Consider the following 57,671-nt stretch of genomic DNA (forward strand, 5'->3'; position numbering starts at 1 on the left):
AGTTGCTGCCCCAGGCAGTGGCGGCGGCTCGGGCGAATCCACGCGGGCCGGCCGTACTCTTGCTGCCCAAGGACGTGCAGCAGGCACGGATCCGGGTGCCCGGCCGCGGCGCGGCCCCGACCCCGCGCGTGCCTGCGCCGACGGCATCGGCGGCGCGGCTCGACGAAGCCACCCTCACCACCGTGTCGGAGACCCTTCGTGCGGCCGGCCACGTCCTCGTCATCGCCGGTGAGGACGTCGCCGCCGCCGACGCGCGCACCGAGCTGGCCGAACTGGCGGGTCGCCTCGGGGCCTGGGTGGCGGTCACCCCGGATGCCAAGGACGTCTTCGACAACTGCGATCCCCGCTTCGCAGGCGTGGCCGGGGTGATGGGCCACGACAACGTCGAAGACTGCCTGCGACGGGCCGACGTGTGCCTGCTGGTCGGTACCCGGCTGCCGCTGCTGGCACGCGGCAGCCTCGACCGGGCCCTGGCCGCGACCGATGTCCTCTGCATCGGTCCGGAACCGCCCTTCGTGGCAGGCACCGCGCTGGGCGGGCACCTGCGGGAGGCGCTGCTCGCGGTGACCGCCCGCCTGCCGGCCCTCCCCCGTCCCTGTCCCCGGCACGCCGGCCCTCGTCCCACCCCCGCGCCGAGCCCGCCTCCCCGTGCCCTCGGGCGGACCCTCCCCCACATTCAGGCGGTGCGCGCGGTGGAGGCGGCTCTCCCCCAGGACGCACACGTCTTCGTGGACGCCGGCAACGCGGGGGCCAGCGTCGTCCACCTGCTGCCGGCACCGCGCCGCGGCCGCTTCGTGGTGGCCGTCGGCATGGGCGGCATGGGCTACACCTTCGGTGCCGGCATCGGTGCCGCGCTCGCCACCGGCCGACGCACCTACGTCCTAGCCGGGGACGGGGCCTTCTTCATGCACGGGATGGAAGTGCACACCGCCGTGGAGTACGCGGCACCAGTGACCTTCGTGATCTTCAACAACAACGCCCACGCCATGTGCGCGCTGCGCGAGGAGTTCTTCCAGGGCGGTGTCCGCACCGACGACTCGTTCGCCCGGACCGACCTCGCCGCCGGAGTGGCCGCCGCCTTCCCCTCCCTCGACGCCACGGGGGCCGGCGACGTGGCGCAGCTGCGCGCGGCACTGCTGCGCGGCAATGCGGGCAGCGGCCCCGCGTTCGTCGCGGTGGACTGCGACCCACGGGAGATCCCGCCGTTCCTCCCCTTCCGGGCCCATACCGACAGCGCCGGCGTCACCACGCACCCCAACGACACAACGAAAAAGGAGACTTCGGATGAACGAGGAGTCGTCCAGGTTGGCTGACATCCCCGGCCTGCTCCGGATCGAGAACGCCGGCAAGGAGGAACTGACCGCCCACTGCATGGAGCTCACCCACGCCGTCTACCCCCACCATCAGGTCTACGGGCAGTACTGCACTCTCCACGAGTACGTCGACTGCCCCCCGGAGGCGGCCTACGACTACCTGCGCCAGGGGCACCACCTGGAGGAATGGACCTGCAGCCTGCGGGACTTCGCGCCCTCCGGCACACCGGGGCTGTGGGTCGGCCACGACCGGCTGGAGGACGACACCAGGATCTACTGCGAGGTGGTCGCCAACCCCGACGCCATGACCGTGGACTACCACTGCTCCTGGGACCAGGGCGAGAAGCTGTGGATGATCTACCTGATGCGCGTCGTCCCGGCGCAGCTGGTGCTGGACAGGCCGGGTTCGGTGATCACATGGACCAATTGCCGGCACCCCTACTACGACGCCAACCCCCATCCCGAGAGGGCGCCCCGTCCGGACCGGCCCTGGGTGGGCGACTACTGGGACCTCTTCTACGCGGGGCACACCGTGGAGATGCACAACCTCAAGGCGATCCTGGAACACCGCCACCGCAACGGCCTGCCGGTCAGCGCGGCGCCGTCGAGGGCGGTGGCGCGGTGACGACGGTCAGCCTCACCGACGTCGCGAGCTACCTCCCCGGCGAGCCGGTTCCCGCGGAGTTCTACACCGAGCATCCCGGGGCCGAGGACAAACTGCGCGACCACCCGATGTTCAGGGTCCCGCCATTACGTCACCACGTGGCTGCCGACGAGACGAACGCGGACATGGTCGAACGCGCCGTACAGCCTCTGATCGAACGACACGGCAGGGACGAGATCCGGGGCGTCGACGTGCTGTTGGTGCACAGCCAGTTGCCGGACCTGCCGTTCGTGGGCGCAGGCACCGAAGTGGCGCGCCGACTGGGCCTGAACCCGGAGTGGCTCGTCGACGTGGCCAACGCGGGCTGCGCCTCCTTCGTGTACATGCTGAAACTGGCCCGGCAGATCCTCGCCACCACCGACGCGAGAAGCGCCCTGATCTGCAATGCCCAAAGCGCCGCGGGTCAGTGGTTCACCCAGTCCCAGGTGCGCCTGCTCGCCCAGGCCGCGATCCCGGGCGACGGATGCGGTGTGGGGTACGTGACGACGTCCTCCGACGCACCGGTCCTCGACGTGGCGACCCGGCACATCGCCGAGTACGCCGGGGACATGACCGTAGCCCTCGACGACGGCCGCAAGTACTGGGAACCGGGAGAGTCCCAGCTGCGGATCGGGTTCACCGACGCCGGCGTCGCCGAGGTCCTGGCGCGCGGGAACCGCCTCGTCCCTGAGGTGGTCGAGGAGCTGTGCCGGCGGCTCGGCGTGGCAACCACCGACATCGACGCCCTCATCACCAACCAGCCCAACCGCACCTTTCTACGGAACTGGCGGGAAGCGCTGCAACTGCCGGCCGAACGCCACCTGCACACCTTCGACGAGTACGGGAACCTCTTCGGCGCGGCGATCCCGATCACCCTGGACCGCGCGATCAGCTTCCGACAGGTCGAGGACGGCGACCTGGTGGTTCTCGGAGGGTTCGCCCACGCGGGCGACTTCGCCGGTGCCGTCGCCGTCCGCTGGCACAGTGGACGGGCCTGAGCCGTGAACATCGCCGTACTGCACCGACTTGCCCTTATCGAGAGCCGGTCCCCTACTGCCCTCGGCACGCCGCGAGGCAACGGGCCATCGACAGCCCCACGGCTCCCCGCAGCGCCATGTCGACGACCCCACCGAGGTCTCGCTGGCGCCGGATGGCAACACTTGGCGCCGGTGAAGCAGTAATCGCCGAGAAGCTCCGGAGGAGTAACAGTCAAGATCTGTGGATCGGCGACGTTGTCGTCTGATGCTCCGGTGCCATCGGATCTCGCCGTCGTGCCATTCGTCGGTGGGTTCGTCGGTGGGGGTGAGCCCGGCGGTGGCGACGGCGGCGGAGGCCCGATGTTCTGGGCGGATGTGGGCGATGACGATGTGCACCGGCTGCCGCCTGAGCCAGCCGACGAGTCCTCGGGCTGCCTCGGTGGCGATGCCTCGTCCCTGCCACAAAGTCCCCACCCCCCAGGCGATCTCGGCGATGGGGCCGTGGCCGGAGAGGCTGACCGTCGCCTGGACGGAGCCCGTCAGGCAGGACTCCCGCTGACTGGATTCGTCGCGCCTGAGCGCCGATCCGCCGCCGTACCGGGAGAACGCCATCCTTCGCGCGGCCCGGAGCAACTCCCGACCTCCTTCGAGCGGCTGCGCCCCGGTCCGCGGACTGCCTGAGTTCCGTCAGTGGCCGGATGCGCGACCCCCATCCTCTTTCCCGCAAGGAAACAAGGTGGTATTTTCCCTATGGGCAAGTACCTCGGACGACCAGCACCACCAGGGGGACCCATGACCTCGTACGACGCGCGGACCGCGCTCGAGGCGATACACCAGCACCAGGAGCAGACCCGTGACGCGTATGTGCGCCACAGTTCCTCGCTCCCCTACATGCTCCTCACCGCGCTGGCCGTGTTCGGCTTCAGCGCGGCCGTCGATCTACCGAACCCCTGGCGCACCCTCACCCTCCTGGCGGCGGGCGGGCTGATGGCAGTCATGCTGTTCGTGCATCAGCGGCGGGCCCCGGTCCGCCGGAAGCCATCCGGTGCGCAGTGGGCGTTCTCCCTATGGGTGGGGGGCATTGTCACCGTGATCCTCGTGGCGGCGGTGATCGGCGCCCGGCTGCTCAAGCTCCCGGAGCCCGGCGTGATCGCCGGCGCCGTCGCGGCCGTTGCGACCCTCGTGGCGGGGTATGTCACCCGCCCGATCATCAAGGCCATCACGCGCCGGGACGGCCACGTCTGATGGACCCGGACTTCGACGAGTTCCTGCACGTACCGGCCCGGCTCTCGGTCGTCGCACTGCTCGCTCCGGCCGACTGGGTGGAGTTCGGCTTCGTACGGGACAAGGTGGAAACCAGCGACTCGGCCCTGTCCAAGCAGGTCGCCTCGCTGGCGGAGGCCGGCTACGTCGAGGTGCGCAAGACCCGGAACCGTACGGGGCGGCACACCCACCTCCGGCTCACCGCACACGGCCGGTGGGCGTTCCAGCGGCACGCCGCGGCCCTGGAGCGGATCGTGGCGGCGGCGCGCGAACCGCAGGAGCGAGGCACCTGAGGCGGATGGCCAAAGGGGCTAGCAGCCAGGCCAGTTGACGGCGCGTCCCACCGGAGCGATGGGGGTGCGGGCCAGTGGTGCGCCGTGACCGCGCCCCCCGCCCGGGGACTGACCAGCGGGCGATCGCGGGCACGATGCCGCGGGCGCGGACCTGGTCGCGGTAGATGTCGTGGTCGTAGCCGCGGTCGGCGAACAGTGAGTCCGGCTTGCGGCGGGGCCGCCCGACCCGGCCGCGGACCGGTGGGATCGCGTCGAGCAGCGGCAGCAGTTGAGGGACGTCGTTGCGGTTGCCGCCGGTCAGCAGCACCGCGAGCGGGGTTGCCGTGTCCGTCGGTGATCAAGTGGTGTTGTGAGCCGGCCCAGCCCCAGTCGACCGGCGAGGGGCCCGTGTGGCTCCCCCTTTTAGGGCCCTGACGTGGGAGGAGTCGACCACGCGGCGGGACCAGTCAGGCGTGAGGCTGCATTCTGTTCAGCCAGCAGGACCTCATGGAGCCGCTGCCACACGTCGGCCTCGTTCCAGTCCCGCAAGCGTCGCCAACTCATGCCCGAGCCGAAACCCAGCTCCTGGGGGCAGGTACTCCCACTGGATCTCGGTGTGCAGGACGTACAGGATCCCGCACAGCACCTTCCGGTCCGGTAACGCCTTGCGGGCCGGGTACGGAATCGCCGCTCGCGCCGCGGCAGCAGCGGCTCCAGACGGTCCCACAGCTCATCCGACACGATCCACAGCGATGCCCCCACACCAGACCGAACGCTCAACTCCCGCCCCGGGCACGGCCATCAAAGCCGATCCACTTCATTGTGTTAGCCGTGGTAACTCCCAACCTTCCGGGCTCCTTTGAGACCAGCCAGCTGCGAGCTGCCCAGGATGCGCCCAGTCGACCAAGGCCTCAAACTGAGTATTCTGCCCGCACCTGGGACCTCGTCGTCGACCGCCTGGTGGGCCGTGACGTGCTCACGGTCGACTTTCGCGGGTGGAGCCGGTCGAGCGCTCTGCCCGGTCCCTATACGCTCGGTCAGCTCGCCGACGACACGCTCGCGGTGCTCGCGGATGCGGGGGTCACCGACTACGTCCTGGTGGGGCATTCGATGGGGGGTAAGGTCGCACAGCTGGTCGCGGCCACCCGGCCTGCCGGCTTGCGCGGCATCGTTCTCGTCGGCTCCGGTCCGGCGAAGCCCGCCGCGCAGGTCACTCCCGAGTACCAGGAAGCCCTGTCGCACGCCTACGACTCCGCCGAGTCCGTGGCCGGGACACGGGATCACGTCCTCACCGCGACCGAGCTGCCCGCTCCGGTCAAGGCGCAGATCGTGACCGATTCGCGGACCGTCACCGACGCCGCCCGCACCGAGTGGCCGCTGCGCGGCATCGCGCAGGAATCACCGAGCACACGCGCATGGTCAGCGTGCCCGCTCTCGTCGTCGCCGGAGAACACGACCAGGTGGAGCCCGTCGGCGTGCTCCGCGACAACCTGGTGCCCTACCTCTCCCAAGCCGACTTCGTGGTGGTCCCCCACACCGGTCACCTGATCCCGCTGGAAGCCCCGGCCGACCTCGTCGACGCCATCACCGCATTCGCGCCGGCAGCCTGACCGTCCCCGCGGCCCGACGACGGGCTGTGCCCCTGATCACCCGCCCCGAAGAGGCGTCCGAACAACCCGATCGGCAGGTACGGGTCACTGCCCCCCCGCTCGGTAGATGCTGAGATCGGCGAGGTGGCCGGGATCGGTGCGCCGGTGAACAGGCTGAGTTCCGCGGCGGAGCCGAAGTGCCACACCGCCCCGTGCTCGGCAAGCATTCCGTCAACGCCTACCTGCTGCTGTCCGTCTCTGCCCGCACCGACCACGGCGATCTGGTCGCCGGAGACCTCGTGGCCACCCCGTTCCCCGGCTTCGGCAAGCGACGCCCCCCAACCCGCCCTTCCACGACGACTGGCTCGGCAACCTCGCCAGCCTGCGCGAGATGCTGGCCCTGAGCCCCACCGAGCTCCACGTCGGCCATGGCGCACCCCTCAACCCCGAGCAGGTAGGTCGCTGGCCTGCCACAGAGCACCGCGCAGCTTCATCGCGTGGTTGCCGGCGGCGCTTCGCCCTCTGGTTGCGGCCCGCTTCTCGGCTCCAGGTGCGGGTGGTTGGGGGTGCTCGAGGGCGGGACTGGTTCGGGGCTGTTGGTTGGTCGTCACTGACTCATTTGTCGTGCATATCATGATCATGCCATGATCAGGTTCGTGCGGACGGCTGTTCGTTGAACGGGGATGCCTCCGCGGGGCCTGGTCGTGCGCTTTCGAGCACCTTGGCCACTTGGTGGCCCGACCGAAGGAACTCTTTTTCATGGCAACTCGCAAGCACATTGCTGCCTTGGCCCTGGCGGCCAGCGCTCTGCTCGTCGGCTCCGTGGCAACTGCCGGCCCGGCGGCCGCCATCAACCGCGTCAACGGCTCGGCCTGTCAGAACCGCGACGACTTCTTCGCCGCGTGGAACGACGGCAAGGTCTGCTTCGCCAACAGCGGTTCCGTCGCCGTCAACATCTACGACGTGTGGCAGGTCACGACCGGCGCCAACGCAGGTCAGTACAGCTATGCCACGCAGGACGGCCGCTACGCCACCGCCTACCCGGCCCAGTGGGTCACCTGGAAGTACTCGCCGAAGATCATGCTGACCAACATCACCATCAGATAGTCCGGATGTGGGCGGGCGTAAACCGTTCAAGCGCCCGCCCACGCCCCCGCACCCCCCATTGTCGACAGGACCCTTCATGCCAGTTCTTCCTCGAAGCCGGGCCGCCGCAACCGGGGCGCTGCTGGTCCTGTGTGCAGGCTGCAGCACCACTTCCCACGGGAGCACCACCCCCGTGGCGCCCCCGGCGACAGGGCCTGTGCAAACCATCACGAAGGCCGGCCAGATCGCCCTGCCGACGGACGCTTACATCATCACGCCGGCCGAAGTGAAGCTCATCGTCAAGGCTCAGGACGTCGTCCGGGGCCAGTGCATGCGCAAGTTGGGTTTCACCCCCAAACCGAGCGTGCTCTTGGGCGTGGTTGAGGCAGCCACGGCCCGCAAGACCCGAAGCTTTCTCTACGGCTACTTCGACACGGCCAAGGCTGGAGCAGAGGGTTACGAACGTGTGCAGTCAGGCGACATCCCGCAGCGAGCGTCCATCTCCTCCGCAGAGCAGACGGCATTGACCGGGGTCGATCCAGTCACCCACAAGCCCGCGACCCGCCTGGGCGGCAAGCCCCTCCCGGCCGGGGGCTGCTCCGGGAAGGCCATTGACACGCTGAACAACGCCGGGCTGTGGTTCGACGACGCCTCCCTCCCCGCCGGCGGCCCCCGCATTCCCCGCAGTGATCCCCGGCTGGCGGCGGCGTATGCAAGCTGGTCGGCTTGCATGAAAGACAAGGGCTTCGACTACCCGGACCCCCTCGCAGCCATCGGCGACCCCAAGTGGGTCACCCACCGCAGCCCCGGCACGCCCCCGACGCGCGCGGAGATCGCGACGGCCCGCGCCGACATCGCCTGCAAACTCGCGAAGAACACCGTCGGAAAGCTCGTCACCGTGCAGATCGCCTACGACGAGCAGTACCTCAAAGCCGACGCAGCCCAACTCGCCTCCCACAAGCGGCGTATCCACGACCTCGTCCGCAAAGCGTCCCGGATCACACACAGCCGAAAATCCAGGCACGGGGGGTCATGACTTGGCCCGCGGGTCATGACTGATGGGACCGCACGCGCCCCCATCACCGCTGCCGGCGCCACCCGCTGACGTCAGCGAGGCCCGCGCCGCCTCGCACGTCGCCCGCGCCGCAACCACCGCCGCCGCGGGCGACCCGCGGCCGAGGCGACGCGCGACCCACACCCGCCCCCACGGCGTCCGGCACCTGTTCGCCGCCTACGACCTCGCCAGGGACAAGCTCTACGGCCACGTCAAGAACACCAAGAACCGCTCGAAGTTCCTGGAGTTCTGCCGCTACCTGCACAGCCTCTACCCGCAACCGTGCGCATCGCGATCGTGGTGGACAACTACTCTCCGCACCTGACCACCCGGCGATGCCAACGCGTCGCGCAGTGGGCCGGGACGAACAATGTCGAGATCGCCCACACCCCGACCAACTCCTCCTGGCTGAACCGGATCGAGGCTCAGTTCACCGCCCTGCGCTACTTCGCCCTCGACGGCACCGACCACGCCAGTCACAAGGAGCAGTGCAGCATGATCCGCCGCTACATCATCCGGCGGAAAAACATGCCGCCGACGAACGGCTACGCGAAGTCGTCACCAGGGCGAACGTTGCCTGATGCGGCACTAGGAGCAGGCGTTCCACGGGTCTCCCGGGACCCAGTTGCCGTGGAGACCGAGAGGGATCCGTACGGGAAGGTGGATGCGGGCGACCGGTTCGCCCGTGAAGTCCTGGGCCGAGAGGATCACCAGATCCGCCGCGCCGCGCTCGGCGTCATGCGCGTACGCCATCACGTATCCGTCGTCCTCGGCGAGGGGCGACTCCGTGGGGACGAACACGCCCTCGCCCACGGCCCCGAACCGGCCGAACTCATGCGCCTCGGTCGTGCCGCGTACCAGGTCGTGCTTGAGCAGTGCACTGCTGAACCCCTCGTTCGGCCGCGGGTCCCCGGGGCCGGTCGGCGGCGCGTAGAGCTCGACCGCGGCCGAGTACCCGTATCGGTGGGAGCGGGCGACACAACGGGAGTCGACCCGCGGAAACTCCTGGATACGGTCGTCCAGCCGGTCTTCCCGGACCTTTCCGGCGACCAGGTCGACCCGCCAGCGGTCCAGGGTGGGACGGCTGGTGCCGAAGTCCCTGATGTTAAAGCCCTCTGGGTGCCGGACGATATCGATGACCACGTCCGTGCCGTCGTCGTAGGCGTTGAGCGTGTGCCCCACCAGGCTGGGGGCGACCTCGAACCAGCGCACCTCGCCGCCCGTGCGTGGCATCACGCCCACCCGTGCCTGGTGGGATTCGTCCCAGACGAAGGGGACTCCGGTCGGCAGCTGAGCGGCGCTGAACACCACGGGAGCGTCGAAGAGGACCACATGGTGTTCGGTCAGCGCGAAGTCGTGCATGTAGGGATTCCCGGGCATATGGATCAGTGTGGTCCGCTCCACCGTGCCGGATTCGTTCATGACGATGTGCTGGACATACTGCGAGCCGTACAGGAAGGCGAGCGAGTGCAGCTCCCGGGTGTGCGGGTCGAAGACGGAATGGGCGTTGGAGCTGTAGCCCTCGGGAGTCGCCCCCAGATCGCAGGGGCCCACCGTGTCGAGGTCGTAGCTGAGTTCGTACGGGCGAATCCCGCCCTCCAACAGGGCGAACGTGCGGCCCGCGAGCCCCGCGACCTGTACGTTCGGCGCCATGTCCAGCCGCTCGTCGACGGGAGTCCCCCGGCGTGGTTCGCCCAGCCGGTCGGCGACGGAGGATGAGCGCACCCAGCGGTTGCGGTACCACTCGGCACGGCCGTCGCGGATACGGACGCCGTGCACCATGCCGGGGCCGAGCGTCCAGATGTGGGCGACGGGGTCCTCGATGCCAAGCGGATTGGGGCCGTTTCGCAGATAGCGGCCGTTGAGGTGGGCCGGGATCCGGCCGGTGACCGGCAGGTCGAACGCGGTGACCTCCTCGGTGACCGGTGCGAAACTTCCCGACAGATAGCGGTTGATCGTCATGACGTCCGTCCTTGTCCCTGCTCGGCGGCGAGGAATGCCCGTCCCACCGCTGTCATCAGTGTGTCGAAGCGGCGGGCTGCGGCCTCCGGCGGGAAGTGGCCCGCGATCTCCAGGCTCACCGCCCCGTGTGCCGCCGCCCACAGAATCTTTGAGATCTCATACGCGTCTCCCGGCCCGAACACACCGGAGTCGATGCATGCCTGAACGGCGGCCACGGAGGCATCGAAGGCGCTCTCGGCCGCGCTCAAGGCCTCGGCACTCGGCTGGAAGCCGGGCACCGCCTGCTCGAACATCACCCGGTAGTAGGCCGGTTCGGCCAGTGCGTGTGCACGGTAGGCGGCCGCGAGATCGTTGAGTCGAGTCAACGGGTCCGCTGTCCGCGAAGCTTGCTGCTGCACCCGCCGCAGGCGGGCGAACCCCTCCCGGTAGAGCGCATCGACCAGTCCTTCTTTGCCGCCGAACATGGTGTACAGGACCTTGGTCGAGGCGCCGATCCCGGTGGCGATCCGCCGCATCGTCAGCGCGGCCGGCCCCTCCGTGACCAGCAGGTCTATGGCGTGGTCAAGGATCGTGGTGCGCACGGCCGTTTGGCCAGTGCGTTGAGCTTCCTGGTAAGGCGTGTTCACGGAAACACTGTAGCCCATGGGTAACGTTGTTACCCCGCTTTTGGTGGAGCCTGCCGGTGGCGCCACTCGATGCCGCGGTGCGCACGGTTGCGGGGTGGAGGCTGCGCAGGTAGCGGCAGAACTCCAGGAATTCGGGCGGTACTTGGTGGTCTTGACCTGGCCGTAGAGCTTGTCCCTGGCGAGGTCGTAGGCGGCGAACAGGTGCCGGACGCCGTGGGGGCGGGTGTAGGTCGCGCATCGTCTCGGCCGCGGGTCCCGGGCAGGATCCTTGTGTCGGCCGCCGCGCTCCGCCCACCGGCGGCCGGGGTGGGGCTGGAGGTTGGGCCGAACTCGTCCATGCAGAAGACGACTTCGGGCGGTCCGTTGACCCAAGGCACAGGCTTTGGCCGTATACCTTTGCCGACGCTAAGGTGTGGCGCCGTACTCGGCGGATCGCTCCCTGAAGAAAAGTGGGAATGGGACTCATGGATGCGGACCACGCAGGGCTGGTTGTCGCGGCGCAGGCCGGTGACGATCGGGCGCGCGAGAAGCTGATCGCCGCGTACCTGCCGTTGCTCTACAACATCGTCGGGCGAGCGCTGAGCGGACATGCCGACGTCGACGACATCGTCCAGGAAACCCTGCTGCGCGTGGTGCGCGACCTGCCTTCCCTGCGTGCCCCGGAGAGCTTCCGGTCCTGGCTGGTGTCGATCACGCTCCGCCAGATCAATACCCACTGGCACCGGCAACGCACCTTCGCCGGCCGGACCACAGTCCTCGACGAGGCACGCCAGATACCGGACGCCGGCGCCGAACCCGTGGACGCGACGATCCTGCGCCTGCATATGTCGGACGAGCGCCGTCGGGTTGTCGAAGCCGGCCGGTGGCTTGACCCGGACCATCGGGTGCTGCTGTCGCTGTGGTGGCAGGAATGCGCCGGCTTGCTGAGCCGTGACGACATCGCCGCCGCGATGGGGCTCACGGTCGCCCACGTCGGAGTGCGCCTGCAACGCATGCGCGAGCAGCTTGAACTGAGCCGGACGATCGTCGCCGCGCTGGAGGCCGACCCGCGCTGTCCTCAGTTGGACGAGACCATCGTCGGCTGGGACGGTCTGCGTGCATCGGTGTGGCGCAAGCGGATCGCGCGGCACACCCGTGACTGCCCGGTCTGCTTGGCGACGACGACAGAACGGGTTCCGGCCGAACTACTGCTCCTCAGCCTCGCGCCGCTGGCCGTCCCGGCCGGACTCATCGCCGCGCTGGCCGCCAAGGGCCTGCTCTCGGGTACGGCCGCGAGCGCCGCCGGGCTGGCCACGGCGCATGTCGCCGTCGGCACGGCGACGGGGGGAGGCAGTGTGCACAGCGCGCTGATCGGCAAACTCCACGCGGTGACCGCTCATCCGTTGGTGAGCCTCGCCACCGGCGCGGTGCTCATCGCCGGGACCGCCACCTACGCGGCCTGGCCCGAACCGGCGCATCGGGAGCCCGGTGTCATCGCCGCTCCCACGGTCGGCACTCCCACGCCGATCCCGTCGCGCACCACCGCGTCGGCCGGACCGTCCCCGGTGAGTCCGTCCGCCGTCGCAGGCGCTGTTCCGCTGGGGGCACAGTCGCTGGAGTCCGTGGACCACACCGCCCTGTACCTCACGTATGCCGGCGACTTCGCGACGCTCGGCCGAGTCTCCGCGTCCAGCAGCACGCAGACACGGCAGCGGGTCACCTTCACGGTCGTCGGGGGGCTGGCCGACTCACGGTGCGTCACCTTCCGCGCGCCGACGGCCGCTATCTGCGCCATCGTTACCTGCGGCTTCGGCTGAGCACCAACGACGGCAGCGAACTGTTCCGTGAAGACGCCACCTTCTGTCCGCGCCCCGGGTCGGTCACCGGGTCGGTGACCCTGCACGCGCACAACTATCCCGGATCGGTCCTCCGCCACCGCGACGGTGGCATCTGGCTCGATGGCTCCGACGGCACTCGGGCCTTCGCCGGCCAGGCTTCCTTCATCGTGCGCAGGGCCTGGGCTTGAGAACCGCTCCGTGAGCATTCTGGGCCGAGTCGTGCAGTGACAGCCGGTGATCCTGCAGCACGATCCCGCACCACGATCCTGCACCACGCCGTTCTCAACCCGGCAGTGGGACGAGTGCTGCGCCGAATCCAGCTTCGATCCGCATTCATCGACGGCTGCCTCGCCGTGACCGGCCTGAAGGCTGATCGCCGCAACCGCCACCGATACCACTCCGAAAACCTTCACCGTTGATCAGTGCGGCGTGCCCTTTCCACAGGGACGACCAGACCGCGGGGCTTGGCATAACGCTTTTTGCCTGCGAGATGCATCACTGAGCAATCGTCCGGACGGCACGACTTTTCTGTTACGAGACCGCGTGTTCAAAAGCCTCCACTTCGGGGGGTGCCCTTCCCGCCGCTCACCATGACGTGCCGGCGTGGCAGGTTTCCCGATTTCCCCCGTTGACCTATCCCCTGAAGAAAGCCCGCCCAATGACGCGACACACCCACGAACCCCGGGCGACCGGCACACAGGGACGGCCCCACGTCCTGCATCGCCCCCACCCCACGGCAGGTCAGGCCGCACAGGCCGATGCACGCACGATCACGGCACCCAGGGTGACCCGCGCCCCCCGAGGAGAATCATGAAAGGCCTACACCGGCTCGGCCGGCGTCGCCGGACATTGACGATAGGACTGTCGGCCGCGGCGGTGGTGGCCGGTGTCATGACGCTCCTCCCCAGCTCCGCCGGAGCCGCGACCCTGGGTACGCAGGCGGCTCCCTCGGGCAGGTACTTCGGCACGGCTGTGGCCGCCGGCAGGCTCGGCGACTCCACCTACGCCGGCATTCTCGACCGGGAGTTCAACATGATCACCCCGGAGAACGAGATGAAGTGGGACGCCACCGAGCCGTCTCGCGGCAACTTCAACTTCGGCCCCGCCGACCAGATCATCAACCACGCCTCGGCGCATGGGCAGCGGATGCGCGGCCACACCCTGGTCTGGCACTCCCAGCTCCCCGGCTGGGTCGGCTCCATCAGCGACGCCAACACCCTGCGCAGCGTGATGAAGAACCACATCACCACGGAGATGAACCACTTCAAGGGCAAGATCTACGCCTGGGACGTGGTCAACGAGGCCTTCGCCGACGGCGGCAGCGGCCAGCACCGCAGCTCGGCGTTCCAGCACGTGCTCGGCAACGGCTTCATCGAGGAGGCGTTCCGCACCGCCCGAGCCACCGACCCGGCGGCCAAGCTCTGCTACAACGACTACAACATCGAGAACTGGTCCGACGCCAAGACCCAGGGCGTCTACAAGATGGTCAAGGACTTCACGTCCCGCGGTGTGCCCATCGACTGCGTCGACATCGCCGAGGTCGCGGCGGCCTGCCTGGTGGACGACCGGCACACCGGCGGGGTGTACGAGCTCACCGGGCCCGAGGTGATCACGCCGCGTCAGCAGGCACAGGCCATCGCCGCCGCACTCGATTCGCCGGTGCGGTTCCACGAACTCACCCGCGACGAGGCCAAAGCCGCGATGACCCAGTTGGTACCGGCGGAACTCGCCGACGACACCCTGGACATCATCGCCGCCCCGAACCCGGCCGAACTGCGGATCAGCCCGGGCGTGGAACGAGTCCTCGGCCGCGCCCCGCGCCCGTTCAACGGCTGGGTCGCCCGCAACATCGCCGCCTTCCGCTGAGGCACAAGTCAACCGAAGCGCCCGGGCAGCCTCGTGCGGCTACGGCTACGGCTACGGCTACGGCTACGGCTACGGCTACGGCTACGGCTACGGCTACGGCTACGGCTACGGCTACCGTCGCACGGGGCGCCCACCTCTCTGTGCCACCGTCGTCGGCGCGCAGGTGCCGGGCCGCGCAGGCCCTCAAGCCAGGCCCTGCAGAACAGACTGCTGCGGGCCCGGCCACGCAGTGCCGCACACCGCCGTCGACCACACCGACACCACGTCTGCAGCTCGCACGGCTGCGCCTGCCAACCACGGCTGTTCGCCAACTTCGGGTCGTCGTTTCAATGAGTTCCAGCACCACCGCCCGCACCGCCCGTCGCCGCACCCTGCGCATGGCACGCCGCGGCACCCATCCCTCGCCCGAGGGCAAGGGCATCGTGGTCTTCCTCAGCCCCCGCCACCCGGCACACGCTCTGGCCGCTATTCCTCTCTGAAGATCCGGACCTGCGGAAACATCGCGTTCACGTCAACGGGAATCGGTGGTAACAACCGCTTTCTAGCGTGGCGGGCCGTGGGATCACCGTCGCATTCAGGGCTGCCAGAGACAGCTTCTGACGGCCCGCCGGCTTCCCCGTTCTGCCGATGACGCCACGCGGGGCTCCCACTGCATCACCGCACCCGCACCCAGCCCCACCGGGAGACGTGGCATGACTACCACCGAGTCACCGCAGACGACGCCAGAAGCAGCGAAGCCCGCCGCCGACCAGGCAGTCAAGGAGACCCTGGAGGACTACACCCTCCGTTTCGCGCCCCGCAGTTACCGCCGCTGGACCCCCATGGTCGTGGCGACCACCGCCCTCGGCGGCATCGCCTACATGGCCGACTTCTCCATCGGCGCCGGCATCGGCCTCGCCCACGGCACCAGCAACGCGCTCGTGGCGATCGCCGTGGCCGCCGTCGTCATCTTCGTCACCGGTTTCCCCCTCGCCTACTACGGCGCCCGCTACAACATCGACCTGGACCTGATCACCCGCGGTTCCGGCTTCGGCTACTACGGCTCGGTCCTCACCAGCGTCATCTTCGGCAGCTTCACCTTCATCTTCTTCGCACTCGAAGGCTCGATCATGGCCCAGGGCCTCAAGCTGGGCCTCGGACTGCCTTTGTGGCTCGGCTACTTGGTCTCCACGATCATGGTCATTCCCCTGGTGATCTACGGCATGAAGGCGCTCAGCAAGCTCCAGGTGTGGACGACCCCGATCTGGCTGCTGCTGATGGTCGGCCCGCTGGTCTACCTGATCTCCACCGACCCCGGCACGGTCGACCGCTTCTTCGCCTACACCGGCACCGACGGCGACGGTGGCGTCACCACCGCCTCCGTGCTGCTCGGGGCGGGCGTGTGTCTGTCGCTCATTGCGCAGATCGGCGAGCAGATCGACTACCTGCGCTTCATGCCGCCCAAGACCGAGGTGAACAAGCGCACTTGGTGGACCGCAGTCGTCATGGCCGGACCCGGGTGGGTGGTGCTGGGCGCACTCAAGCAGGCCATCGGTGTCTTCCTCGCCGTGTACATCCTTGCCAAGGTTGGCCGGGACGTTGCCCCCGAGCCGATTCAGCAGTTCACGGGCGCCTTCGACGCGATGATGCCGTCCTGGCTGGTGCTGCCGCTGGCCGTGGCCCTCGTGGTCATCAGCCAGATCAAGATCAACGTAACGAACGCCTACTCCGGCTCCCTCGCCTGGACCAACTCCTTCACCCGAATCACCAAGCACTACCCCGGCCGCATGGTCTTCGTCCTGGTCAACCTCGGCTTCGCGCTCGCCCTGATGGAAGCCGACATGTTCAGCTTCCTCAACAGCATCCTGGGCTTCTACTCGAACTGCGCCATCGCCTGGGTCGTCACCGTGGCCACGGACATCGGCATCAACAAGTACGTCCTCAAGCTGTCCCCGCTCCAGCCGGAGTTCCGCCGCGGCATGCTCTACGCCGTCAACCCCGTGGGTGTAGTGGCCTTCGTCGCCGCTTCCGGGCTGTCCATCGCCCTGTACTTCCACTCATTGGGAGACACCCTCCAGCCGTACTCCCCCGTCGCCGCGGCCGTCATCGCCTTCGTCCTCACCCCGCTGATGGCGGTCGTGACCAAGGGCAAGTACTACCTGCGCCGCACCGACGACGGCATCGACGAGCCACCGCTGGACGAGGACGGCAACCCGAGCGCGGCCACCCTCGACTGCCACGTCTGCCACCAGCCCTACGAGCGCCCGGACCTGGCCGCGTGTGCCACCCACGACGCCGTGGTCTGCTCCCTGTGCCTGAGCACCGACAAGATCGGCGATCACGTCCTGCCTGCCACCGCGTAGTCCCACGGAGGGGGACCGCCAAACCAACCTCCCTGGCGGGGAAACTCCAACACCACGTCCCATGACCTCCATCACCATGGGAGCCCGGGAATGGAACACGATGCCTCGGCGCAACGCGACACAACGCCGAGGCACGGCCTCCGTTCAAAGCGACACAACCTGCGGGGGACACAGTGTCTGCCGCGACTTAGGGCCTTGTCCGACGGGTCGGCCCAGAGTCCGTGGTGCCTGGAGTACCACCTCTGCCGTGTTGGCGTGCCGGCGCCGTAGGCGAAGCCCTCGGAGGTGAACCCGGCGCCTCCGGCCCCGCCTTGGCCACCCGCAGCGCCTGCGCCCTCCTGGCCGAAGCCGCTGGCCTTGCCCCCACCGCTGGTTCCGTCGTAGCCGATGGCACCTGCCGTGCCGACTCCGCCGGGCTCGGTGCGGCTGCCCGTGCCTTCGCTTTGATGACAGGCCGCCGTCGGCGCAGCACCGCCGATACCGCCGTCGGCCGGGATGCCGCCCTCCCCGCGAAGCCCCTGCGCCGCCGACGTTGCCGTGGGTTCCGCCCTCGCCAGGCATTCCGGTCCTGCCTGCGTAGGGGCCCAGTCGCCGCCGTGACCCCCGTGGCCGCCATCCGCCTGCACGAAGTCGGACCCGCCCCCGGCGGTGACGGAACTAGGGAGGGTTGCGAAAGTGCTGGTCGCAGCCGATTATGGATGACTGCGACCAGCATTTTCGGGTGATTATCCAGGTGGATAACCAGCATCTCGCAGAGAGAGGTGCGCTGACGGCTACTGACGGGGCGTTTCGACCGCCAGGGCGTCAAGGTGGGTGGCGATCCGCTGGAGCAGTTCCATCAACATTGTGTGCTCCTCGGGCGAGAGGCACTCCATCATTCGAACCCTCAGGGCTCCGGACTGCTCGGAAACCCGCTGGTGCGCCCGCTGGCCCGCGTCGGTCAGCGCCACCGTGCCGTCGTCAGTCGTGTGCGCCCAGCCGCGCTCGACGAACTGATCGATGTATGGGCGCATGGTTGGCTCGTCGGCGGACAGGAAGGCGGCCATGGCCTCGTCGAGTTGGGTGAGGTGATCGGGTCGTACGAGATGGTGTTCAGCACCTGCCACCCCCGCCGGTTCAGGCCGTCCGTGGCGAACAGCCGTCCCAGGCTCTCCTCGATCGCCCCGTCGATGTGCTTCAACCAGTAGCCGAGCGGCCGCTGCTCGCGGACGTTGGGCAGCTGAGTCAGGTCGGTCACGGCAATCCCCCAATGCATGTCTTTTGACAACTATTGTCATCTAGCATGTACGTCGAAGAGGAAACGGGACGAGGCGATTGCCGACGTCGAACGGGCCATGGTGGCGATCCGCCGCAGCCAGACCCGCCGGTCGCTGGGGCGGTTGGCGCCTCCCGACGGCGGCAAGCCGATCGACCCCACGCTGTTCAATGTGCTGGACGCCATCGAGGACCGTGACAAGCCGTGCTCCGTCTCGGACGTCGCCGCCGCGCTGGGTGTTGATCAACCGAGGGCGAGCCGACTGGTGCTCCGTACCGTCGAGGAAGGGTGGCTGGACCGCAGGACCGACCCGTCCGACGCCCGGCGCACGCTGCTTGCTCTGACCGACTCCGGGCGGGAACAGCTCAACCGCACACACCGGTTCCGGCAGGAGATCTTCACGCGGGTGATGGCGGACTGGTCGGACGCCGACCGGTCCGAGTTCGCCCGACTCATCACCGCGTTCGTCACCTCGTTCGCCCAGGTGGTCCCCGACGCCGACTGAGCTCCTCGGCGTGTGGCGGTCACAGCCACTCGTCGATGGCGGCGACCAGCACGGTCGCCTCGAACCGCACCGCGAGCTTGTCATAGCGAGTAGCCACGGCCCGGTGGCACTTGAGGCGATTGATCCCGCACTCCACCGCGTGGCGTTCCTTGTAGTCGGCCTTGTCGAACTTGGGCGGGCGCCCGCCACGCGAGCGCCCCAGGCCGTGGTCGCCAGGCTCAACGTCGACGCCACCGGGAGGCTGCTTCCGCAGGTCCCCCTTTTGCGCGCTCCGGCCGCGTGCTGGTGAGCCCGGACAATCGTGAAGTCCACACTCACGTCCCAAGTGATCAGGCCGTTCTCATCGGCCTCGGCCTGCGGCTGTTTAAAAATCTGCTTCCACGTACCGCCACGCTGCCAACGCCGGAACAAGTCGTAGGCCCGTTCCCACGGCCCGTACCGCTGCGGGACATCCCTCCACGGTGCACCGGTCCTGACCTGCCACCGTATGCCGTCGATCAGCTGCCGACGCGTCCACTTCGGTGGTCGACCAGGCTTCTTACTTACCGGCGACAGCGGATCAAGCTTCACCCACTGGCTATCGGTCAGATCTCCACGCTCCATGGCGGGTGATCACTTCACCACGTGATCCACTTACGCAACAGCCCCTAGGTGTGCTGTCAGTGCCCGTTGATAACGTGCTTCGTCCAGTCGTGGAGGTCATGAAGGGACGGGGTACGTGCGGAATGTGACATGCCATCATGTCGGCGAGCAGCGGTTGGCCGAGGCGCTCGACAACATCGACGGGCGGGCCTACACGCGGTGGCACTCGCTGCGGTACGGCAGCATCTCGCCGACGCTGATCCGGGCCATGGCGGACGAACTGCTCGACCATGTCGCCGCGCGAGCGGTGACGGAGCCGGGGCTCGATGCTGCGGCCGGCACGGTCGCCGTCACCGCCGCGGAGTGTGTGCACGGAGTGCTGAGCATCATGTGCTTCCCGGATGGGGACCAGGAACTCAGGTTCCCCCTCATCGGAGAGAAGATCAGCACGGACCCGGACGACGACGAGTTCGGGGACGGGCCCATCACCTTCCGGAACGTCGTCAACGAGGCGCCCACCGCGCGGACCTGGTTCGACATGTTCGAGATGTGTGTCGTCAGCGGGCATGTGTAGGACTGGGAGCGGGTCACCGGGCTGCTGCTGCGCGGCGACTACGCGCCCGCCATCCGTGACGGCGTGCCCTACAACCGGTACACCTCCGTCTCCGACCCCGCCGACCTCGCCGCCATGGACGCCCTGTGCCCCTATCTCACCGAGGCGTCCGGGCATCTGCCCCGCGACTGGCCCACGGTTCCGCTGCGCAAGCCGGACGCCGGGGAGCGCGCGGAGGCCGCCCGGCGGCTCGACGAGGTCGGCGCGCTGAGCGCGGACCAGCGGCTGCTCCGCGTACTCCTCGACGACGACCAGCACGCCTTCGAGGACGCCCTCGTCGCCCGGCTGGTCGCGTACCGGGAGAGCGTCGAGGCCGATGCCGGTGATCCCGCGCCCCGGGCCCTCCTCCCCCTCGGCACCCTCGCCCTGGCCTGCCTCGCCGTCCAGGTCCATGGGTGGGAACTCGGTGTCCGGTCCGGGTATCTGCCGTACGGTCTGCTGGGATCGCCGGACGCGCCGCGCAGGGCGGCGGAGGGGAACCGGAACAACTTGGGGTGCTGGGCCGCCAAGTAGGCCACCGCAGCGGGAGCGGGCCCTGGCTGGTCCGAACAGCCATACCGACCGTGCCGTGACTGGGGGTGTGCCGCGGATCGGGCGGCAGGGGAACCCACCGCGCCGCCGGCTCGTCCGGGGTCTGGGTGTACTGGCAAGGACCGTGCGTGGTTCGCGGCGGGTCATCGGAAGCGGAGGCGGTGGTGCTGCCCCCGGACACGACCAACGCCGCTGCAGCCAATGCGGTCATGAGAGCTCGGCTCATCCTGCGCACCCTCCAGAAGATCGCCAGATTTCGGAGCGGTCGCAGTTTAAAGCGCGGCCCGGCGGGCGAGAACCCGGCCGCCAGCCACATCCGCCTCCCAGCCTTCGGCCCGCGGCCGCAGGCCACTTCGTTCGGATGCGGCACAGCGCCGGCTGGCCGACCAGGGCGTCCACCCGGTGCACGACGGATGCTCCCCGAACCGGCCCTGTGCTCCCGAAGCTACGGCGAAGTGACGAGTAGCACTCTGAAATCAGCATGACGCTCGGTCAGGAGTAGCGGCGCGGGGTCCGGGGACTTCGCCGACCTGGAGGGCAGTGAAGTCGGCGTGGGCCTGTTCGACGGCTTCGGGGTGCGCCTCGCGCTTGGCGTGCTCGGTCAGCGCCCGCCCCGCCACCGGAGACAACGCGGCAGCGGCCCCGAACCCCGCCGTCGTCGTCAACCCAACATGGCGCGGCTCATATCCAGATCCGCCACCAGCCGCGGACCGAACGCCCTGACCAGAAACAGCTGCAGCATGGAAAAAGCCATCGCCGAGGTCAGCAACAGGGTCACCACCGGCCCCGCACCCCGGCTGGGAGCCCGCACCACCAACACTCCCGGCAGCCGACGGTATCGAGGACGGCAGGGACGACCGATCTGCGTGCACGGCACTCTCCCTCCATGCCGGACCACGCACCGCACGAGGCCCGCCGCAGAGAGTCGTACGAACACGCCCGTTGGCTCCCGCGCCCCATCATCGTCCCGGGCCGACAAGAACTACGTCTCGACTTCAGGCAGCACGTGCAGATGAGCGAGGACCAGTTCGCCGACCTCGTCACCCAGGCAAAGGCCGGCGCACTGGACCGCCTGACCGCCTCGCCGGTCTGAGACAACGAGGACCTTCGCGCCACTGCAAGAGGCGCCGCTCATGGCTTTGCCTTATGCGCACAACCTGCGTTCGCCTCCGCTCGGGGCGGGGAACACGCGCCGCTCGGTCGGCGCGTGCTCCCCACCCCGTCTCGTTGCTCAGCCGAAGAAGCGGCGCAGCGGAGCGAGCCGGCGGATCACCAGCCAGTCCAGCGTCAGGATCAGCAGCATGGAAGTCCCGGCGAGGGGACAGCTGATTGCGGGGAGCCGTACGCGGTCGCTGCCGCCGTCCGGCTCGGGCTCCGGCGTGCGGTCCGGTCTGTCCTCGGAGCTGTCTTCGGAGCTGTCTTCGGACAGGCTCGGGGCGTGCGTCATTGCGGTGTGTCTTTCGTCGTACCGCGCGGCCGGTCAGCGCCGAAACCGCACGTGAGGGCAGGAGGAATCCGGAGGGCCGTGGGGACAAGCGCGACCGCCCAGCGGGCAGGCGCGCGAGGCGCTCTCCGGGAAGCCGCGTGCGCCGCGCAGGGCACGGCAGCGCTCGGGCCCCGGCCTACGGAGCCCGCACGACACGCGGGGATCAGTACGAGAAAGACAGCGGGGGGCCGCGGCGGACGACCACGTACCGGACCACCGCCAGGTGCAGTGGTCCGCACGCCACGGGCCGCCGGCAACGCCGGGACCCGCCAGCCGGCACGGGCACCGTGACACCCGTGACGAGGAGGCGCATCAGCCGGTGCAGCGAGCGGTCGGCGACGGCGGCCAGCGCCGCCAGCAGGGCGAACACCGCACGCTCAGCACGATGCAGCCACCACGCACACACCAGGCCCGCCAGCAGGTGGGCCGCCAGCATGCCGAAACCCGAGTGGTGCATGGCCGGCATGGTGTGCGCGGTATGGCCGCCGAGGCCACCAGGTGGCCGCTGACTCCAGGCAGTGCTCACGACGAATGATCAAGTTGGGAAAGGGGTGGGGACCATCCTGCTCCAGTGCGTGAGCGCGCGGCCGCTCCAAGGTGGACCATGGAAGCCAACGCACTCCACAGGTACGGAGCAGGGCCGCGGGCCGGCGCGAGCAGAGGCCCTTGTGGTCCGGCGTATGGAAGGAGTGCCCGTGTGAGCACAGCCGATGGGCATCCGGCTGGCACCGGTCAGCCGGAGGGGCGATCCTCGCTGCCGAGTGGGCTGATGGACCTTCTCGGTGTAGCTGCGGTGCTGCTGGATGCCGATGGGCGGATCGTCTTGTGGAGTCCGGAAGCCGAGGAGTTGTTCGGCTATACCGCTGAGGAGGCGCTCGGGCAGTACGCTGCGCCGCTGCTCGTTCACGAGCAGCACTGGGATCTGATGATCAAGGTGTTCGACGAGGTCATGGGTACCGGGGAGCGGTGGGCGGGGGCCTTCCCCGTCGAGCACAAGGACGGCAGCACTCGCTTGGTGGAGTTCCGCAACATGCGGTTGCTGGACGACCTCGGCGACTTCTACGCCCTTGGCCTGGCCACCGACAGGTCAAGGCTTCGGGAGGTCGAACGGGACCTCGCCCTGTCCACCCGGCTGATCTCCCAGTCCCCCATCGGACTGGCGATCCTCGACACCGATCTGCGGTACGTGGCCGTCAACCCCGCTCTGGAGCGCATGCACGGGATTCCCGCGAAAGACCATCTGGGCCGGCACTACCGCGAGATCATGACCTCGGCGAAGTTCGAGGGGCCGGAGGCCGGGATGCGGCAGGTCCTCAAGACCGGGGCTCCCCTGGTCGACGAGTACACCATCGTCGGCCACACTCCCGCTGACCCACACGTGCACGCCTGGTCCATCTCGCTGTACCGGCTGGACGATCCTCAGGGACGGGTTCTCGGCGTGGCTGACCTGGTGGTGGATGTCACCGACCGCTATCAGGCGGCCACGGAGGCCGCCGAGGCCCGCCGGCGTCTGGCGCTCATCGCCGACGGCTCCGCGCGCATCGGCACCACCCTGGAGGTGGAACAGACCGCCCGCGAGCTGGCCGGTGTCACCGTTCCCGAGCTCGCCGACATGTCCACGGTCGACGTCCTCGACTCCGTCCTCGACGAGCATCGCCCGCCCCTGGGTGAGGGCCCCGCGCTCTTCCGCGCCCTCGCGGTGCACGCCGCCTACGTCACCGAAGCCGTCCAGGCCACCGACCCGCCGGGCCAGATCGCTTCCTACGACGCCGACCGGCTCCCCACCGAATGCGTACGCACCGGCCGACCGATCCTGATCTCCCACATCGATGACGCCGCCCTGGCCCGCATCGCCCGCGACGACCGCGCCGCCACGCTGCTGGCCCGCGCCGGCGTGCACTCCTACATGCTGCTCCCGCTCACCGCCCGCGGCCAGATCCTCGGCTTCCTGGGGCTGAGCCGCGCCCGCAACCCCCAGCCGTTCAGCGAGGACGACCTCGCCCTCGCCGGTGAGCTGGCCTCCCGCGCCGCCGTGTGCATCGACAACGCCTGCTCGCACCAGACGGTGCGCAATGCCTCCGAGACCCTTCAGCGCAGCCTGCTCCCGGAGCACCCGTCCCATCTCCCCGGCTTGGACGTCGCCTCCCGCTACCGGCCCGCACAGGCCGCCTACGAGGTCGGCGGCGACTGGTACGACGTCCTCCCGCTCGACGGCGACAAGACCGCACTGGTCGTGGGTGACGTCATGGGCAGCGGCATCGACGCCGCCGTCACCATGGGCCGCCTGCGCACCGGCACCAGCGACTTCGCCGACCTCGATCTCGACCCGGCCAAGGTCCTCCAACACCTCGACAAGATCACCTCAGGACTTGAGCAGTACATAGCCACCTGCGTCTACGCCGTCTACGATCCCCACCGCGCGGAGTGCCACCTCGCCACCGCCGGCCATCTGCCCCCCGTCCTGGTCCGCAGCGGGCAGCACCCGGAACTGCTCGACCTGCCGACCGGCACCCCACTCGGAGTCGGCGGCGTCCCCTTCGTGACCACAATCTTCCCCGTCGGCCCTGGTGATCGGCTGGTCCTGTACACCGACGGCCTCGTCGAAGTCCGTCATCACCCCATCGACGAACGCCTCAACACCCTCCTACGCCTGCTCGACGCACCCGACCCCACCCTGGAAGAGACCTGCGACCGGCTCCTTCACGAACTCCGGCTCCCCGCCGACCCGGACGATGTCGCCGTGCTGATCGCACGCATGCAGCCCTTCGCGACCGGCTCTTGAAATGCGGCCCGGTCCGGCCGGTCGCGACACGGATCATCCGCACGATGCCCTGGAGTGTGCGACATGCCGCGAGTTTTCTGAGCCCTGACGTGGTTTTGTCTTCATGACCGGTGCGTCCTTCCTCTTTCCGTTGCTTGGTACCGCGCAGTTGGCCGGCACCGGCACCATCGTCGTCCTCGGCAGCCAGGATCCGACGAAGGCAACGGCCTCGGCGGCCTCGATCCGCTCTTGGCGAGGCAATGACGACCGCGGAAGCGCCCCCGCTGCACTCCTGAACGTGACTTCGCCGTACGCGGCAGCACCTGCGAGGCCGCCATGACAATTTCCGGATATGCCGGCGCTTTTCCTTCGACCGCCTCGGTCTACCGGGTGAGGAGGACAGCGCCCGGGCGGAGGCACGAATCATCGGCCCTCACCGGCCGTCCGCGCCCGGGTCAACGGACCTGTCATCGGCACGACCCGGAGCTGATGGAAGGCCTCACCCGCACCGGGCGGGGTAAGACGGCCAGCAGCTACGTCCTCACGGCGCACGACCGGCCGGTCTGCCTCAGACCGGTCTACCGCCGGCCCAAAGTGTCATATTGGGCGAGTATCAACCCTCGGTTCCGATCGGCACTGGCGCCACGCAGCCTTCGCTGAGGATCCCCGCGCAGCACCGCCCCGGTGGGCCTGGAATCGTCAGGACGACCCCTTAGTCCGGAAAGGACGCTGAGGACACGGCGTGACCTCAGGATGCGGCCATGGTTGGGCCGGATGGCGGGCTCGTGAGTGCGGCTCGGGAGGGGAACCTGCGGCTGCGGCATCTTCCCGCACGCCGCCAACGGGGGTGGAGACGAGCGATGGCCACCACGATGGGTGAGGCCAGGGGCGGCATGGCGCAACCGGCGAGTATCCAGTTGCCGGGCCCGGTGCTCGGGGTGGGGGTGGGCGGCTTCGTCGACGGCATCCTGCTCCACCCTCCTGCAGTGGCGCCACCTGCTCGGGTTGGTTCCCCTATGCGATGGCACGATGGGCCAGGACGAGAGTGCCAGACAGCTCGATCACGCTTCGAAGCCCCCCTGACGGGTGGGATGCAGCAGCATCGGCCAACCATCCTTGGACACCACCCCTGCCCTACGAACAACGGCTCGCACTGGTCAACCAGTGGCCTGGGCGGAACCGGCACGGGCATCTGCGAACCACGCCCATGCGGACGCCGAAAAGGGTGGCGCCTGCCCTTCAGCAAGGCCCCTATGGGGACACGCCCTGTTGCTCGGTGGCTGCCGGCACCGTCCCGCGCCGACAGTCGACACGTCCGTGGCTGGACACGTAGGCCCGCCCGCCCCTATGGAATCGTCCCCGCACCCGCGGGGATCAGTTCGGCGCCGGCCCGCCCCTTCCCGTGCGCAACGCGACTGCCACTGCGGTGGTGACTGGTGGCCTCGGTGCACCGTCTCGCCTCCCCCAGCCGTCGACCTCCACGTGGGCTCCCAAGCCACCTCAGCCAAGCAAGTGAGCGGAACGAACTCTCCCAGAGCGTCTTCGGCCGGCCTGTCGTCTTCCTCAACGATGCCCGAACCACTTTGGGCATCAGGGAGAGCGACAGCCCCGCGGAGTTGTGCCCGCATCTACAGAGCGCTCTTGAGCACTTGGCGAGCCCAGACGACCTCCGCGAATCTGGACCGCCGTGGCAGACAAGGTCATCAACAAGACGCCCATCGAGCCCTCCGAAAGCCAGAAGCGAACACCGCGCCGCTCTCCATCACCTGCGGAGACGTTTGGAGGTCGCCCCGCCCGCTTCACCGTCACCCCGCCTGCGGCCCCTACAGCAGACCCACCGGGCTGAGCGCGCCGAACGCCCGGTCAGGCCCAACCATCGGCGCTGGAAGGAGCGTTCGTCTTCGGCGCAGACTCGCCCAGCGCCGTGAGGATGTCGCGGACGGTGTGGTCGAAGAGCGGTTCGGGGTCGGTCAGGGCGAAGTCGAGGTGGCCGAAGACCTCCACGGCTACGGCTCCGTACAGACGGGCCCAGCAGGAGACGAAGACGTAGATGACCTCCAGGGGCACGGGTTCGCCGGAGAGGTGCTCGCGTACCTCCTCCAACTGGGCGGTCCAGACCGGGTCGAGGTCGGTGGGCGGCTGGATGTTTCCGCGGCGCCACAGCTGGACCATCAGCTCCAACAGGATGCCGCCGAAGCGCCAGCTCGGGTCGTGGGCGGCGGCTCCGGGCGCGGTGTCGGCGTCTGTGAGCGGCTTGGCGAACAGCAGCCCGAACTCCTGGGGGTGCACCAGTGCCCAGCGACGCAGTTCGCGGCACACTTCGCCCAGTTGCCGCCCCGGTTCGGAGGCGGGGTGGTGGTCGCGGGCTGCTGCCAGGCTTGTGGCCAGCTCGTCGTAGAGGGACGAGGTCAGTGCCTGGATCAGGTCCCGGTGGGCGGCGTAGTAGCGGTAGAGGCCGGGCGCCGTCATGCCCATCTCGCGGGCGATGGCCCGCAGCGTGACGGCGGCCGGTCCTTCCTCGACCAGCAGTCGCCGGCCGGTTTGCAGGATCTCGGCCAGCGCCTCTTCGCGGACACGGTGACGACGTCTGCCCGTGGACATTTCCGGAGTGCTCGGCACGGCGGCCTGCCCGCCTTCCGCTTGACAAAGTTAACACCTATCACTTTACCTTCTCTCGAAAGTTAACGGTGTTAGCAATCTCTTTGGGGGGAGCCGTATGACACACGGCAGGAAGCACGGCATGAGGTATGGCATCGTCCTGACCTACACAGTCACCCCGCGGTGGCTGGCGCTGTCGCGCGAGGAGCGCAACGCGATGCGTAGGGAGCATCTGGAGCCGATCTTCGCCGCTTACGCGGATCGCGTGACGGCCCGCTTCTTCGACGCCGAGGCGTTCACCGGGCGGGTCTCGGACTTCGCCGTACTGGAGACCGATGACCTGGGCGCGTACTACTTCCTCGTCGAGGCCCTGCGCGACACCCCCGTCATCAGCGAGGGCTACCTCACCTTCACCGACATCTTCCTGGGCGTCGAGGACGGCTTCCAGGCGTACGAGCAGGCCTTGTCGGACAGGACTGTGTCGAACGGGGGCGGATCCCGGTGACCGCACCCAAGGGATACGAACGCCAGTGGCCGATGCGGCTGCTACGGGGCACCGCCGTGCTGGTGTGCCTGGACACGCTCGTACAGGCAGCTCTGGCCGGCCTGTTCGTGTCCGGGGACCTCGACCTGCTGGCTTGGCACGCGGCCAACGCCGGTGTGCTGAGCGCGCTCACGGTCATCCAGACCGTGCTCGCCGTGGTGGTGTGGCGTCGGCTGCGCGGGCCCAGCTGGCCCACCGCTACCAGTGCGGCGCTTGTCGCCCTGGTGAGTGCGCAGCAGGGGTTGGGTGAGGCACGGGTACTGGCCGGGCACATACCGCTGGGCATGGCGGTCTTCGGCTGCGCGACGGTGCTGACGTACTGGGCGTTCACCGGTCGCATCCAGGCGGCGGCGCCGGCGGGCCGGTCCGTGGGGGTGGCCGAGGGAGAGGCCGTGGTGTGAGTCGGCGCGGATTCCTGGGACTGGCTGCCGGTGCCGGTACGGCGGTGACGGTGGGCGCGGCCGGCTGGCCCCACCTCGCCGGGGCATCGACCGGGCGGATCCTGGCCAGCAGAGGGCCGTTGCCCGAACCGTTCGGTGTTCCGCTGCCGGTGCCGCCGGTGGCTCGGCCGGTGCGCAGCGAGCGGGGTGCGGACTTCTATGACGTCGAGCAGCGCGAGGGCCGTGTCGAGATCCTGCCCGGCCGGAAGACCACGGTCTGGGGTTACGCCGGATCTTCCCCGGCCCGACCTTCGCCGCCCGCTCAGGGCGCAGGACGGTGCTTCAGGTGCGCAACAACTCACCGTCCCCACCGTCACGCATCTGCACGGCGGCGTCACCCCACCGGAGTCCGACGGTTACCCCACCGACCTACTGCTTCCCGCCGTCCGTTGCTCAACAGGACAACCACGCAACACGCACAACGGCATGACGGCCGGCCACGGCGGTCGAATGGCCTTCGGCTGCCGTAGCTACGTGTACCCACTGCCGCAGCGGGCCGCGACCCTCTGGTACCACGACCACCGCATGGACTTCAGCGCCCCGCAGGTCTGGCGCGGCCTGGCCGGCTTCTTCCTCATCGGCGACGAGGAAGAGGACCAACTCCCCCTGCCCGGCGGCGATCGCGACATCCCACTGATGCTGTGCGACCGGTCCTTTGACGAAGACGGTTCCTTCCGCTACCCGGCCCACGGCCACGACGCCTTCCCCGACGGGGTGCTCGGCGACGTCCCACTCGTCAACGTCGCACCCTGGCCCGCGCTGGAGGTGTCCGCCACCCGCTACCGCTTCCGCCTCCTCAACGCCTCCAACTCCCGCCGCTACCGGCTCCGACTGGAGGGCGAAGGAGGCAAGCCCGGTCGGTTCGTCCATCCGGGTCTTCGACTTCCGCCGGACGAACACCGGTGACGACGACCGGCAGATGTGGACCATCAACGGCCGACCGTTCAGGACGGACGCGGTCCTGGCTTCCCCACGGCTGGGGAGCGTGGAGCGGTGGCGGTTCAGCAGCGACTTCCACCACCCCGTCCATGTGCACCTGGCCCAGTTCCAGGTCCTCGCCCGGGGCGGCAGGCCCCCGGCTGCCGCGGACGCAGGCTGGAAGGACACGGTGGACGTCCGCCCCTACGAGGTGGTGGAAGCCCTCGTACGGTTCGACGGGTACAAGGGGCGCTACATGCTGCACTGCCACAACCTCGAACACGAGGACATGGCCATGATGGCCAACTTCCAGGTCATCTGAACTTGGGAATCACTGACGCTGTGGACACTGATAAGTCAGCAGCTCTGCGACATCACCTTTGCCCTACGAGGGTGATGTCGCAGGGCTGCCAGCTTTCCTCGTGCGGAGTTTGTTGCATTGATCACGAAACGACAGGCCCTTCACAGGACGGACCCCATGGCATCGACAAACACCGCGACCAGGCACCACACTGGCGAAGCCGGTCCACCGATCCGACCTTCATTGATTGGGTGGCTGGCCGTGGTTTCGGTGATGCTGGGAATCTTCTCGATCGTCACAACTGAGATCCTGCCGATCGGCCTGCTCACCAAGATCGGCTCCAGCTACGCCATCTCTGACGGCATGGCTGGGCTCATGATGACCATGCCCGGGTTCCTCGCGGCCATCTCCGCACCGGTGGTCACCGTGGCGACAGCACGTATCGACCGTCGACTGATGCTGTGCGTGTTCACGCTCCTGCTGGCCATGGCAAACTTCCTGGCCGCCGCAGCACCCGGGTACTGGCTTGTCCTGCTCTCCCGTGTCGTCGTCGGTGTGGTCATCGGTGGCTTCTGGTCGATCGCCGCCGGATTGGCCGAGCGTCTGGTGCCTACCGAGGCTGTCAGCCGCGCAACGGCAGTGATCTTCTCTGCGGTACCGCTCGGTTCCGTGCTGGGTGTACCAGCCGGCACGTTCATCGGAGACCTGGCCGGCTGGCGCACCGCTTTTGTCGTGATGGGTGCCTTCACGGTCGGTGTACTGATCATGCTCGTGCTGGTTGTCCCACCGCTGCCGCCCCATCAGACGACCCGCCTCAATGTGCTGCGTGGCATGCTCAAGACCGTCAACACGCGTTTCGCGTTGCTGCTGACCTTCCTCATCGTATTGGCACACTTCGGGGCCTACACCTACGTCACGCCGTTCCTGGAGCAGATCACCGATGCCAACTCGCCACTGATCACCGTATTCCTGCTGGTCTACGGTGCCGCAGGAATCGTCGGCAACTTCCTGGGCGGGGCCGTGGTCGCACGCTGTCCCCGAGTCACCTTCGGTCTCGCGGCTGCAATGATCGCGGCTGCCACCCTGCTGCTGCCGATCCTGGGACGCTGGCAGGTCGGCGTCGTGGCCCTTCTCCTTGTCTGGGGTACTGCCTACGGTGCCGTTCCGGTCTCTTCCCAGACGTGGTTCGCCAAGGCAACACCACATGCACCCGAGGCAGCATCAGTGCTCTTCACCGCCTCCTTCCAGGCGACCATCTCACTTGGCGCGCTGATGGGCGGCGTGGTGGTGGACCGGACCTCTCCCTCTACAGTCATGACGCTCGGCGGGCTCACCGCCACGCTCATGGTGCTGGCCGCCTGGGCCCACTTCGCTCGCCGCCTCACCTGGCCGAGCAACACCTGAACTCCACAGGCAGGTTGCTCATTGTCCGGTTCGCGATGAGGTGCGTCCGAGGAGAGTGAGCGGTCGGCGGACGTTGCGGGCGTTGCGCCGAAGGGCGGAAGCGAGGACCGCGTCGTCCCGACGCGTCGTTGTGGCTGCGCGAACACTTCCCCTGTCGACGCCATCAGTTGTCTTGGCGAACCCGCCTGGCACAGTCGCCAAGTTCGGCCCTCTCGGATCCGTTCCGTCCTCGTTCTCCTTTGGGCGGCCCTTAGCTCAACGACAGCCCTCAGCGCATGCTCTCCCCCTTCCCCGCGTTCAGCCGTAGCCAGGCATCTAGGGCAGCGTGCAGCTCAGTCACACCTGCGCGGTCGAGGTCTCCTTCGGCACCGCCGACCCGGATGCGGACTGCGTCTACGGAAACGGTGAAGCCAGCCGATCCGCGGCTGTACGTAACCGGCACACCGTGGGTGAGTGTCCGCAGGAGTTGGGCGGCGCGCGAGTTCCGTGGCTGAGCGACCTGCCAGGCACGAGCAACACGGTCCTGGCGAAGGGGCGGGATCGGAGCACCAATTGCTCGGTAGAAGGCTCGAACGGCGTCTTCCAAGGACTTCGGCTCGTTCGGGGCGGCTCCCACGAAGGCGTTGATGACGTCTTCCGGGGTTGAGTCCGGCTCGTCCACGTCTACGCGAACGCTGGCGGGCGGAATCAGAGAGCGGGAACGACCCTTCCGAAGTTGCGTGCCATGGAGTTCCCTGAGCTTCGCGACTGACCGCTGAACGGGGTGCTCAAGGGGGAGACGCTGGGGGTCATAGTGACAGCGGTACCGACCGGGACGGCCGTACATCCCGTGGTTCTTGTGGAAGTAACCGCTCTGCGTCACCACAGCGGTCAGCTGCTGACCTGTCTCGTCGTTGCCGAGCCGAAAACCGACGACCATCATCGCCATACGACCGCCTCCGCCAGCGGAACGAGCCGCAGCCTATGCGCCTGCCTCACTTGTGCGCGACGACTCTGCTCCTCACTGGTCGAAAGCGACTGGACCAGGGCAGTTTGACCCTCGAATGTTCTGAGGGATGACCGCCGGCGACTGGCCGCTTCGTGCCCGAGTAGATTGAGCGCCGCCCCGGCCACCTGATCAAGCGAGCGCGCATGAAGGCGGCTGGGATCAGACCCAGTGGCCCCGTCGTGGGCTCGCCGACGGCCCTCGGTGGGCTGTGACGGGCGCGTCCGCGCACCGTAACCACCGGCCCCAGGACGCCTCCCAACGCCGTGATCCACCAGGCACGACAAGAGCATGCCAGGCAAGGTCAGCCATTACGGCACGGCACGGCACAGCCCCTCGCGCCGTCTCAAGGAGCGTTTGGTTCTCCGATGTCTGCTTTGGCCTAGCTGTCGCGCCAGTTGGGTGTGGTCTCCTGTGCAAGGCGGCGGGTCATGAGGTTGATGGCGGCCAGTTGGATCACGGCGGCTGACCGGCGGGGGTGGGTTTCGAAGTCGCGGGTCAGGCGTCGGTGGTGCATGAGCCAGCCGAGGGTGCGTTCGACGACCCAGCGGCGGGGTTGGACGCGGAAGCCGCGGACCGTGGGGTCGCGCTGAACGATTTCGAGGTCGATGCCGAGCTGGGCGGCGTGTTCCACCGCTTTGGTCTTGTAGCCGTTGTCGGCCCAGGCCTTGGTGACAGCGGGGTGTTGCTCCGCGACCTGTGCCAGGAGGTGGGTGCCGGCCGCGGAGTCGTGAACACTTGCGGCGGTGACGGCGACGGCAAGAAGAAGACCGAGTGTGTCGGTGACGAAGTGCCGTTTGCGGCCGATGATCTTCTTGGCCGGATCGACGCCTTGGCTGGTCAGGGGGACGGTGGCGGAGGTCTTGACGCTCTGGCTGTCGATGAGACACGCAGCCGGCATGCCTGTGCCCGGCGACACAAGTGGCGATGGCTGGCCTCGTCAACTGAACTTTCGGGGAGCCGATCCGGGTCGACCTACGCGAGCTTGTAGTCGTAGTAGTCGTAAGGTCCGGTCAAGACGGCCTGAAAGTAGAGCGGCTCACCATCGGTGTCGAGCGGAACGTCATGACCGGCTACCCGGGTGAAACCCATGGAGAGCCGCGGGACGAAGGCGTAGAGAGTTTCGTCCAGCACGGTCAGACCCATCTCCTCCAACTGCTTCAGTAGTTCGCGGGCGGGAGTTCGGAAGACATCGATTCCGCGGAAGCGCACAGTGATCTCTTCTGGACCGGGGCGCGGGATCCACATCTCGGCTGCCGTGAGGGTCTTCCCGTCCTCGATGTGGAAGACGATCTCGAACTGCGGATGCAGGGCAAGAACCTTCATGTAGTGACTCGGGTCGGCGGACCCGTCGTCCTGCACCTTGACCTCACCCAGTTGCGCGGCAGCTGCGCGTACGGTTTCGGCGGCTGCCCCGACGGGGAAGCCGGTGACGCCGTTCGGGGGATCCAGTTCAAAGTCCATGTGGCTCATTTTAGGAGACAGGTTCGGATCTTCCAGCCGTTGTCCGACAGGTATTTCTGGAAGCCCTTGTTGTGCGGCAAGTGGTCGACCATCTCCTTGATCGCGGCGTCGTACTTCGTGCCGTGGACGCGCCGGATCTCGTCGATGTCCTTCTTCATGGCCTCGTCGAATTTTCCTTGGGCAATGAGCGCTCGCTGGTCCGCGCGCCACTGGTCGGATGCCCTGCCGGAGCCGGTGCTGATGAAGTTGCGGTGGTCGTCGTACTCCATCCGAATCGCGGGCCCGGCGCCGTAGCCCAGCTGTGTCCCACCGACCCCCACGTACGCCGCCCTGGCCGGCACGTGGTTGCGCTCATAGCTGTTGGTGTCACTGCCGTCCGTCCAGTTACTCGGCCTGAGGCTGGAGTGCGAACCGCCCCATCCCTGGGGTTGGCGTTTGGCCAGGCCCCAGGGGTCGATCCAGAAGAAGGGGTTGGGGACGTACGAGTGTGGGTTGGGACCGCCGTCCAGGCCGAGCGGGTCGGGGCTGAGGTACCGGCCGGTGGCGGGGTCGTAGTAGCGGAAGTAGTTGTACTCAAGGTCCGACTCGTCATCGTGGTACTGGCCGGGCCGCCCCAGCGGACAGACACGGTTCCTGCGGCCCGTTCCTCGAATCGCTTCTCCCCACGTGTCGGTGTGGCTGGACCAGGCGATTCGCCCATCGGGGGTGACCAGTTCGCTGGGAGTGTCGGTCAGGTCCGTGACGATCGCGTAGAAACGCTCATCGATCAGGCTCTGGTCAGCTGGCCGGTCCAGGTGCCAGGTGCGCTCGGTCTGGGACAGCGGCGTCCAGGTGCCCGGCTCCCAGTCCCAGGTCAGAGTGCGGCAGCTGCCGTCGGGCAGCACGCTGTACTGCTCGATCAGTTGTGTGCCGTCCCAGACGAAGACGGTTTCCTCCGCCGCTGCCTGGTGTCCGTCCCCCTCGACCAGTCGTTGCTTGCTGAGTCGACGGCCCAGCGGGTCGTAGGTGTACGTCCACGATCCGCGGCGAGGGGTATCCACGCGGACGAGCTGGTCCTCGGCGTTCCAGGTGTACCGCCATTCCCGGCGCTGCCCGGAGAGGGTGCGCACCAGCATGTGGACGAGGCGGCCCCGGTCGTCGTATGCGTAGGACGTGCGGCCCGCGGAGCGCAGGAGCGTGCCGCTGTAGGCGCGTTCACCGGCGGACGCCTTGTCCGGCATGCGGGTGTCGTGGGCCCGGGTGATGTTGCCGAGGGGATCGTAGGCGTAGCTCTCGTTCCAGGACTCGGCGCTGACGCGCGTGATGCGTCCTGCCGGGGTCAGTTCGAAGTCCCGCCGGCCGCGCAGGCGGTCGGTGACCACGGTCGGCATGCCGTCCGCACGGTAGCCGTAGTGACGTTCCTGGATGTTGGTGTACGCGCCCTCACCGTCTTGGCCGGTCAGGTCGCGGGCCCAGATCGCCTGTGTGGCCAGCCGGTCGCAGGCGTCCCAGGACTGTGTCAGCACTGCCCCGCCGCCGAAGTGGCGGGAGGTCTCCCGGCCCCCCGCGTCATAGGCGAAGGCCAGCTCACCGAACGGGTTGGTGAGGCCGGTCGGTTGGTTGTTGGCGTCGTAGGTCCACGTCGAGACCAGGCCGGTGGGAGTCGTGCGGCTGGTGCGGCGGCCCAGGGCGTCGTAGGTGTACGCAGTCGTCCGCCCGTCGACGGTTTCGCTCAGGACGCGCCCGGTGACGTCGTGACTGTACTCCAGGACACTGCCGCGGCTGGCCACGCGCTTGAGGAGGCCAGCATCGTCATAGGTCAGGGCGGTGGCAGTGCCGTCGTGGCTCACCTGCTCGACCAGCCGGCCGAGTACGTCGTAGGTGCAGGCGGTGGTACGGCCGGCGGCATCGATGGTTTCCAGCAGCTGGTCGGCTCCGTCGAGCCGATAGGTGAAGCTGCGGTTGTTGAAATCGGTCTCGCCGACCAGGGTGCCCGGCCTCGTCGTACCGGTATCGCCAGGTTGCACCGTTCATGGTGACTGCCAGCAGCTGCAGCTCGGTGTCGTAGGCGAAGCGTTGTACTTCTCCGTCGGGCAGAGTCTTGCCGGCCAGTTGTCCGAAGGCACCGATCTCGAATCGAGTCACCGCTCCGGCTCGATCGCGGTGCTCGACGACGAAGCCTTCAGGGTCGTGGGCCCATGTCTCGACCGCGCCGTCGGGGTGGACGCGGCGGGTGATCTCGCCTTCGGTGCGGTATTCGAAGCGGTTGATGAAGCCGAGTGAGTTGGTGGCAGCGATGACGCGGCCGAAGGCGTCGTAGGTGGCACGGACGGTCTGGCCCGCGGCGTCGGTTATCGCGGTGATGAGTCCGGCCGAGTTGGTCGTCGTGTGTCGCGTCTGGCCGAGGGGGTCGGTGACCGAGACCAGTCGTCCTTGGTCGTCGTACTGCCGTGTGGTCCGAGCGCCGGATGCGTCGGTGGTGGTCAGGACGTTGCCGCGAGTGTCATAGGCGAACGAAGCCAGGACGGTGTCGCCGCGCCGTACTGCCGCCAGCTGGCGGAGTTCGGTGTAGTCGAGCTCGATGGTGGTGCCGTCGGGCTCGGTGATGCGGAGGGGGTTGCCGTGCGCGTCGAGGTCGAAGCGGGTGGTTCTGTTGATCTCATCGGTGCGGGCGATGACCCGGCCGGCCTCGTCGTAGTCGGTCCGTGTCGTGTTGCCGAGCGGATCGACGGTCTTGGTCACGTGCTGCTGCTCGTCGTAGTGGTATTCGGTTGCGTGGCCGAGGCTGTCGGTGACCGTCGTGATACGCCCTGCCGTGTCGTAGCGGAAGCGGGCCGAGAGGTGTCCCCCCTCCCCGCTCCCACGGACGACCCGGCCCTCGTCGTCGTAGACATAGGAGTAACACCTGCCGTTACGGTCGGTACAGGTAGTGATCCGGTCCGCGTCGTCATACTCGTACTCGTATGGAAGCCCCGAGGAGTTGACGACCCCGGCCAGTTGGCCGGCTGGGTAGTACTCGTAGCTGACGACCTTGGTGTCCAGTCCTGGGCCTGCGCCGTCCAGGAGCCGGAGGCCCTCGATCCGTAGGCCGACCGCGGTATGGATCGTGTCGACGGCTATGCGGTAGCCGCCGGTGTGGCGCACCTCGGTGGGCGTTCCCGTTTCATCACGTTCGAAGGTGATGCGGTGGTCGTTGCGGTCAGTGAGTTCTGTTATCGCGCGGATGGTGCGACCCGGGCCGGCGACGGTTCCGGACGGTGCGAAGTATCGGGTCCAGCCCCTGTCTGGATCCTCGATGCGTAGGGTGTCGCTCTGCTGATCCCAAGTCAGCGGCCAGCGAGCACCGGCCTCGGGATAGACGTGCTCGCCCGCGTGGGTGGGCAAGGGGTAGTGCAGTATCTGGGCGTCATCCCCGGCGTAGTGGATGCCCTTGGTGTCGATCTCGACGCGCTGGTCGAGGGTGGAGGACCAACCAGGGCCGAACAGCCGCCCGCCGACATAGCTGGAGGCATAGGCGCGGCGTAGGGCCAGAGGGAGCAGGCCGGGGAGGTCAAGGTCCTTTTCGTTGGTGATCATCTGGCCGGAGACCACGTCCACCGGGTCACCGGCGGTGTGGCACCCGATGTTGCCGTTCGAGGACTGGCCACCCTTGCTGGGACCGGCCAGGGACGGATCGCTCTTCCCCGGCCGACCACCCCGGCCCCCCTGCCGCCGCCATTCAGGGAGGTGTGGGGACCCTTGGGCTCGCTCTTGCCACCCTTACCCAAGCCGTTGAAGTGGTCGGAAAGTCCCTTGTCGTTCTCGTGGTGATTGCTGGCAACCTTCTTCAGCCGGGTGCCCGCCCCGTGGTACAGGTCCTCGACCGCCTTGCCCGCGTCCTTGCCGAGGGTCTTGCCCAGCTTCTCCGCCGCGTGCTCCAGCGCCTTGACGATCGGATTGCTCATTCGAAGCTCGCCCCCGCAGCCTTCGTCTGGAATTCCGCGGCGTGCGACGCCACCGTCCGCGCATGCTCGTGCAGCTTCTCCGCACGAGCGTGCAGCGCCTCGGGGTGGATGGAGAAACTCTCGCCCGCACGCCCCCCACCCCCGCCGGCGGAGACCCCGAGGGCGGACTCGGCGGCCTGGAACACCAGACCGCCCACCGCCTTGCTGACCGTCTCCACCAGGGGATTGACGGCCGCCTCGATGACCTGGCCGATGATGTACTGCTCCAGCTGCTGCACCAGGTAATCCATGAGCTTTTCGGCGGCCTCGATGACCAGCGCTTCGGCGGCTTCCGCGATGCCGAGGGTGGCGACCGCGGCGGCCTGGTCGGCGATGAACGTGATGGCCAGCACGGTCAGTTCGGCGATCGCCTCCAGCTTCATCGCCACGATCGTGTCCGCCGCGATGTCCAGCGCATCGGCCACCACATGACAGGCGTTGACCAGCTCCGTCATGTGACTGTCGGACATCTGGCCCCACTTGGCCAGCAGCGCCTCGTACGACGCGCCCTGATACACGTCCTGCAACTGCTTGACCGTGGCCGTGGAGTCCTTGTGGGTGTCATCCACCTTCTGCGCGAAGTCCCGTACATGGGAGGCGAATTCGCGGACCTTGTCCTCGTCGATGTTCGGCCAGTTCACCCCGATGAACTGGAGGAACGACACCACCTGGCCAGGTAACTCGATCGCCATACTGTTCCCCCCGTCACGACCCTGACAGCACATCAGACGACGTTCAATGAGGAGCAATGAAGGGGCAAACAGGGGTCCTCGGAACCGTCATCAGTACGTACGGCAGCCAGGGTGCCTCGCGCATCGCTCGCCTGCCGGAGTCGACGGAGGTGCCCCAGTCGGTTTTCCCCCCGTTATGTTTTCCGGGGTCCTGCAAGAGGACCGCTGGCCTCCGGTCCCGGCATGACTGTGTCCCCCTGTCGAAGGCATGATCTGGGGGTGGTGTCACCGGGCCCGGGAGGTGGCGTCGGAGATGCTGATGAGAGGTCCGGCCACCGTCCGGTCCGGCGCAACGCCGGACGGTTCGCGGGCGGCGGGTCTGCATCACGTGGATGCGCGCGTACGACACCACCACCGAGGCCGGTACTTGCCACTCCTTGAAAGGGCCCGATGTTCGCTACCGAAGACGTGGGCGTGTTCCTCGGCCTGGACGTCGGCAGGACCGCTCACCACGGCCACGGTCTCACCCCGGCCGGCAAGAAGGTCTTCGACAAGCAGTTACCCAACAGCGAGCCGAAACTGGGGGCCGTCTTCGACAGGCTGGCCGCGAAGTTCGGCACCGTACTGGTGATCGTGGACCAGCCCGCCTCCATCGGCGCCCTCCCCTTGACCGTCGCCCGCGACGTCGGCTGCAAGGTCGCCTACCTGCCAGGCCTGGCCATGCGCCGGATCGCCGACCCCTACCGGGGCGAGGCGAAGACCGGCACGAAGGACGCGGCGGTGATCGCGGACGCCGCCCGCACCATACCCCCCCACCCTGCGCTCGCTGGAACTGACCGACGAGATCACCGCCGAACTGACCGTCCTGACCGGCTTCGACCAGGACCTCGCCGCCGAGGCCACTCGCACCAGCAACCGGATACGCGGCCTGCTCACCGAGTTCCACCCCAGCCTGGAACGTGTCCTTGGCCTCCGCCTCGACCACCAGGCGGTCACCTGGCTCGTCCAACGCTATGGCTCCCCGGCCGCCCTGCGAAAAGCCGGCCGCCGCAGACTCGTCGACCTCATCCGGTCCAAGGCCCCGCGCATGGCCGCCCGGGTGATCGACGATGTCTTCGACGCACTCGACGAACAGACCGTCGTCGTCCCCGGCACCGGCACCCTCGACATCGTCATGCCTTCCCTGGCCACCTCGCTCGCCGCCGTCCACACCCAGCGCCGGGCGCTGGAAGCACAGATCAACGCCCTGCCGGAGGCACACCCTCTTTCCCCGGTCCTGACGTCGATGCCGGCGTCGGCGTCAGGACCGCCGCAGTCCTGCTGGTCACCGTCGGCGACGGCGCCAGCTTCCCCACCGCCGCCCACCTCTCCTCCTACGCCGGCCTCGCCCCCACCACCAGGCAATCCGGCACCTCGATCCACGGCGAACACGCCCCACGGTGCGGCAACCGTCAGCTCAAACGCGCCATGTTCCCCTCCGCCTTCGCCTGCATGAACGCCGCCCCCGCCTCCCGCGCCTACTACGACAAACAACGAGCCCGCGGCAAAACCCACACCCAAGCCCTCCTCCGGCTCGCCCGCCAACGCATCAGCGTCCTGTTCGCCATGCTCCGCGACGGAATCTTCTACGAGACCCGCAACCCCGAAGCAGCCGCCGCATGACCTCGGCCTTACCCGTGGTCGCGGTGAAAAGCCCACTCCCCCGAAGGACAACCCCCCATGAGTTCGCCGCAATGCATCGAAGTCCCTGACGCCCTGGTCGCGTCGTACACGAGGAACGGTGGTGAAGACGAACGGACCTGGATCGCCCGGCTGCCCGCGCTGGTGGCGAAGCTGCTCGACCGATGGGAACTGGAGCGCGACGGCGGCATCGGGTCCGGCGAGGCCTCACTGGTCGTACCGGTGCGCCGCACGGACGACACCCGCGCCGCTCTCAAACTCCAGATGCCCCGCGAGGAGACGACCGCCGCGCTGATCGGGCTGCGGGCGTGGAACGGCGACGGCATCGTACGACTGCTCGACCACGACCGGGAGAGCAGCGCCATGCTGCTGGAACGCCTGGACGGCTCACGCACCCTGGCTTCCGTCGAAGACGACGACGTGGCCATGAGCGCCCTGGCCGGACTTATGGCCCGGCTGCACTCCGTGCCGGCGCCCGAGGGCCGGCGCGGCCTCGGTGACGTCGCGCGCGACATGCTGGCGTCCGTGCCGGCGGCCGTCGGCGCCCTGCGGGACGCCGAGGACCAACGGCGGCTGCGCGGCTGGGCGTCGGCAGTCACCGAGCTGGTCGGCGAGCCCGGCGACCGGATGCTGCACTGGGACCTGCACTACGGCAACGTGCTCGCCGCCGAGCGCGAGCCGTGGCTGGCCATCGACCCCGAACCCCTCGTCGGCGACCCGGGCTTCGACCTGTGGCCGGCGCTGGACACCGGCTGGGAGAGACTCCACGCCGCCGGGGACGCTCCCCGGGCGGTGCGGCGCCGCTTCGATCTGCTGACCGAGGCGCTCGGGCTGGACCGCCGGCGCGCGGCCGGCTGGACCCTGGCTCGGCTGCTGCAGAACACGCTGTGGGACATCGAGGATGGGCGGACCACTATCGAGCCCTCCCAGACCGCCGTGGCCGAGGCGCTGCCCCGCCACTGAACACTTCAACACCGAGCGCGACACACCACGAAACCACCCCAAACCCAACATAGGCACCTTGATGAACGCACGGTGCCAGCCCCCGGCCCGAAGCAGCACGCCAAGGACACGGCATGGTTCAGCGGCGTACTGGCCAAGGCGCGGCACGAAGCGCCGGGGCTGACTGCCTCCTACCTGCACACGCTCTTCCAAAGCTGCCTCGGCCCCAGCACACCGCGGCCTACGCGGGCGTGATCCGAGCCGATCACGCCCGCCGCACGCTACGCGAGCACGCCGACCGGCTGAGCCCGCTCTGCCACGGCTGCCTACCGGGCGCCACCGGGCTGCGGCTGAAGCACAGCTGGGCGGCGCGGGCCAGGCAGGACATTCCCATCCGCGTCAGTCAACGCTGATGTGGTGAGGCCCCGGCCCCGCCGCCCGGTGACCGTCGCCTCCAGGGATGCACTCCGGGACGGGGTGTTGACGTGGGAGAACCGAGCCAGTCGGGATCGCCCGCGAGCACGACTCAGTATCTGGAACCATCCCCTCGCCGAGACACGAAGGAAGGTGGACACGGTCTTCGCCGCGTTCACCCAGTGCGCCGCAGCCCGGCGCGGCGAGGGTGCTGCACGCGTCCGCCCCGGCTCTGGCGGACGAGGACTGAACCCCTCCCTCCGGCCCCCGGCGCGAATGCCGGACACCGCCCACGGGGGCATCATGGGAACGTGATGGAGCTGTTCCCACCGATGCCGCTGAGGGAGTGGCGGGATACCAAGGAGACGCTGCACCGCTTCGCGCAGATCGTCGGCAAGATCCGCTTTTGGCGCACCGCACTTGAGTCGCGGTTGAGCCGCCTCGACCGGCCCCGTGCCACACTCAGCCCACGCTCCACAGGCGTGCTGATCAATTTCTGAGCGAACGGACCAAGCAAATTCGCAGGGGCCTCACGGGGACCCCGCTGATTCCCCTGGCGGACGAGCAGTGCGACATCGTCGCCACACTGGAATTCTGCTCCTGCTTCACCGTGATCTGCCGGCTGAGCCACTCCGGGTGCTTGAGCACCACGAGGGCAGTCATGATCTTGGTGGTGCTGGCCATCGACACGCTCTCGTCCGCCTTGGCCCCACCCCACAGCTCCTGCTCCTGGCTGCCGTCGCCGGTGTCCCTCAGGAAGGCCTGATCGGCGTTGATCTGGGGATCGGCCTGAACCCTCGCGTTCTGCGCATCGGCCGTCTTGTCCCGCACAGCGTGCCGTGCTGCCTGGTCGGACGGGAACTGCCGCTGCGTGCCCTGCTCCTGGCCGGCCGTTGTGGTGGCCGCGCCGCCCTGCCGGTCGTTCTCGTCAGCGGAGTGCGTGGCGCCGGGGGTGGCCGCCTCGGCGAGACCGCCGGCGGTGAGCGGCAGGGCGGCACCGACAAGCGCGACCATCGCGATCCGGACTCCGGTGCGGTGTATGCGGTTCGGGCGGGCGTGGGAACCCATGCGGCGTCCATCCTTCCGGCGAAGGGACGCCGGTGCGTAGAAGAACTCCGTTCATGGCGAACCTACTTGGGCGCTGACAAGGACTCAAGTCGGGTATGTCGTAGCCACGTAACGGGGTTCACCTCCGTGGTGTGTGGCGCAGGCGACTGAGCACTTGCCTATACCTAGGTCGTTCTGCCACCCCTCCAGCGCCGTGGTCTGTTGGATCATCGCGGCAGAAGACCAGGTGACCTGGGGTTTTGGGAGCCGATGAGCTCAGCCCGGGAGGGGGATGAACACCAGGACGTTGTGGGCGGTGGCGGCGGTGTAGCAGGCAGTGCCGGGGAAGGTGGCGGTGTAGAAGGGGGTGGCGATGGCGAAGACGGGGACGACGGCGTTGTGGATGGTGGCGGTGCCGTTGGCGTCGGTGACGGCGGTGCCGAGGTTGAGCGGGCCGAAGAGCGTGGTGGCGGTGAAGGTCACCGGCTGACCGGCCACCGGCGTCCCCGAGGTGGTCGTCAGGGTGGCGCTGAGGGTGGGGATGTAGAACTCGGGCAGCGGGGTCAGCCGGAGCCGGATCGTGCCTGGCTGCGCGGTCAGCGTTGTGGGGTTGGGATTCACGGTGACGGGGGTGCTGGCGGTGGAGCCGGTGAAGCAGCTGTCACCGCTGTAGACGGCGGTGAGGGTGCCGGTGGTCAGGGCGGTGGTGGTGAAGCAGGCCTGCCCCGATGCGTTGACGGGGACCATCTGGGTCCCGCCGTTGGGGAGGGTGAAGGTGACCGTGCCGGTCGGCACTGTGGTGGTGCCTGGTGCCGGGGTGATGGTGGCGCATACGGTCACGCTCTGCCCGCAGGTGGAGGGGTTCGGCGCCACCGACAGCGTCGGCGTTGTGGGGTTGGAGTTCACGGTGACGGAGGTGGGGTTGCCGTTCACGGTCGTGGTGAACGTACCGGCGGTGTAGGTGTGGGTGGTCTGCCCGCTCCCGGTGGCGTCCAGGGCGACGGTGACCGCGGGGCTGGCGTCCCCGAAGTTCACCACCGCTGTCCCGTTGGGAGTCCCCCCGGAAATGTTGAACGTCACCGGCTGCCCGCACACCGGCGACGCCGGCGAGGTCGTCACCGTCAACGGCGAAATCTCCGTCACGTTGGCCGAATTGGCGTTGGTGACGTAGACATTGCTGTTCTGCGCCGCCGCCACCGAGAACGGGAAGGCGCCGACGGGGACGGTGGCCAGGACCGTGTTCGTGGCGCTGCTGATCACCGTCACGTTGTTGGAATTGCTGTTGCCGACGTAGACGTTGCCGGTCGGCGCCACCGCCACTCCGAACGGGGCCGCGCCGGTGGGGACGGTGGCCAGGACCGTGTTCGTGGCGCTGTCGATCACCGTCACGTTGTTGGAAACGGTGTTGGTGACGTAGACGTTGCCATTCGGCGCCACCGCAATCACTCCCGGGACCGTGCCGGCGGGGACGGTGGCCACGACGGTGTTCGTGGCGCTGTCGATCACCGTTACGTTGTTCGAGGTCTGGTTGGCGATGTAGACGTTGCCGTTCTGCGCCACCGCCGCCGCGCCCGGGAATCCACCGGTGGGGAGGGTGGTCAGGACGGTGTTGGTGGCGCTGTTGATCACCGTCACGGTGTTCGCGTTCCGGTTGGCGACGTAGACGTTGCCGTTCGCCGCCACCGCCACCGCGTCCGGGACCGCGCCGACGGGGACGGTGGCCAGGACCGTGTTCGTGGCGCTGCTGATCACCGTCGTGTTGTTCGACGTGCTATTGGCGACGTAGACGTTGCCGTTCGGCGCCACCGCCAGTGCGAACGGGCCCCCGCCGGTGGGGACGGTGGCCAGGACCGTGTTCGTGGCGCTGCTGATCACCGTCACGTTGCTCGAGCTTTGGTTGGTGACGTAGACGTTGCCGTTCGGCGCCACCGCGATCATGGCCGGGTTCGAGCCGGCGGGGACGGTGGCCAGGACGGTGTTCGTGGTGCTGCTGATCACCGTGACGTTGTTGGAATTGGCGTTGCCGACGTAGACGTTGCCGTTCGGCGCCACCGCCACCGCCAGCGGGGTCGTGCCCGCCGGGATCGTCACCGTGGAGAACGCCGCACTGAACGGCGTGGCCACGAGCCCCCGTACAGCGGCTACCTCAGATCCACCGGCCGGAACAACCGGCCGAGCTCCGCGAGCCACCGCCGGAGCTCCCAACCAACCTGTACTCGGATCCATGACAAACCTCTCTCAGCTGAGAGGGCCGCCCAAGAACTCCCACCGGGGCCCGCGTCGCCCGGCGCCGGCATACGCGAACCGGATCACCGCTTGCACACCGGGACAGAGAGAGGACACACCGACACGTACGCGCACCCGCGCAGCGGCGCGCCGGCGCAGCGACGCACCACAGGGTTGCCTCTCTCCCCGGAGAGATGGGCAACCCACCGGAAAACGGTCACCACCATTAACCCGAAATAACCAATGCAACACCACGCACTTGACCCGACGTCACCCGAACAGACCAATCCACGGCCCAACCCGAGCACGCCGTACGAAAGGACGAACTGCCACGCAATGTGGGCCCGAACGTTGAGCCGTCCCGACAGGACGTTTCAGCGTCACGCGCGGCCCGGTTTCCCGCGGCCCTCGGAGGCAGCGCGTGTGAAGTGTGGACACGACAGGGCGGTCCGGTCGTTGGGCAGACGCATGCGGTGGGCCAGGTCACGCGTCATGCGTTGGGTGAGGCAGCTGCGCCAGGTGACATCGGGGTAGCGGGCGCGCAGGTGCGCTACGGCGCGTGTACCCAGGCCGCTGTCCTGCAAAGGCGAAGCAACGCGAACCTGGGTGATCAGGCCACTCGCACAGAGTTCGCATACCTCGTAGGTGACCTCGCCGACGACGCGGCGGATGTACACCAGCAGCAGACTTTGAGCCTGCTTACGCGTCGGGTGCGGGGAATGGAAGATGGCCACATCCCGGTAGGCCAACACCCGCCGGTGGAGCTTGCCGCGTCGACGGCCCGGGCGCCTGTGCCGTGGCCGTCGGCGGCCATGAAGGCTCTGACGAAGGGGTCCCGGCACAAAGTTACGTGTGGTAGCCATGTAGGCCAGCTACCCCCGACGAAAGTGGACAATCAACTCTTTAGGGCTCTTGTCGACCGTACCCGCGGTGGCCAGCAGCCGTCCCCCGTGAAGGCCCGGTGACGGCCAGGTGTGGACGGGCGGTGAAGGATGCCGCCGTTCGAAAGCATGAGCATGGAATGCGGCGGCGGAAGCATCCGAGAAGGTATGGAGTGTGTGATTTACCAGGAGCGGACGGGTGAAGGCGAGCCGATCGACTGCCGGCAGCAGGACGGGGGTTGCCAGGCCGCCTTGGACCGTCTGGCTGGACTGAAGCGGGATGAGTTCGCCTGGATCCGCATGGACGAACCCCGCCAGGAGGAACTGCAGCGGCTCGGCGAGTACCTGAAGCTGCATCCGCTGGCCATGGAGGACGCGGTCCAGGCCCACCAGCGACCGAAACAGGAGCGCTACGGCGACGCTCTGGCGGTCGCCGTGAAGACCCTGTGGTTCGTCGAGCAGACCGCGGATGTGGAAACCGGCGAGGTGATGATCTTCCTCGGCCCGTCCTTCGCGCTGACCGTACGTCACGGCGCGGACGACCCCACGGTGGAGGCTGCGCGCCGTTTCTCGCAGCAGCCGGAGATGGCCCGGCTCGGTCCGGTAGGTGTCCTGCACGCGGTGACCGATGTGATCGTCGACGCCTACGCCGAGGCCGCCGCCCAAGTACGCGCAGGCCTGACGGAGTTGGAGCGGTGCGTGTTCTCACCCGCCCGCGAGGACCTGACCGAGCGGATCTACTCCCTCAAACGCGAGGTGGTGGAGTTCCGCGACGCCGTCCAGCCGCTCGTCCCGGTGATGCAGCCCTTCACCACGGCGCGGGATGACTGGCCGCGGCAGGTCGTGCCGTACTTCCGTGACGTCACCGACCACCTCACGCGCACCGACACCGAAGTCCGCGCCCTGGATGACTTGCTCGTCTCCGTCCTGGACGCCCATCTGGCGAAGGTGGGCACCTGGCAGAACGACGACATGCGCCGCATCAGCGCATGGGCGGCGATCCTCGCCATCCCCACCATGGTCGCCGGGATCTACGGCATGAACTTCACCCACATGCCCGAACTGGACTGGCGCTACGGCTACCCCTGCGCGCTCGCCGTGATGGCGTTGGGAGCAGGACTGCTGTACCGGGCCTTCCGCCGCAACGGCTGGCTCTGACGACGAACCGGCGTTCCGAGCCGGCCGGCGTAGAGCCGACCCCTTCGGCAGCCTTGCGCGCGACTGTGGCACGGATAGGCCGTTCGACACCGGCGTGGAGGTGGCGGCCGCCGCCTGGCCACACAAATCGGTACATTTGCCCGCCAGGGTGGATCGGGCTCCCAGGCGCGCCTCTGGTCGCGCCCGGTGCTCACGAACCTCGCAGACGAGGAGAACATGTTCGATTTGAGTGCGCCGATCGTGATCACGTTCCTCGTGTACGCGCTCACCATGATCGGAGTAGGTGCCTGGGCATACACCCGCACTCACACCTTCGCCGACTTCGCCCTGGGGAGCCGCAGGCTCAGCGCGTGGGTCGCCGCCCTGTCCGCAGGGGCCAGTGACATGTCCGGCTGGCTGTTTCTCGCGTTTCCCGGAGCGGTGTACGCGGCCGGCATCGGCGCCAGTTGGATCGCCGTCGGCCTGGCGGTCGGCACCTACCTCAACTGGCGGTTCGTCGCGCCGAGGCTGCGCACCTACACCGAGCGTGCCGAGAACGCCTTGAGCCTGTCGGCCTACCTGGAGGAGCGGTTCGAGGACCGCACCCGGATGCTCAGGATGGCCTCGGCGGTGGTCACCCTCGTGTTCTTCACCGTTTACGTCGCCAGTGGTCTGGTGGCCGGCGGGTTGCTGTTCGAGCACGTCTTCGACGTCCGTTTCGGGCTCGGGGTGACCCTGATGGCCCTTGTGATGGTCATCTACTCGGTCCTGGGCGGCTTCCTCGCCGTGAGCATGACGCACGTGATGCAGGCGACGCTGATGTTCCTCGCCCTGCTCGTGGTCCCCCTGACGGCTGTAGGGGCCCTCGGAGGCTTCCGGGAACTGGCGGATGCCCTCCACAAGAAGGCGCCGGGCCTGCTGGACATGGGGGCAAAGGTCAATTACGCCGCCGGGCAGTGGTCGGCAGGTGGGTCGCTCGGCGCCGTCGCCATCATTTCGCTGCTCGCCTGGGGCCTCGGCTACTTCGGTCAGCCGCACATCCTGGCCCGCTTCATGGGCATCCGCAGCACCCGTGCCATCCCCGCGGCCCGCCGTATCGAGACCGGGTGGGTCATCGTCGTACTTGCCGGCGCCACACTCGTCGGCCTCGCGGGAATCGGGCGGCTCGGCACCCCGCTCCACGACCCCGAAACGGTCTACATCGTCCTCAGCCGCATCCTGCTCAATCCCTGGATCGCCGGGGTGATGCTGATCGCCGTACTGGCCGCGATCATGTCGACCGCGGACAGCCAGCTTCTCGTGTCGTCCGTCGCGCTCACGGAGGACTTCTACCGCGCGTTCCTCAACCGGCGCGCCGCGGACCGGGTGCTGGTGTGGGTCGGCCGCGGCGCCGTCGTCGCGGTGGTCCTTGTCGCCTTCGTGATCGCGCTCAACGGTGGCGGGCTGCTGGGCATCGTCGCCTACGCCTGGGCGGGCTTCGGGGCCGCCTTCGGGCCGGTCATCCTCCTCTCGCTGTACTGGCCGCGTATGACCTGGGCGGGAGCCATGGCCGGGATCGTGTCGGGCGCGACCACGGTGCTCCTCTGGAAAAGGATCAATCCGCTGCTCGGGCCACTCCAGTCGGGCCTCTACGAAATGGTCCCGGGCGTACTGGTCGCCACGGTCGCCGCACTGGTCTTCGGCCGGTTCGTCGGCCAGCCGCCGAAGCGGGCCTTCTGGCGGATGCCGGGAGGCGGGATGAGCCAGCTGATGCTCACGCCGTTCCTCACCCACGCACCGGTCGGCATGGCCGTCCTGGACACGGACCTGCGCTACGTCTGGGTGAACGAGCCCCTGGGTCGCCTGATCCCCCTCGAACAACGACTTGGGCGGCAGGTGGGAGAAGTACTGCCGAGGAGCGAGGCGGAAGCCTTCGAGGAGCGGATGCGCAGGGTTCTTGAGACCGGGGAACCGGTGCTGGACTACGAGTTCCGCAGCCCCGGCTACGCCGATCCCGACCGCACGCGCGCGGCCTCCGCCTCCTTCTTCGCGATGAAGGACCGTCAGGGCCGGTACGTGGGCATCTGGTACATGGTCATCGACGTCACCGAGCGCTGGCGGGCCCAGGAACGCCTGGCTCTGCTGAACGACGCGGGTGCCCGTATCGGCAGCACACTGGAAGTGACGCGGACCGCGCAGGAACTGGCCGACGAGGTCGTACCGTCCGTCGCCGAGTTCGTCGCCGTCGACCTGTTGGACTCGGTCATGAGGGGCGAGGAGCCGGCTCCCGGACCGGTCGGCATGACGCCCGTCATCCGCCGAGCGGGGCAGCAGTCGGTGCGCGAGGGCTGTCCGGAGGCGAGCCTGGCCGTGGGCGAAACGGTCCGGCGTGCTCCCTCGTCACCCGTGACCCGCTGCCTGCTGGAAAGCAGGACTCTCGTCGAACGCGTCCTGGACCGCTCCACCAGCGCCTGGATGACCGAGGACCAGTCACTGGGCGCTTCCATCCGCAAGTTCGACTTCCGCTCGCTGATGGTGGTTCCGGTACGGGCGCGCGGCGTCACCCTTGGCGTGGCGACGTTCGCCCGCTCCCGGCGTCGGGGGCCCTTCGAGGACGATGACGTGCGTCTCGCCGAGGAACTCGTCGCCCGCGCGGCGCTGTGCGTGGACAACGCGCGCCGCTTCACCCGCGAGCGCACCGCGGCCCGCTCCATGCAGCGTTACCTGCTGCCGCAGGAGCTCACGGGAGGGTCCGCTCTGGAGGTGGCGTCGTGGTATCTCCCGGCGGATGCCCCCAGCGGCGTGGGCGGCGACTGGTTCGACGTCATTCCCCTCTCCGGGACCCGGGTTGCACTGGTCGTCGGGGACGTCGTCGGACACGGCATGAACGCAGCGGCGACCATGGGGCGTCTGCGCACCGCGGTACGCACGCTCGCCGATCTGGACCTCCCCCCGGACGAACTGCTGGCTCATCTGGACGACCTGGTCATCGGCCTCATGGGGCCGGCGGAGGCCGAGGACGCGAGCGCGGGTGCCGCGTTCATGGGTGCCACCTGTCTGTACGCCGTGTACGACCCGGTCAGCAGGCGGTTCACGCTCGCCCGGGCCGGTCACCTCCCACCGGTGATCGTCGGCCCCGACGGCACCGCCAACGTCCTCGACCTGGCCGCCGGACCGCCACTCGGCCTCGGGTACCTCCCCTTCGAGTCCGTCGAACTGGAGCTGGCCGAAGGCAGCCTCATCGCCCTCTACACCGACGGTCTCATCGAGACCTTCGACCGGGACCTCGACATCGGGCTCTCCCGACTGGGCGACGCCCTCGTGGCGCCCGGTCAGACACTGGAGGAGATCGGCCTGGGTGCGGTCGACGCCCTGCTGACCGGTCCGCCGTCCGACGACGTGGCCCTGCTCCTCGCCCGGACCCAGGTCCTGGCTCCGGACCGGGTCGTGTCATGGAACCTGCCCAGCGACCCGGCGGCCGTGGCGAACGCCCGCGCCCTCACCGGCCGGCAGTTGGCGGAGTGGGGCATGGACGACCTGACGTTCACCACGGAGCTCATCGTCAGCGAGCTGGTCACCAACGCCATCCGCCATGCGACCGGGCCGGTGAGTCTGCGCCTGATCCGGGACCGCGGCCTGATCTGCGAGGTCTCCGACGCCAGCAGCACTTCGCCACGCCTGCGCCATGCCCGGACCACCGATGAGGGAGGGCGGGGCCTACTGATCGTGGCCCAAGTCGCCCGGCGATGGGGCACCCGCTACACGATGACCGGCAAGATCATCTGGACGGAGCAGGACATCCCCGCCGACACGGAGGCCCGGTGGTGAGCGGGTCTCGCCTTGGCCGGATGGGACATCACCGGACCTCACGGGCCCGCACCGTGGGCGTTCCGCACCTCTGCCGCCCGACGCGGACACCTATCGGCCGCCGGTGCCACGCAACTGGCCTCAGCAGCCGAGCCCACCACAGCCCACCACGCAACGGAACGACGCCGTCCTATAGCCGCTCGTCCGTCCTGGGGGCCTGTCCTTCGTAGGCGCGGTGGTCAGGGGTAGGAGACCACCGTGGACGGCACGGTTGAGGTGCCCGACGTGGGGGCGCCGGTGTTGTTGATCACGTGCTCGTACTGGCCCTTGCCGCCCAGCGAGACCACGAGCAGATCGTGGAACTTCACGCCCGGCTTGTTCGGGGCCTCGAAGCCGTGGTCCTGCCGGATGGTGGGATCCACGTTGTAGTAGCAGTAGCTGCCGAGGCCCCACCCTTCGTGGGTGGTCACCGTGTCGGCGACCTTGTACGCGGCGAAGCCCTTGGTGCTGCCGTTCTGCACCGCGGCCTGATTGGGCGCGTCGTACGCCTTCTCGTTCTGGAAGAAGACCGTACGGCCCCGCTCGCCGCGCCACTCCACGTCGTACTTGTTGAAGTGCTCGACGAACAGCCCCGTGGCCAGGACGTCGGCACCGTTGACGCGGATGCCGTAGTCGGCCCGGTTGGTCTCCCAGCCCACCCCGTCGCCGTGGTCGGCGCGCCAGACCCAGGTGTGGTCGATGATGGTGTGGTTGCTGTTGATCACCATGCTGGTCGTCGCCTTGCCGGGGCCGGCGCCGCCGATCCGTACGAAGACGTCCTGGACCGTCGTCGGATTGGCGGCGTGGTCCGCGGAAGCCCCCTCGGGGCCGATCTCCAACAGTGTGGCCGAGTTGACCGGGCCGGCGTCGATGAGGAACCCCGCGAGGCGCACCCCGTCGACGTCGGCGACCTTCATGGCGCTCACCCCGTTGTCGGGCACGATGGTCGCGTACCCCAGGCCCAGGACCACGGTGTTCGCCCGCTGGACCTCGATCGGCCGGTCGACATGGTAAATCCCGGGCGTGAGCAGCAAGTTGAGACCCTGGGCCAGTGCGGCGTTGAGGGTTGCCGCATCAGTGCCGGGCTTGGCCACGTAGAACTGGCTCAGCGGAAGGGATGCGCCCCGCGGTGTGCCGTTGCCCCAGGTGGTGCCGCGGGCGTTGACCCGCTTCTCGGGGAGGAACACCCGGTAGTCGCCGCCCTCAAGGTAGAGGAAGGGCTTTTCACGCGAGATCGGAGTGGTGTCCAGAGTGGTGTACGGCGGATCGGGAAACGTCTGTCCGGGGGCTCCCTCGACGCCGGAGAACACCATGTTCCACACGGCATTGCGCCAGCCGCCCACCGAGCTGTCGCGGGTGTACCACTGCTGCTGGGAGTACGGACTCACCGTGCCGTCGATACGGCTGTCGGCGATGTACCCGCCGCTGGCCCAGCCGTAGCCGTCGGGTGCCAGGTTCAGTCCACCCTTGACGTGCATCCGCCGGAAGGGTGCTGCCTGCGCCACGGCCCATCTGTTCGTGCCGTTGACGGGATTGAGCGCGAGGTTCTCCGCCGAGCGCCAGAAGTTCTGCGTCGCATTGCCGTTGAACCAGCCGGCGTCAACGGTCACATCGCCGTTGATGGTCGTGTCATCGGGCGACAGCCCCAGGCCCGCGATCGAGGTGTAGAAGCCGAGCTGGGCGTTCAGGCCGTGGTACGTGCCCGGTTTGAACAGGAGGGCGTACCTGGCGGTGCCGAACTGGGCCGACTCCTGCTGCTTGAAGATCTCGTCGAGCTTGCCCTGGATGTTGGGTGTGCCGGGGTCGAAGACCAGCACATTCGGGCCGAGGTCGCCGCCACCGGGGAGCGCGGCGGTGGCGGGTGCCGCGGAGGCTCGGGAGGACAGGACGGGCAGCCCGGCGGCGGGGAGTGCGGCCGCCATCACGGCCAGTATCTTGCGGCGTGAGGGTCTCGGTGTGCGGTGAGCCGTGGGATCTGAGGGGGGTGTGGGCATGGAAGCCCTCCTGATTCGGGTTCAGGAAGTGAACGAATGAAGTTCATGGGAGCGCTCTCCTGCTCGTTGAATGTTCACCGCGTGTGAATGATGCGTCAAGCGTTCTTTCTATAGTTGGGGTAAGTCGCTGCTGCCGTCACTTCAATTGGCGTGTAGTTAGCAGTAGTTGTTGGTGATTTACCCTGACCTGTTGACCAGCCTGCAGGCCGGACAAGCTGACTGCTTTGCATTCAGGAGGTGTTGAGGCATACGAGCCCCTGGATGGGGTGGCGGCGCGCGATGCGAGCACTCCTTCACCGCCACGGCCGGCAGTCGGCATGCGCTCGGTCACCAGCGGAACGGTCACTGTGGAGCTGGCGATCCGGATGCTCGACCTCGCGCCCGGCGACGAGTGATCGCCACGCCATAGCCTTGCCAGGCGACCGTGCAACCCCTGCTCAACACGACGTGCGGATCGGGTATCCGATAGGGCACGGGCAATGGCGGTTCGCTGCCGCGCCCGCCCCCGGACCGCCTTGGCTCAGCCCCGCGCGTCCATCAGGACGGTGACGTAGGCATCCAGCCGCTCCTCCACGGCTCGTGTCGTCAGCTCTGTCCTTCCTGCCTCCCGCCATGGCTGCGCCACCAACTGCACTTCTTCTGAGCACGCCAGCGCGTCCCGAACCCGCCAGTACAGCCGCTCGCTCGCGGCCGCGGCCAACACCCCGCCGGCCCCCTCATACGCCTCAGCGAACCGCAGACCCCACGCCGGGCCGTGCAGCAGCGCGAGATGGGTGGAGCAGTGCCTCGGCGCGCCCCACGTAGAACGGATCGACAAAACTCCGCAGCACCAGGTCGCGGGTGCCTCCGTCCCGCGTGCCGATGGTCAGCCTCCGCATTTCGGCGGTAATGCCGCCCTGCAACGCCTCGATTTTGACGATCCGTTCGCCGACCTCCAGATGTCGGCCCACCCAAGTCAGTGTCAACGGTAAGACAACCGCCGCCTCATCGTGGTGGGTCACCGTGCCACCCCATCATCCGGACGACGGCACAAACAAGGCTTTTCATGGGAAGCCATGGCAGCTCCGCTCTCTTCCTCGTGTCCGCTCAACGGCACGTCCCGCAGCTGCCGCAGAGACTCCCAGAACCCAGAACAGCATGTCGGTCTGCATGACCAGAACTGTCACCGTCCACGGCCAACCGCCGGGTACTCACGAGCTCATGGGACCTGCATGACCGCCACGGCAATCGGCGGAAAGCCCCTCGACGTCAAGATCCACCGCATCGCACGCCCGGGCGCTTGAGTCTCCAGCGGCTGGAGGGTCCAGGATTTCGCCCATGGAAGACGAACGCCCCGACGTGCTCACCATCGGCCAGCTCGCGCACCGCACCGGACTTCCGGTGCGCACCCTGCGCTTCTGGTCGGACGAGGGAGCGGTACCGCCCGTGGCCCGCTCCGCGAGTGGCTACCGGCTGTACGACGCCGAGTCCGTGGCCCGCGTCGAGTTGGTCCGCACCCTGCGGGAGCTGGGCCTCGGGCTCGACGACGTGTGCCGCGTGCTGAGCGGCCGCACCACGGTCGCCGAGGTCGCCGACGCGCACGTGGCCGCGCTCGACGCGCAGATCCGCTCCCTCAAGGTGAGCCGGGCCGTCCTGTCCACCGTATCGAAACGCGGTTCGACCGCTGAGGAGACAGCACTGATGAACCGGTTGGCTCGGCTCTCCGCCGCCGAACGCAAACAGATCATTGACGAGTTCAAGGAGGAGGTGTTCGGCGGTCTCGACGTCGACCCGTGCCTGCGTGACCGCATGCGTACCTTCCGCATCGAACTGCCCGACGACCCCACCCCCGAGCAGGTCGATGCCTGGATCGAATTGGCCGAGCTGGTACGGGGCCCCGCCTTCCGCGCGCGGATGCGCACCATGCTGGAGCTGAGCACCCGGGCCCCCGGGCAGAAGCGTCCCCCCGGGGCGTCCATCTGGTGGGCCAGGCAGGTCGTACAGACCGTCGCGGAGGCCAGAAAACGCGGGATCGCCCCTGAAGGACCGGCAGCGGCCAATCTGCTGTCCGAACTGTTCGGCGACGCGGGTCGGGCCGCCGTGCTGTTGTGCCTGGAGGCCGGGATCGATGCGGGGGCGGAGCGCTACCGCAGGCTCGTCGCCCGCGTGCGCGGACAGTATGCGTCTCCCGACGCGAGCGAGGAGCTGGAGTGGCTGGCACGGGCCCTGCGCGCCGCAGCTCAAGCCTGACTGGCCGTACCGCCCCTGCCCCACACGGGTTGGAGCGAGCCGGGGCGAGTCGACGCGAGCCGTGGTGTTGACGGCCGTCACGAGGGGGCGGCCGACCGGCCGTGGTGCTCGATCAGCCCCCCCGGCAGCGACTGGGCCGGTCTGCCGGTCAGCCGCTCGACCGTGTCGGCCACCTCGGCCTGCCGCCCCGATCAGCAGGCGCAGCATCAGCCGCGGTTCGTACGGCGGGTAGCTCCGCGTGTCGGTGTAGTCGGCCAGGGCCGGCCTCCAGGTCCAGCACGTCGTCGACCAGGTAGGCGACGAACCGGGCGAGGTGGTCCTGGGGCAGCCAGTCCTCCAGCGGCAGCGGCAGCACCTTTGCGGATCGAACGCCCGAAACGTCTTGTCCACCGTTGTCGCAGGACCCATTGGCCGCTTCTTCTCGACCGGCTCGACCTCGAACAGCCCATCTCCGCCCTACATACCGCGAACATCCCGCACCAATGATCAGGAACCCGTAGGCGGGTTTCTCGTTACGGAGACACGTGCTCCTGGACAACTGGAGCGCCATTGGGGGTCACGGCACCCCGACCAGCGACGAATGCCGAGAACTCAGTCAGCTGCTCGGGGGCGAACGCGCGCTTGGGGATCACGATGAAGAGTCGCGCTGACGGGTGAAGCAGGAAGGCTTCACTTGTCTCGCGGATCTTGATGATGGCAGCCCACTTGAATTCACCACGCTCAAGATCCGTTTCGATCGCGACCCCATTCACGGTGAGAAGCGCGCGTGTGGGCTTGCACAGGCGAGGGGCTTGCTTCTTGACTCCCATCCTTGTGCCGAGCGTCAGCAGCAGGACGTACATCACCCCGGCGCCTATGCATAGGAAGCCAGTGGAATCCGAGCCGTGGTCACCGCGCCCCAGCGTCAGGGCAAGGCCGAGTACGAGAAACACGATTGCGACGGCCCACACGATGATGCGTCTTCGCCGGGCCATCCTGAGGCGGGCATGTATGAGCTCCTCTGGTTGCAATACGTAGGACAGATCGATGTTCACCATGGGCCTCCAGGGTGGTGATGATGCGGCATCCTCCCAGCGTGTGCAGGAAGCGATCAAGTTTGGACGTCACCACGAAAAGATCGATCGCCGGCGTAGCCGACCGACTCTCTGCTTTTCAGGCGAATCCATCGGAAGTGGTGATAGCCAGTAGAGTTTCAACAGGCTTTTGAACCGTTGTCCGTGATTGCCCGCCACGCGCAGTGCTGTTTGTCGGCGTTGCCGTCCACGGCCGCTTTCCTGTTACGGGCCGGTGCCGCTGGCCCGGAGGCAGCGTGACGATGCAGTCCGCCGACACTCAGGTGCGCGTCAAATCAGGTACTGCGCCCGGAGGTCAGCCACGTACTTGGTGATCAGGGCCGGTGACAGACGAGGGATGTCGTTCTCCTCGTCGAGGGCAGCGGCCCGTACCGCCGCACGGAACCGGTCTGCCGGCAGGGCGGACCCGGGCAGTGACTTCTGCGGCTCGGCGAAGGCGTGCAGCAGAGGAAGCAGTGAATGTTGCTTCTGGTGGTCGGGCAGGCCCCGCAGGGCGGTCTCGAAACGGTCGAGCCACTCGGCGTGGTCCTGGACGCGGGTCAGGGGGTGCCCGGCTGCCATCAGCCAGTCGACGAACGTGTCGAGGGAGATGCCGTCCTCGTGCGGGTTGACCACGTTGTAGGTCCGGTGGCCCTCTCGTGCGTGGTCACCCAGCGAGGCGATTGCCCGCGCGGTGAAGTCCACGGGCAGTGCGTCGTAGTGTGCGCTGCCGTCCCCCGTGTCGGGGGCGTAGAAGCTGCCGGGTGCGATGCCTGTCGCCAGCAGGCTCAGCAGGAGGCGGGTGAAGACGTCCGGGATGTTGAGCTGGCCGCGGTAGCGCGGGTGCGCGAGGATCAGGTTCGAGCGGAAGACTGCGACCGGCAGCCCGAACCTTTCGTGCGCCTCGTGCAGCAGCACCTCGCCGGCCCATTTGCTGGCCGCGTAACCATCGGCGTAGTCACCTTCGAGGCTGCGTGTCCGGCAGGCGGTGCGGATGTCCGCCGACTCGTCGGCCGCCGACTCGTTCCCGAAGACGACGGCGACCGTCGACAGGTAGGTGAACTGCTTGATTCGGGAGGTGACCGCGAGCCTGATCAGTTCGGCTGTTCCCCGTACGTTGGGACCGAACAACTGGTCGTAGGGCAGGACATGGTTGACCAGTGCCGCGGGGTGGACGATCAGGTCGACGGTGTCGGCCAGCCGCTGCCAAGTCCTGTCGTCGAGGCCGAGGTTCGGTTCCCCGATGTCGCCGGCGATCACGTGCAGATGCCGGGCGGCGAGCTCGTGGTAGCGCTCCATGAGTTCCGGGTCGCCGCTGTCGAAGGCCGCCTCCAGCCGTGCCCGGGCCGTCTCGGCGGAGGAGCCGCGGACCACGCACACCAGCGTGCCACCGCGCTGCGCCACGCGCTCCAGCCATTCGAGGCACAGAAAACGGCCCAGGTAGCCGTTGGCGCCGGTCAGCAGCACGGTCCGGGCCTCGGGCAGCGGACCGGCCGGCCGTTCGGCCCGCCCGATGGCCCGCGCGTCGAGGAACGCGTCGAGCCGTAGGTCGGCCGCGTCGAGTCGCGTCGCGTCAGGGCCGTGGAGGCTGTCGGCGCTAGGACGGCGGTGTTGCGACGCGAGCGCCCGCTCGATGTGGTCGGCCACCCGCCGCAGCGTGTTGACCGGGTTGATGACCACGTCGACAGGAACATCGACGCGGTAGATCTCCTTCAGCAGCTGGGAGAACGACAGTGCGGTCAGGCTGTCACCGCCGAGGTCGAGGAAGCGTGCGCCGGGCTCCAGGTCGCCGTTCCGCTGCCCGAGGAGCGCCTGTGCGGCCCGGAGCACGGTCTCCGGTACGGGCTGGTCGGGGCCGAGCCGGCGCAGTGCCCGCAGTTCGTCGGCCTCGCGGTCGGTCAATTCGGTGTACAGCGCTTCGAGATGCTCGCCGTAACGCTTCGTCAGGGCGGGCCGCAGCGGCTTGCGCATCCCGGAGAGCAGCCCGTTCTCCTGGGTGAACGGCTCGCTCTCGATGAGGAAGTCCCTGGGGATCTCGTAGGAGTTCAGTCCCGCCTCGGTGGCAATTTCCTGCAGGGACTCCCGCAGGACCGGCCTGATGCGCCGGGGGTCCCCGTCGGCGCGGTCGAGGGCGTCCTGCGTCGGCACGACGACCGCGAGCAGGTAGGCGCGGGCGCTGTTGCCGTACAGGAAGATCTGCCGGACGACCGGACTGCCGTTGAAGAGCGCCTCCAGGCGGGAGACCGTGACGAATTCGCCCTGTGACAGCTTCAGGACGTTGGAGCGGCGGTCGACGTACCTCAGCGCGTCGGGGCCGACACGGGCCATGATGTCTCCCGTGCGGTAGAAGCCGTCCTCGTCGAAGGCCTCGGCGGTGGCGTCCGGGCGCCGGAAGTAGCCGGGGACGAGCCGGT

41 protein-coding genes and 13 pseudogenes (2 of these 54 cut by a window edge) are annotated in these 57,671 nt (G+C 68.3%); 29 read left to right on the plus strand and 25 right to left on the minus strand.

The annotated features are described in order from the left end of the window. The 3 genes in view from ACGF4C_RS26770 to ACGF4C_RS26780 are tightly spaced (each overlapping or abutting the next) and all read left to right on the plus strand, a layout consistent with a single transcriptional unit that may run on beyond the window. A protein-coding gene (locus ACGF4C_RS26770) for a thiamine pyrophosphate-binding protein (protein ID WP_393569351.1) crosses the window boundary here: on the plus strand, positions 1 to 1,313 show its 3' portion. 469 nt of this gene lie to the left of the window's left edge; the window shows 1,313 of its 1,782 coding nt (coding positions 470-1,782); its start codon lies beyond the left edge, outside the window; its stop codon occupies positions 1,311 to 1,313. Further along, positions 1,285 to 1,938 carry an SRPBCC family protein gene (locus tag ACGF4C_RS26775; RefSeq protein ID WP_393569352.1) on the plus strand — a complete coding sequence of 218 codons (654 nt, stop codon included), beginning with the start codon at positions 1,285 to 1,287 and terminating at the stop codon, positions 1,936 to 1,938. The genes ACGF4C_RS26770 and ACGF4C_RS26775 overlap by 29 nt, the downstream gene beginning before the upstream one ends. After that, a complete protein-coding gene (locus ACGF4C_RS26780) occupies positions 1,935 to 2,954 on the plus strand; it encodes a 3-oxoacyl-ACP synthase III family protein (protein WP_393569353.1) in 1,020 nt (339 codons plus the stop codon). Before ACGF4C_RS26775 ends, ACGF4C_RS26780 begins: the two co-directional genes overlap by 4 nt. Positions 2,955 to 3,191: 237 nt before the next feature. Here the strand turns inward: ACGF4C_RS26780 and ACGF4C_RS26785 are convergent. Beyond that, positions 3,192 to 3,485: pseudogene (locus ACGF4C_RS26785) on the minus strand (GNAT family N-acetyltransferase); the annotation flags it as partial. Between the two features lie 240 nt (positions 3,486 to 3,725). Here ACGF4C_RS26785 and ACGF4C_RS26790 point away from each other — a divergent pair. Next, positions 3,726 to 4,178 (plus strand): hypothetical protein, encoded by a 453-nt coding sequence (locus ACGF4C_RS26790; protein ID WP_393569354.1) that lies wholly within the window; start codon positions 3,726 to 3,728, stop codon positions 4,176 to 4,178. Beyond that, the gene (locus ACGF4C_RS26795) at positions 4,178 to 4,489 is read left to right on the plus strand and encodes a transcriptional regulator (protein ID WP_393569355.1); all 312 of its coding nucleotides are present in this window, start codon (positions 4,178 to 4,180) and stop codon (positions 4,487 to 4,489) included. Before ACGF4C_RS26790 ends, ACGF4C_RS26795 begins: the two co-directional genes overlap by 1 nt. A gap of 115 nt (positions 4,490 to 4,604) precedes the next feature. Here the strand turns inward: ACGF4C_RS26795 and ACGF4C_RS26800 are convergent. Further along, a pseudogene (locus tag ACGF4C_RS26800) lies at positions 4,605 to 5,248 on the minus strand (IS5 family transposase); the annotation flags it as partial. Between the two features lie 93 nt (positions 5,249 to 5,341). Here ACGF4C_RS26800 and ACGF4C_RS26805 point away from each other — a divergent pair. The 4 genes and pseudogenes from ACGF4C_RS26805 to ACGF4C_RS26820 all read left to right on the plus strand — a co-directional run. After that, positions 5,342 to 6,078 (plus strand): annotated as a pseudogene (locus ACGF4C_RS26805) (alpha/beta fold hydrolase). A gap of 738 nt (positions 6,079 to 6,816) precedes the next feature. Beyond that, positions 6,817 to 7,164: a beta/gamma crystallin domain-containing protein gene (locus tag ACGF4C_RS26810; RefSeq protein ID WP_030410973.1), complete on the plus strand. Its 348-nt coding sequence runs from the start codon at positions 6,817 to 6,819 to the stop codon at positions 7,162 to 7,164. 196 nt (positions 7,165 to 7,360) lie between these two features. Further along, entirely contained in the window at positions 7,361 to 8,179 is an 819-nt protein-coding gene (locus ACGF4C_RS26815; RefSeq protein ID WP_393569356.1) for a hypothetical protein, read from the plus strand. 133 nt (positions 8,180 to 8,312) lie between these two features. Beyond that, positions 8,313 to 8,778, plus strand: a pseudogene (locus tag ACGF4C_RS26820) (transposase); the annotation flags it as partial. A 7-nt stretch (positions 8,779 to 8,785) separates the two neighbouring features. On the opposite strand, the gene ACGF4C_RS26825 reads toward ACGF4C_RS26820, so the two are convergent. The 3 genes and pseudogenes from ACGF4C_RS26825 to ACGF4C_RS26835 all read right to left on the minus strand — a co-directional run. Further along, a complete protein-coding gene (locus ACGF4C_RS26825) occupies positions 8,786 to 10,159 on the minus strand; it encodes a carotenoid oxygenase family protein (RefSeq protein WP_393569357.1) in 1,374 nt (457 codons plus the stop codon). Beyond that, positions 10,156 to 10,785, minus strand: coding sequence for a TetR/AcrR family transcriptional regulator (locus ACGF4C_RS26830; RefSeq protein WP_351531608.1), 630 nt, complete (start codon positions 10,783 to 10,785; stop codon positions 10,156 to 10,158). The genes ACGF4C_RS26825 and ACGF4C_RS26830 overlap by 4 nt, the downstream gene beginning before the upstream one ends. Before the next feature lie 73 nt (positions 10,786 to 10,858). Further along, positions 10,859 to 11,147, minus strand: a pseudogene (locus ACGF4C_RS26835) (IS630 family transposase); the annotation flags it as partial. A gap of 93 nt (positions 11,148 to 11,240) precedes the next feature. Between ACGF4C_RS26835 and ACGF4C_RS26840 the strand changes: the two are divergent. The 5 genes and pseudogenes from ACGF4C_RS26840 to ACGF4C_RS26860 all read left to right on the plus strand — a co-directional run bounded on the left by ACGF4C_RS26840 (position 11,241) and on the right by ACGF4C_RS26860 (position 16,810). Further along, positions 11,241 to 12,581, plus strand: a complete 1,341-nt coding sequence (locus tag ACGF4C_RS26840) for a sigma-70 family RNA polymerase sigma factor (protein ID WP_393569358.1) — start codon at positions 11,241 to 11,243, stop codon at positions 12,579 to 12,581. After that, the gene (locus tag ACGF4C_RS26845; protein ID WP_393569359.1) at positions 12,518 to 12,790 is read left to right on the plus strand and encodes an AbfB domain-containing protein; all 273 of its coding nucleotides are present in this window, start codon (positions 12,518 to 12,520) and stop codon (positions 12,788 to 12,790) included. The genes ACGF4C_RS26840 and ACGF4C_RS26845 overlap by 64 nt, the downstream gene beginning before the upstream one ends. A 622-nt stretch (positions 12,791 to 13,412) precedes the next feature. Further along, positions 13,413 to 14,129: pseudogene (locus tag ACGF4C_RS26850) on the plus strand (endo-1,4-beta-xylanase); the annotation flags it as partial. Positions 14,130 to 14,797: 668 nt separating this feature from the next. Next, entirely contained in the window at positions 14,798 to 14,947 is a 150-nt protein-coding gene (locus ACGF4C_RS26855) for a hypothetical protein (protein ID WP_393569360.1), read from the plus strand. Positions 14,948 to 15,160: 213 nt separating this feature from the next. Continuing rightward, positions 15,161 to 16,810 carry a purine-cytosine permease family protein gene (locus ACGF4C_RS26860; RefSeq protein ID WP_393569361.1) on the plus strand — a complete coding sequence of 550 codons (1,650 nt, stop codon included), beginning with the start codon at positions 15,161 to 15,163 and terminating at the stop codon, positions 16,808 to 16,810. A 773-nt stretch (positions 16,811 to 17,583) separates the two neighbouring features. Here ACGF4C_RS26860 and ACGF4C_RS26865 read toward each other — a convergent pair. Further along, the gene (locus ACGF4C_RS26865) at positions 17,584 to 17,916 is read right to left on the minus strand and encodes a hypothetical protein (RefSeq protein ID WP_393569362.1); all 333 of its coding nucleotides are present in this window, start codon (positions 17,914 to 17,916) and stop codon (positions 17,584 to 17,586) included. A gap of 228 nt (positions 17,917 to 18,144) precedes the next feature. Between ACGF4C_RS26865 and ACGF4C_RS26870 the strand changes: the two genes are divergently transcribed. After that, entirely contained in the window at positions 18,145 to 18,570 is a 426-nt protein-coding gene (locus tag ACGF4C_RS26870; protein WP_393569363.1) for a MarR family winged helix-turn-helix transcriptional regulator, read from the plus strand. 19 nt (positions 18,571 to 18,589) lie between these two features. On the opposite strand, the pseudogene ACGF4C_RS26875 reads toward ACGF4C_RS26870, so the two are convergent. After that, positions 18,590 to 19,173: pseudogene (locus ACGF4C_RS26875) on the minus strand (IS5 family transposase). Between the two features lie 115 nt (positions 19,174 to 19,288). On the opposite strand from ACGF4C_RS26875, the pseudogene ACGF4C_RS26880 reads away from it, so the two are divergent. After that, positions 19,289 to 20,278 (plus strand): annotated as a pseudogene (locus tag ACGF4C_RS26880) (immunity 49 family protein). Between the two features lie 904 nt (positions 20,279 to 21,182). Further along, a complete protein-coding gene (locus ACGF4C_RS26885; RefSeq protein WP_393569364.1) occupies positions 21,183 to 21,389 on the plus strand; it encodes a hypothetical protein in 207 nt (68 codons plus the stop codon). A gap of 138 nt (positions 21,390 to 21,527) precedes the next feature. Here ACGF4C_RS26885 and ACGF4C_RS26890 read toward each other — a convergent pair whose 3' ends face one another. Together ACGF4C_RS26890 and ACGF4C_RS26895 are read right to left on the minus strand one after the other, a co-directional pair. Further along, positions 21,528 to 21,743: a hypothetical protein gene (locus ACGF4C_RS26890; RefSeq protein ID WP_393569365.1), complete on the minus strand. Its 216-nt coding sequence runs from the start codon at positions 21,741 to 21,743 to the stop codon at positions 21,528 to 21,530. A gap of 202 nt (positions 21,744 to 21,945) precedes the next feature. Further along, positions 21,946 to 22,239 (minus strand): hypothetical protein, encoded by a 294-nt coding sequence (locus tag ACGF4C_RS26895; protein ID WP_393569366.1) that lies wholly within the window; start codon positions 22,237 to 22,239, stop codon positions 21,946 to 21,948. 240 nt (positions 22,240 to 22,479) lie between these two features. Between ACGF4C_RS26895 and ACGF4C_RS26900 the strand changes: the two genes are divergently transcribed. Then, complete coding sequence (locus ACGF4C_RS26900; protein WP_393569367.1) at positions 22,480 to 24,564, plus strand: SpoIIE family protein phosphatase; 2,085 nt, start codon at positions 22,480 to 22,482, stop codon at positions 24,562 to 24,564. A gap of 1,842 nt (positions 24,565 to 26,406) precedes the next feature. On the opposite strand, the gene ACGF4C_RS26905 is transcribed toward ACGF4C_RS26900, so the two are convergent. After that, positions 26,407 to 27,144 (minus strand): TetR/AcrR family transcriptional regulator, encoded by a 738-nt coding sequence (locus ACGF4C_RS26905; protein ID WP_393569368.1) that lies wholly within the window; start codon positions 27,142 to 27,144, stop codon positions 26,407 to 26,409. A 139-nt stretch (positions 27,145 to 27,283) separates the two neighbouring features. Here ACGF4C_RS26905 and ACGF4C_RS26910 point away from each other — a divergent pair, with 139 nt between their 5' ends. The 5 genes from ACGF4C_RS26910 (at position 27,284) to ACGF4C_RS26930 (ending at position 30,748) form a co-directional block, all read left to right on the plus strand. After that, on the plus strand, positions 27,284 to 27,646 hold the full coding sequence (locus ACGF4C_RS26910) for a darcynin family protein (RefSeq protein ID WP_393569369.1): 363 nt from the start codon (positions 27,284 to 27,286) through the stop codon (positions 27,644 to 27,646). Beyond that, a complete protein-coding gene (locus ACGF4C_RS26915) occupies positions 27,643 to 28,086 on the plus strand; it encodes a hypothetical protein (protein WP_393569370.1) in 444 nt (147 codons plus the stop codon). The genes ACGF4C_RS26910 and ACGF4C_RS26915 overlap by 4 nt, the downstream gene beginning before the upstream one ends. A 465-nt stretch (positions 28,087 to 28,551) precedes the next feature. Further along, positions 28,552 to 29,031, plus strand: a complete 480-nt coding sequence (locus ACGF4C_RS26920; protein WP_393569371.1) for a multicopper oxidase family protein — start codon at positions 28,552 to 28,554, stop codon at positions 29,029 to 29,031. Between the two features lie 13 nt (positions 29,032 to 29,044). Then, entirely contained in the window at positions 29,045 to 29,365 is a 321-nt protein-coding gene (locus ACGF4C_RS26925) for a multicopper oxidase domain-containing protein (RefSeq protein WP_393569372.1), read from the plus strand. Positions 29,366 to 29,521: 156 nt separating this feature from the next. Beyond that, positions 29,522 to 30,748: an MFS transporter gene (locus tag ACGF4C_RS26930; RefSeq protein ID WP_393569373.1), complete on the plus strand. Its 1,227-nt coding sequence runs from the start codon at positions 29,522 to 29,524 to the stop codon at positions 30,746 to 30,748. 268 nt (positions 30,749 to 31,016) lie between these two features. On the opposite strand, the gene ACGF4C_RS26935 is transcribed toward ACGF4C_RS26930, so the two are convergent. From ACGF4C_RS26935 to ACGF4C_RS26965, 7 genes and pseudogenes are all read right to left on the minus strand, one after another. Then, positions 31,017 to 31,676, minus strand: a complete 660-nt coding sequence (locus ACGF4C_RS26935; protein ID WP_393569374.1) for a hypothetical protein — start codon at positions 31,674 to 31,676, stop codon at positions 31,017 to 31,019. A 439-nt stretch (positions 31,677 to 32,115) separates the two neighbouring features. Continuing rightward, positions 32,116 to 32,631, minus strand: a pseudogene (locus ACGF4C_RS26940) (transposase); the annotation flags it as partial. A 77-nt stretch (positions 32,632 to 32,708) separates the two neighbouring features. Continuing rightward, positions 32,709 to 33,197, minus strand: coding sequence for a hypothetical protein (locus ACGF4C_RS26945; RefSeq protein ID WP_393569375.1), 489 nt, complete (start codon positions 33,195 to 33,197; stop codon positions 32,709 to 32,711). A gap of 5 nt (positions 33,198 to 33,202) precedes the next feature. Next, on the minus strand, positions 33,203 to 35,101 hold the full coding sequence (locus tag ACGF4C_RS26950; protein ID WP_393569400.1) for an RHS repeat-associated core domain-containing protein: 1,899 nt from the start codon (positions 35,099 to 35,101) through the stop codon (positions 33,203 to 33,205). Then, a complete protein-coding gene (locus ACGF4C_RS26955; RefSeq protein WP_393569376.1) occupies positions 34,989 to 36,773 on the minus strand; it encodes a DUF6531 domain-containing protein in 1,785 nt (594 codons plus the stop codon). Before ACGF4C_RS26955 ends, ACGF4C_RS26950 begins: the two co-directional genes overlap by 113 nt. Continuing rightward, positions 36,749 to 37,120 (minus strand): hypothetical protein, encoded by a 372-nt coding sequence (locus ACGF4C_RS26960; protein WP_393569377.1) that lies wholly within the window; start codon positions 37,118 to 37,120, stop codon positions 36,749 to 36,751. The genes ACGF4C_RS26955 and ACGF4C_RS26960 overlap by 25 nt, the downstream gene beginning before the upstream one ends. Beyond that, positions 37,117 to 37,851, minus strand: a complete 735-nt coding sequence (locus ACGF4C_RS26965; protein WP_393569378.1) for a WXG100 family type VII secretion target — start codon at positions 37,849 to 37,851, stop codon at positions 37,117 to 37,119. Before ACGF4C_RS26965 ends, ACGF4C_RS26960 begins: the two co-directional genes overlap by 4 nt. A gap of 429 nt (positions 37,852 to 38,280) precedes the next feature. Between ACGF4C_RS26965 and ACGF4C_RS26970 the strand changes: the two are divergent. The 3 genes and pseudogenes from ACGF4C_RS26970 to ACGF4C_RS26980 all read left to right on the plus strand — a co-directional run bounded on the left by ACGF4C_RS26970 (position 38,281) and on the right by ACGF4C_RS26980 (position 41,366). Continuing rightward, a pseudogene (locus tag ACGF4C_RS26970) lies at positions 38,281 to 39,492 on the plus strand (IS110 family transposase). 57 nt (positions 39,493 to 39,549) lie between these two features. Further along, positions 39,550 to 40,473 (plus strand): aminoglycoside phosphotransferase family protein, encoded by a 924-nt coding sequence (locus tag ACGF4C_RS26975; protein WP_393569379.1) that lies wholly within the window; start codon positions 39,550 to 39,552, stop codon positions 40,471 to 40,473. A 707-nt stretch (positions 40,474 to 41,180) separates the two neighbouring features. Further along, positions 41,181 to 41,366, plus strand: a complete 186-nt coding sequence (locus ACGF4C_RS26980; protein WP_393569401.1) for a DUF5996 family protein — start codon at positions 41,181 to 41,183, stop codon at positions 41,364 to 41,366. 82 nt (positions 41,367 to 41,448) lie between these two features. Here ACGF4C_RS26980 and ACGF4C_RS26985 read toward each other — a convergent pair. The 3 genes and pseudogenes from ACGF4C_RS26985 to ACGF4C_RS26995 form a co-directional block, all read right to left on the minus strand. Further along, a pseudogene (locus tag ACGF4C_RS26985) lies at positions 41,449 to 41,934 on the minus strand (D-alanyl-D-alanine carboxypeptidase); the annotation flags it as partial. A gap of 255 nt (positions 41,935 to 42,189) precedes the next feature. Next, on the minus strand, positions 42,190 to 44,037 hold the full coding sequence (locus ACGF4C_RS26990; protein WP_393569380.1) for an Ig-like domain repeat protein: 1,848 nt from the start codon (positions 44,035 to 44,037) through the stop codon (positions 42,190 to 42,192). Between the two features lie 482 nt (positions 44,038 to 44,519). Then, positions 44,520 to 44,873, minus strand: a complete 354-nt coding sequence (locus ACGF4C_RS26995) for an N-acetyltransferase (RefSeq protein ID WP_393569381.1) — start codon at positions 44,871 to 44,873, stop codon at positions 44,520 to 44,522. A 315-nt stretch (positions 44,874 to 45,188) separates the two neighbouring features. Here ACGF4C_RS26995 and ACGF4C_RS27000 point away from each other — a divergent pair, with 315 nt between their 5' ends. Next, positions 45,189 to 46,178 carry a magnesium and cobalt transport protein CorA gene (locus ACGF4C_RS27000; RefSeq protein WP_393569382.1) on the plus strand — a complete coding sequence of 330 codons (990 nt, stop codon included), beginning with the start codon at positions 45,189 to 45,191 and terminating at the stop codon, positions 46,176 to 46,178. Positions 46,179 to 46,394: 216 nt separating this feature from the next. After that, on the plus strand, positions 46,395 to 49,964 hold the full coding sequence (putP, locus tag ACGF4C_RS27005; protein WP_393569383.1) for a sodium/proline symporter PutP: 3,570 nt from the start codon (positions 46,395 to 46,397) through the stop codon (positions 49,962 to 49,964). A 218-nt stretch (positions 49,965 to 50,182) separates the two neighbouring features. On the opposite strand, the gene ACGF4C_RS27010 is transcribed toward putP, so the two are convergent. Beyond that, positions 50,183 to 51,976, minus strand: a complete 1,794-nt coding sequence (locus tag ACGF4C_RS27010) for a coagulation factor 5/8 type domain-containing protein (protein ID WP_393569384.1) — start codon at positions 51,974 to 51,976, stop codon at positions 50,183 to 50,185. Positions 51,977 to 52,496: 520 nt separating this feature from the next. Then, positions 52,497 to 52,977: pseudogene (locus tag ACGF4C_RS27015) on the minus strand (hypothetical protein). A gap of 316 nt (positions 52,978 to 53,293) precedes the next feature. Between ACGF4C_RS27015 and ACGF4C_RS27020 the strand changes: the two are divergent. Continuing rightward, positions 53,294 to 54,205, plus strand: a complete 912-nt coding sequence (locus tag ACGF4C_RS27020; RefSeq protein WP_393569385.1) for a MerR family transcriptional regulator — start codon at positions 53,294 to 53,296, stop codon at positions 54,203 to 54,205. 102 nt (positions 54,206 to 54,307) lie between these two features. Here ACGF4C_RS27020 and ACGF4C_RS27025 read toward each other — a convergent pair. From ACGF4C_RS27025 to car, 3 genes and pseudogenes are all read right to left on the minus strand, one after another. Then, a pseudogene (locus tag ACGF4C_RS27025) lies at positions 54,308 to 54,649 on the minus strand (IS1182 family transposase); the annotation flags it as partial. Between the two features lie 68 nt (positions 54,650 to 54,717). After that, entirely contained in the window at positions 54,718 to 55,242 is a 525-nt protein-coding gene (locus tag ACGF4C_RS27030) for a YcxB family protein (RefSeq protein WP_393569386.1), read from the minus strand. 306 nt (positions 55,243 to 55,548) lie between these two features. After that, on the minus strand, positions 55,549 to 57,671 hold the 3' portion of the coding sequence (gene car, locus ACGF4C_RS27035) for a carboxylic acid reductase (RefSeq protein ID WP_393569387.1). It continues 1,399 nt past the right edge of the window; only the last 2,123 of its 3,522 coding nucleotides appear in the window; its start codon lies beyond the right edge, outside the window — the gene reads right to left on this strand; its stop codon occupies positions 55,549 to 55,551.

It is taken from the genome of Streptomyces sp. NPDC048197 (assembly GCF_043202395.1).
Classification (GTDB): Bacteria; Actinomycetota; Actinomycetes; order Streptomycetales; family Streptomycetaceae; genus Streptomyces; species Streptomyces siderophoricus.

Bases quoted from the DNA above. Each gene is read 5' to 3' on its own strand.
- ACGF4C_RS26775 (WP_393569352.1), top strand. From the start codon at position 1,285: ATGAACGAGGAGTCGTCCAGGTTGGCTGACATCCCCGGCCTGCTCCGG.
- ACGF4C_RS26790 (WP_393569354.1), top strand. From the start codon at position 3,726: ATGACCTCGTACGACGCGCGGACCGCGCTCGAGGCGATACACCAGCAC.
- ACGF4C_RS26895 (WP_393569366.1), bottom strand. From the start codon at position 22,239: ATGCACCACTCGGGTTTCGGCATGCTGGCGGCCCACCTGCTGGCGGGC.
- ACGF4C_RS26825 (WP_393569357.1), bottom strand. From the start codon at position 10,159: ATGACGATCAACCGCTATCTGTCGGGAAGTTTCGCACCGGTCACCGAG.
- ACGF4C_RS26885 (WP_393569364.1), top strand. From the start codon at position 21,183: ATGCCGGACCACGCACCGCACGAGGCCCGCCGCAGAGAGTCGTACGAA.
- ACGF4C_RS26925 (WP_393569372.1), top strand. From the start codon at position 29,045: ATGTGGACCATCAACGGCCGACCGTTCAGGACGGACGCGGTCCTGGCT.
- ACGF4C_RS27010 (WP_393569384.1), bottom strand. From the start codon at position 51,976: ATGCCCACACCCCCCTCAGATCCCACGGCTCACCGCACACCGAGACCC.
- ACGF4C_RS26860 (WP_393569361.1), top strand. From the start codon at position 15,161: ATGACTACCACCGAGTCACCGCAGACGACGCCAGAAGCAGCGAAGCCC.
- ACGF4C_RS27030 (WP_393569386.1), bottom strand. From the start codon at position 55,242: ATGGTGAACATCGATCTGTCCTACGTATTGCAACCAGAGGAGCTCATA.
- ACGF4C_RS26930 (WP_393569373.1), top strand. From the start codon at position 29,522: ATGGCATCGACAAACACCGCGACCAGGCACCACACTGGCGAAGCCGGT.
- ACGF4C_RS26905 (WP_393569368.1), bottom strand. From the start codon at position 27,144: ATGTCCACGGGCAGACGTCGTCACCGTGTCCGCGAAGAGGCGCTGGCC.
- ACGF4C_RS26920 (WP_393569371.1), top strand. From the start codon at position 28,552: ATGACGGCCGGCCACGGCGGTCGAATGGCCTTCGGCTGCCGTAGCTAC.
- ACGF4C_RS26840 (WP_393569358.1), top strand. From the start codon at position 11,241: ATGGGACTCATGGATGCGGACCACGCAGGGCTGGTTGTCGCGGCGCAG.
- ACGF4C_RS26795 (WP_393569355.1), top strand. From the start codon at position 4,178: ATGGACCCGGACTTCGACGAGTTCCTGCACGTACCGGCCCGGCTCTCG.
- ACGF4C_RS26960 (WP_393569377.1), bottom strand. From the start codon at position 37,120: ATGAGCAATCCGATCGTCAAGGCGCTGGAGCACGCGGCGGAGAAGCTG.
- ACGF4C_RS26980 (WP_393569401.1), top strand. From the start codon at position 41,181: ATGGAGCTGTTCCCACCGATGCCGCTGAGGGAGTGGCGGGATACCAAG.
- ACGF4C_RS27000 (WP_393569382.1), top strand. From the start codon at position 45,189: ATGGAGTGTGTGATTTACCAGGAGCGGACGGGTGAAGGCGAGCCGATC.
- ACGF4C_RS26890 (WP_393569365.1), bottom strand. From the start codon at position 21,743: ATGACGCACGCCCCGAGCCTGTCCGAAGACAGCTCCGAAGACAGCTCC.
- ACGF4C_RS26910 (WP_393569369.1), top strand. From the start codon at position 27,284: ATGAGGTATGGCATCGTCCTGACCTACACAGTCACCCCGCGGTGGCTG.
- ACGF4C_RS26975 (WP_393569379.1), top strand. From the start codon at position 39,550: ATGAGTTCGCCGCAATGCATCGAAGTCCCTGACGCCCTGGTCGCGTCG.
- ACGF4C_RS26965 (WP_393569378.1), bottom strand. From the start codon at position 37,851: ATGGCGATCGAGTTACCTGGCCAGGTGGTGTCGTTCCTCCAGTTCATC.
- ACGF4C_RS26945 (WP_393569375.1), bottom strand. From the start codon at position 33,197: ATGGACTTTGAACTGGATCCCCCGAACGGCGTCACCGGCTTCCCCGTC.
- ACGF4C_RS26855 (WP_393569360.1), top strand. From the start codon at position 14,798: ATGAGTTCCAGCACCACCGCCCGCACCGCCCGTCGCCGCACCCTGCGC.
- ACGF4C_RS26810 (WP_030410973.1), top strand. From the start codon at position 6,817: ATGGCAACTCGCAAGCACATTGCTGCCTTGGCCCTGGCGGCCAGCGCT.
- ACGF4C_RS26870 (WP_393569363.1), top strand. From the start codon at position 18,145: ATGGTGGCGATCCGCCGCAGCCAGACCCGCCGGTCGCTGGGGCGGTTG.
- putP (WP_393569383.1), top strand. From the start codon at position 46,395: ATGTTCGATTTGAGTGCGCCGATCGTGATCACGTTCCTCGTGTACGCG.
- ACGF4C_RS26935 (WP_393569374.1), bottom strand. From the start codon at position 31,676: ATGGCGATGATGGTCGTCGGTTTTCGGCTCGGCAACGACGAGACAGGT.
- ACGF4C_RS27020 (WP_393569385.1), top strand. From the start codon at position 53,294: ATGGAAGACGAACGCCCCGACGTGCTCACCATCGGCCAGCTCGCGCAC.